General features: G+C 72.9%; 57 protein-coding genes (2 of these 57 running past the window's edge). 34 read left to right on the top strand and 23 right to left on the bottom strand.

Features of this window, described 5'->3' with window-relative positions; all coding sequences use genetic code 11:
• The 14 genes from LV78_RS26225 to LV78_RS26160 all read left to right on the top strand — a co-directional run.
• Window positions 1-365, top strand: the 3' portion of a protein-coding gene (locus LV78_RS26225; RefSeq protein WP_253848289.1) for a DddA-like double-stranded DNA deaminase toxin. The gene continues 400 nt to the left of window position 1, outside the view; the window shows 365 of its 765 coding nt (coding positions 401-765); its start codon lies beyond the left edge, outside the window; its stop codon occupies window positions 363-365.
• On the top strand, window positions 362-841 hold the full coding sequence (locus LV78_RS26220) for a hypothetical protein (protein ID WP_253848288.1): 480 nt from the start codon (window positions 362-364) through the stop codon (window positions 839-841). The genes LV78_RS26225 and LV78_RS26220 overlap by 4 nt, the downstream gene beginning before the upstream one ends.
• 77 nt (window positions 842-918) lie before the next feature.
• Window positions 919-1,419 (top strand): YlcI/YnfO family protein, encoded by a 501-nt coding sequence (locus tag LV78_RS26215; protein ID WP_253848287.1) that lies wholly within the window; start codon window positions 919-921, stop codon window positions 1,417-1,419.
• Window positions 1,420-1,530: 111 nt separating this feature from the next.
• The gene (locus LV78_RS26210; RefSeq protein WP_253848286.1) at window positions 1,531-2,376 is read left to right on the top strand and encodes a DUF4097 family beta strand repeat-containing protein; all 846 of its coding nucleotides are present in this window, start codon (window positions 1,531-1,533) and stop codon (window positions 2,374-2,376) included.
• 27 nt (window positions 2,377-2,403) lie between these two features.
• Window positions 2,404-3,363 (top strand): ABC transporter ATP-binding protein, encoded by a 960-nt coding sequence (locus LV78_RS26205; protein ID WP_253848285.1) that lies wholly within the window; start codon window positions 2,404-2,406, stop codon window positions 3,361-3,363.
• Window positions 3,360-4,163 carry an ABC transporter permease gene (locus tag LV78_RS26200; RefSeq protein ID WP_253848284.1) on the top strand — a complete coding sequence of 268 codons (804 nt, stop codon included), beginning with the start codon at window positions 3,360-3,362 and terminating at the stop codon, window positions 4,161-4,163. The genes LV78_RS26205 and LV78_RS26200 overlap by 4 nt, the downstream gene beginning before the upstream one ends.
• A 14-nt stretch (window positions 4,164-4,177) precedes the next feature.
• A complete protein-coding gene (locus LV78_RS26195) occupies window positions 4,178-5,404 on the top strand; it encodes a cytochrome P450 (protein WP_253848283.1) in 1,227 nt (408 codons plus the stop codon).
• Between the two features lie 169 nt (window positions 5,405-5,573).
• Complete coding sequence (thrS, locus tag LV78_RS26190; protein WP_253848282.1) at window positions 5,574-7,622, top strand: threonine--tRNA ligase; 2,049 nt, start codon at window positions 5,574-5,576, stop codon at window positions 7,620-7,622.
• The gene (locus LV78_RS26185; RefSeq protein ID WP_253848281.1) at window positions 7,619-8,167 is read left to right on the top strand and encodes an HIT family protein; all 549 of its coding nucleotides are present in this window, start codon (window positions 7,619-7,621) and stop codon (window positions 8,165-8,167) included. Before thrS ends, LV78_RS26185 begins: the two co-directional genes overlap by 4 nt.
• A gap of 687 nt (window positions 8,168-8,854) precedes the next feature.
• Entirely contained in the window at window positions 8,855-9,694 is an 840-nt protein-coding gene (locus LV78_RS26180; RefSeq protein WP_253848280.1) for a helix-turn-helix domain-containing protein, read from the top strand.
• Between the two features lie 61 nt (window positions 9,695-9,755).
• On the top strand, window positions 9,756-10,403 hold the full coding sequence (gene pgsA / locus LV78_RS26175) for a phosphatidylinositol phosphate synthase (RefSeq protein ID WP_253848279.1): 648 nt from the start codon (window positions 9,756-9,758) through the stop codon (window positions 10,401-10,403).
• Window positions 10,400-11,332 (top strand): phosphatidylinositol mannoside acyltransferase, encoded by a 933-nt coding sequence (locus tag LV78_RS26170; protein WP_308208757.1) that lies wholly within the window; start codon window positions 10,400-10,402, stop codon window positions 11,330-11,332. The genes pgsA and LV78_RS26170 overlap by 4 nt, the downstream gene beginning before the upstream one ends.
• Window positions 11,329-12,456, top strand: coding sequence for a glycosyltransferase family 4 protein (locus tag LV78_RS26165; RefSeq protein WP_253848278.1), 1,128 nt, complete (start codon window positions 11,329-11,331; stop codon window positions 12,454-12,456). The genes LV78_RS26170 and LV78_RS26165 overlap by 4 nt, the downstream gene beginning before the upstream one ends.
• A complete protein-coding gene (locus LV78_RS26160) occupies window positions 12,453-13,436 on the top strand; it encodes an NUDIX hydrolase (protein ID WP_253848277.1) in 984 nt (327 codons plus the stop codon). The genes LV78_RS26165 and LV78_RS26160 overlap by 4 nt, the downstream gene beginning before the upstream one ends.
• A gap of 101 nt (window positions 13,437-13,537) precedes the next feature.
• Here the strand turns inward: LV78_RS26160 and LV78_RS26155 are convergent, their stop codons facing one another.
• The 7 genes from LV78_RS26155 to LV78_RS26125 all read right to left on the bottom strand — a co-directional run bounded on the left by LV78_RS26155 (window position 13,538) and on the right by LV78_RS26125 (window position 21,966).
• Window positions 13,538-13,915 (bottom strand): PH domain-containing protein, encoded by a 378-nt coding sequence (locus tag LV78_RS26155; protein WP_096492634.1) that lies wholly within the window; start codon window positions 13,913-13,915, stop codon window positions 13,538-13,540.
• Between the two features lie 82 nt (window positions 13,916-13,997).
• On the bottom strand, window positions 13,998-14,486 hold the full coding sequence (locus LV78_RS26150; protein WP_253848276.1) for a DUF4240 domain-containing protein: 489 nt from the start codon (window positions 14,484-14,486) through the stop codon (window positions 13,998-14,000).
• A gap of 54 nt (window positions 14,487-14,540) precedes the next feature.
• Window positions 14,541-15,533 (bottom strand): TIGR03842 family LLM class F420-dependent oxidoreductase, encoded by a 993-nt coding sequence (locus LV78_RS26145; RefSeq protein ID WP_253848352.1) that lies wholly within the window; start codon window positions 15,531-15,533, stop codon window positions 14,541-14,543.
• A gap of 10 nt (window positions 15,534-15,543) precedes the next feature.
• On the bottom strand, window positions 15,544-16,935 hold the full coding sequence (hydA, locus tag LV78_RS26140; RefSeq protein ID WP_253848275.1) for a dihydropyrimidinase: 1,392 nt from the start codon (window positions 16,933-16,935) through the stop codon (window positions 15,544-15,546).
• The gene (locus LV78_RS26135) at window positions 16,932-17,774 is read right to left on the bottom strand and encodes a nitrilase-related carbon-nitrogen hydrolase (protein ID WP_253848274.1); all 843 of its coding nucleotides are present in this window, start codon (window positions 17,772-17,774) and stop codon (window positions 16,932-16,934) included. The genes hydA and LV78_RS26135 overlap by 4 nt, the downstream gene beginning before the upstream one ends.
• On the bottom strand, window positions 17,771-19,273 hold the full coding sequence (locus LV78_RS26130) for an NCS1 family nucleobase:cation symporter-1 (protein WP_253848273.1): 1,503 nt from the start codon (window positions 19,271-19,273) through the stop codon (window positions 17,771-17,773). Before LV78_RS26130 ends, LV78_RS26135 begins: the two co-directional genes overlap by 4 nt.
• A 1,082-nt stretch (window positions 19,274-20,355) precedes the next feature.
• Entirely contained in the window at window positions 20,356-21,966 is a 1,611-nt protein-coding gene (locus LV78_RS26125; RefSeq protein ID WP_253848272.1) for a PucR family transcriptional regulator, read from the bottom strand.
• 117 nt (window positions 21,967-22,083) lie between these two features.
• On the opposite strand from LV78_RS26125, the gene LV78_RS26120 reads away from it, so the two are divergent.
• The 3 genes from LV78_RS26120 (at window position 22,084) to LV78_RS26110 (ending at window position 25,970) form a co-directional block, all read left to right on the top strand.
• Window positions 22,084-23,376, top strand: a complete 1,293-nt coding sequence (locus LV78_RS26120; protein ID WP_253848271.1) for an aspartate aminotransferase family protein — start codon at window positions 22,084-22,086, stop codon at window positions 23,374-23,376.
• A gap of 545 nt (window positions 23,377-23,921) precedes the next feature.
• Window positions 23,922-25,469 carry a CoA-acylating methylmalonate-semialdehyde dehydrogenase gene (locus LV78_RS26115; RefSeq protein WP_253848270.1) on the top strand — a complete coding sequence of 516 codons (1,548 nt, stop codon included), beginning with the start codon at window positions 23,922-23,924 and terminating at the stop codon, window positions 25,467-25,469.
• A gap of 186 nt (window positions 25,470-25,655) precedes the next feature.
• A complete protein-coding gene (locus tag LV78_RS26110) occupies window positions 25,656-25,970 on the top strand; it encodes an STAS domain-containing protein (protein WP_253848269.1) in 315 nt (104 codons plus the stop codon).
• 382 nt (window positions 25,971-26,352) lie between these two features.
• Here the strand turns inward: LV78_RS26110 and LV78_RS26105 are convergent, their stop codons facing one another.
• On the bottom strand, window positions 26,353-28,617 hold the full coding sequence (locus LV78_RS26105) for an elongation factor G-like protein EF-G2 (protein ID WP_253848268.1): 2,265 nt from the start codon (window positions 28,615-28,617) through the stop codon (window positions 26,353-26,355).
• A gap of 337 nt (window positions 28,618-28,954) precedes the next feature.
• On the opposite strand from LV78_RS26105, the gene pdxS reads away from it, so the two are divergent.
• The 4 genes from pdxS to LV78_RS26085 all read left to right on the top strand — a co-directional run bounded on the left by pdxS (window position 28,955) and on the right by LV78_RS26085 (window position 32,500).
• Window positions 28,955-29,833 carry a pyridoxal 5'-phosphate synthase lyase subunit PdxS gene (gene pdxS, locus LV78_RS26100; protein WP_308208763.1) on the top strand — a complete coding sequence of 293 codons (879 nt, stop codon included), beginning with the start codon at window positions 28,955-28,957 and terminating at the stop codon, window positions 29,831-29,833.
• Between the two features lie 692 nt (window positions 29,834-30,525).
• Entirely contained in the window at window positions 30,526-31,140 is a 615-nt protein-coding gene (pdxT, locus tag LV78_RS26095; RefSeq protein WP_253848266.1) for a pyridoxal 5'-phosphate synthase glutaminase subunit PdxT, read from the top strand.
• Window positions 31,141-31,159: 19 nt separating this feature from the next.
• Entirely contained in the window at window positions 31,160-31,915 is a 756-nt protein-coding gene (locus LV78_RS26090) for a YebC/PmpR family DNA-binding transcriptional regulator (RefSeq protein ID WP_096492647.1), read from the top strand.
• 72 nt (window positions 31,916-31,987) lie between these two features.
• On the top strand, window positions 31,988-32,500 hold the full coding sequence (locus LV78_RS26085; protein ID WP_253848265.1) for a DUF4262 domain-containing protein: 513 nt from the start codon (window positions 31,988-31,990) through the stop codon (window positions 32,498-32,500).
• 144 nt (window positions 32,501-32,644) lie between these two features.
• Here the strand turns inward: LV78_RS26085 and LV78_RS26080 are convergent, their stop codons facing one another.
• The 6 genes from LV78_RS26080 to LV78_RS26060 form a co-directional block, all read right to left on the bottom strand.
• Complete coding sequence (locus LV78_RS26080) at window positions 32,645-33,046, bottom strand: TIGR03086 family metal-binding protein (protein ID WP_308208762.1); 402 nt, start codon at window positions 33,044-33,046, stop codon at window positions 32,645-32,647.
• A 12-nt stretch (window positions 33,047-33,058) separates the two neighbouring features.
• Window positions 33,059-33,208, bottom strand: coding sequence for a maleylpyruvate isomerase N-terminal domain-containing protein (locus tag LV78_RS41760; protein ID WP_308208756.1), 150 nt, complete (start codon window positions 33,206-33,208; stop codon window positions 33,059-33,061).
• Between the two features lie 63 nt (window positions 33,209-33,271).
• On the bottom strand, window positions 33,272-33,820 hold the full coding sequence (locus tag LV78_RS26075) for a TetR/AcrR family transcriptional regulator (protein ID WP_253848264.1): 549 nt from the start codon (window positions 33,818-33,820) through the stop codon (window positions 33,272-33,274).
• A gap of 21 nt (window positions 33,821-33,841) precedes the next feature.
• Complete coding sequence (locus LV78_RS26070) at window positions 33,842-35,347, bottom strand: MFS transporter (protein ID WP_253848263.1); 1,506 nt, start codon at window positions 35,345-35,347, stop codon at window positions 33,842-33,844.
• Between the two features lie 274 nt (window positions 35,348-35,621).
• Window positions 35,622-36,917 (bottom strand): cytochrome P450, encoded by a 1,296-nt coding sequence (locus LV78_RS26065; RefSeq protein ID WP_253848261.1) that lies wholly within the window; start codon window positions 36,915-36,917, stop codon window positions 35,622-35,624.
• A gap of 31 nt (window positions 36,918-36,948) precedes the next feature.
• A complete protein-coding gene (locus LV78_RS26060) occupies window positions 36,949-38,118 on the bottom strand; it encodes a cytochrome P450 family protein (protein ID WP_253848259.1) in 1,170 nt (389 codons plus the stop codon).
• A 210-nt stretch (window positions 38,119-38,328) separates the two neighbouring features.
• Between LV78_RS26060 and LV78_RS26055 the strand changes: the two genes are divergently transcribed.
• Together LV78_RS26055 and LV78_RS26050 are read left to right on the top strand one after the other, a co-directional pair.
• Window positions 38,329-39,483 (top strand): TetR/AcrR family transcriptional regulator, encoded by a 1,155-nt coding sequence (locus tag LV78_RS26055; RefSeq protein ID WP_308208755.1) that lies wholly within the window; start codon window positions 38,329-38,331, stop codon window positions 39,481-39,483.
• A gap of 211 nt (window positions 39,484-39,694) precedes the next feature.
• Window positions 39,695-39,850: a hypothetical protein gene (locus tag LV78_RS26050; RefSeq protein ID WP_253848257.1), complete on the top strand. Its 156-nt coding sequence runs from the start codon at window positions 39,695-39,697 to the stop codon at window positions 39,848-39,850.
• 238 nt (window positions 39,851-40,088) lie between these two features.
• Here LV78_RS26050 and LV78_RS26045 read toward each other — a convergent pair whose 3' ends face one another.
• From LV78_RS26045 to LV78_RS26035, 3 genes are all read right to left on the bottom strand, one after another.
• A complete protein-coding gene (locus tag LV78_RS26045) occupies window positions 40,089-40,550 on the bottom strand; it encodes an acyl-CoA thioesterase (RefSeq protein ID WP_253848255.1) in 462 nt (153 codons plus the stop codon).
• Window positions 40,551-40,560: 10 nt separating this feature from the next.
• Window positions 40,561-41,730, bottom strand: coding sequence for an MFS transporter (locus LV78_RS26040; RefSeq protein WP_253848253.1), 1,170 nt, complete (start codon window positions 41,728-41,730; stop codon window positions 40,561-40,563).
• 299 nt (window positions 41,731-42,029) lie between these two features.
• Window positions 42,030-42,626: a TetR/AcrR family transcriptional regulator gene (locus tag LV78_RS26035; RefSeq protein ID WP_253848252.1), complete on the bottom strand. Its 597-nt coding sequence runs from the start codon at window positions 42,624-42,626 to the stop codon at window positions 42,030-42,032.
• A 136-nt stretch (window positions 42,627-42,762) separates the two neighbouring features.
• Here LV78_RS26035 and LV78_RS26030 point away from each other — a divergent pair, with 136 nt between their 5' ends.
• The 6 genes from LV78_RS26030 to LV78_RS26005 all read left to right on the top strand — a co-directional run bounded on the left by LV78_RS26030 (window position 42,763) and on the right by LV78_RS26005 (window position 50,422).
• Complete coding sequence (locus tag LV78_RS26030) at window positions 42,763-43,896, top strand: Scr1 family TA system antitoxin-like transcriptional regulator (RefSeq protein WP_253848251.1); 1,134 nt, start codon at window positions 42,763-42,765, stop codon at window positions 43,894-43,896.
• Between the two features lie 82 nt (window positions 43,897-43,978).
• A complete protein-coding gene (locus tag LV78_RS26025; RefSeq protein WP_253848250.1) occupies window positions 43,979-45,208 on the top strand; it encodes a glutamate-cysteine ligase family protein in 1,230 nt (409 codons plus the stop codon).
• A gap of 395 nt (window positions 45,209-45,603) precedes the next feature.
• The gene (gene egtB / locus LV78_RS26020) at window positions 45,604-46,932 is read left to right on the top strand and encodes an ergothioneine biosynthesis protein EgtB (RefSeq protein ID WP_253848249.1); all 1,329 of its coding nucleotides are present in this window, start codon (window positions 45,604-45,606) and stop codon (window positions 46,930-46,932) included.
• Window positions 46,933-47,679, top strand: coding sequence for an ergothioneine biosynthesis protein EgtC (gene egtC / locus LV78_RS26015; RefSeq protein ID WP_253848248.1), 747 nt, complete (start codon window positions 46,933-46,935; stop codon window positions 47,677-47,679).
• Window positions 47,676-48,638: an L-histidine N(alpha)-methyltransferase gene (gene egtD, locus LV78_RS26010; protein ID WP_253848247.1), complete on the top strand. Its 963-nt coding sequence runs from the start codon at window positions 47,676-47,678 to the stop codon at window positions 48,636-48,638. The genes egtC and egtD overlap by 4 nt, the downstream gene beginning before the upstream one ends.
• Before the next feature lie 194 nt (window positions 48,639-48,832).
• On the top strand, window positions 48,833-50,422 hold the full coding sequence (locus LV78_RS26005; RefSeq protein ID WP_253848246.1) for an alpha/beta hydrolase: 1,590 nt from the start codon (window positions 48,833-48,835) through the stop codon (window positions 50,420-50,422).
• An 18-nt stretch (window positions 50,423-50,440) separates the two neighbouring features.
• On the opposite strand, the gene LV78_RS26000 is transcribed toward LV78_RS26005, so the two are convergent.
• Window positions 50,441-50,668, bottom strand: a complete 228-nt coding sequence (locus tag LV78_RS26000) for a hypothetical protein (protein WP_253848244.1) — start codon at window positions 50,666-50,668, stop codon at window positions 50,441-50,443.
• Between the two features lie 220 nt (window positions 50,669-50,888).
• Here LV78_RS26000 and LV78_RS25995 point away from each other — a divergent pair, with 220 nt between their 5' ends.
• Both LV78_RS25995 and LV78_RS41755 read left to right on the top strand, forming a co-directional pair.
• Window positions 50,889-51,635 (top strand): DddA-like double-stranded DNA deaminase toxin, encoded by a 747-nt coding sequence (locus LV78_RS25995; protein WP_253848243.1) that lies wholly within the window; start codon window positions 50,889-50,891, stop codon window positions 51,633-51,635.
• Window positions 51,632-52,018, top strand: a complete 387-nt coding sequence (locus LV78_RS41755) for an Imm1 family immunity protein (protein WP_253848242.1) — start codon at window positions 51,632-51,634, stop codon at window positions 52,016-52,018. Before LV78_RS25995 ends, LV78_RS41755 begins: the two co-directional genes overlap by 4 nt.
• Window position 52,019: 1 nt before the next feature.
• On the opposite strand, the gene LV78_RS25985 is transcribed toward LV78_RS41755, so the two are convergent.
• Window positions 52,020-52,229, bottom strand: coding sequence for a hypothetical protein (locus LV78_RS25985; RefSeq protein ID WP_253848241.1), 210 nt, complete (start codon window positions 52,227-52,229; stop codon window positions 52,020-52,022).
• A gap of 143 nt (window positions 52,230-52,372) precedes the next feature.
• Between LV78_RS25985 and LV78_RS25980 the strand changes: the two genes are divergently transcribed.
• Together LV78_RS25980 and LV78_RS25975 are read left to right on the top strand one after the other, a co-directional pair.
• Window positions 52,373-53,239 carry a helix-turn-helix domain-containing protein gene (locus LV78_RS25980; RefSeq protein WP_253848240.1) on the top strand — a complete coding sequence of 289 codons (867 nt, stop codon included), beginning with the start codon at window positions 52,373-52,375 and terminating at the stop codon, window positions 53,237-53,239.
• Between the two features lie 12 nt (window positions 53,240-53,251).
• The gene (locus LV78_RS25975; protein WP_253848239.1) at window positions 53,252-53,446 is read left to right on the top strand and encodes a DUF397 domain-containing protein; all 195 of its coding nucleotides are present in this window, start codon (window positions 53,252-53,254) and stop codon (window positions 53,444-53,446) included.
• Window positions 53,447-53,448: 2 nt separating this feature from the next.
• Here LV78_RS25975 and LV78_RS25970 read toward each other — a convergent pair whose 3' ends face one another.
• From LV78_RS25970 to LV78_RS25960, 3 genes are read right to left on the bottom strand one after another with little or no spacing between them, the layout of a single operon-like run.
• Entirely contained in the window at window positions 53,449-54,099 is a 651-nt protein-coding gene (locus LV78_RS25970; RefSeq protein ID WP_253848238.1) for a response regulator transcription factor, read from the bottom strand.
• On the bottom strand, window positions 54,096-55,235 hold the full coding sequence (locus LV78_RS25965; RefSeq protein ID WP_253848237.1) for a sensor histidine kinase: 1,140 nt from the start codon (window positions 55,233-55,235) through the stop codon (window positions 54,096-54,098). Before LV78_RS25965 ends, LV78_RS25970 begins: the two co-directional genes overlap by 4 nt.
• Window positions 55,235-55,447 carry a hypothetical protein gene (locus tag LV78_RS25960; RefSeq protein ID WP_253848236.1) on the bottom strand — a complete coding sequence of 71 codons (213 nt, stop codon included), beginning with the start codon at window positions 55,445-55,447 and terminating at the stop codon, window positions 55,235-55,237. The genes LV78_RS25965 and LV78_RS25960 overlap by 1 nt, the downstream gene beginning before the upstream one ends.
• A gap of 294 nt (window positions 55,448-55,741) precedes the next feature.
• Between LV78_RS25960 and LV78_RS25955 the strand changes: the two genes are divergently transcribed.
• Window positions 55,742-56,116, top strand: coding sequence for a peptidoglycan-binding domain-containing protein (locus LV78_RS25955; RefSeq protein WP_253848235.1), 375 nt, complete (start codon window positions 55,742-55,744; stop codon window positions 56,114-56,116).
• Between the two features lie 66 nt (window positions 56,117-56,182).
• On the opposite strand, the gene LV78_RS25950 is transcribed toward LV78_RS25955, so the two are convergent.
• Window positions 56,183-56,515, bottom strand: the 3' portion of a protein-coding gene (locus LV78_RS25950; RefSeq protein WP_308208754.1) for an aconitate hydratase. Its footprint extends 2,481 nt past the window's final position; 333 of the gene's 2,814 nt are visible here — the last part of the coding sequence; its start codon lies off the right edge, out of view; the stop codon is at window positions 56,183-56,185.

The raw sequence follows: 56,515 nt of genomic DNA, 5'->3' as shown, positions 1-56,515 counted from the left end.
GCGGTCTGCCGGTCGAGGGGCACGTGCGGGCGCTGGACCCGGAGTCGCAGATCAGCCACGCCTTCCGGCCCAGCGGCGGCCGGTGGAGGGACGAGGCGGAGGAGCGGCTGCGCGCGTTGAACGCGCCCGACTGGGCCTTGAACGTGGTGAGCCACGTCGAGGTGCAGGTCGCCGCCTGGATGATCGCCTGCCGGATCAGGCGGGCCGAACTCGTGCTCAACCGGGAACCCTGCGGGATCCGGGTCAGGCGGGGGTGCCACGGCGCGCTGTCCGCCCTGCTGCCCCCTGGCTACCGTCTGACCGTGGCGGGCACCTGCGGCGGAGGCGGGCACTACCGCATCGACTACGACGGGAGAACGCCGTGACCACGTTCATCACCCCCCACGACAGCGTCATCGACCTCGGCGAGCACACCCCCGGCGACCTGGCGGGGCTGGTGCCCGAGCTCGTCGCGTGGAACGCCGAGCACGGTCAGGCGCTGCCGTGCCTGTGGCAGATCGTGGTCGAGCACGCGGACACGCCTGGTTGGGGGAGTGGGCCGTCCGCCTGGTTGGACGCGGGGACCGCCGGGAGCAGTGGCGCGCTGCGCTGGGTCTCCCCGACCGGCGCCTTCGCCCCGGTGTCGCGGGAGGACGGCCGGTCGCGGGACGGGTGGGTCCGGTACGCCTCCGATCACTCCGGTTACCCGTGCCGCGTGCACCACGGCCTGGTCGTGCCGCTGCCGGTGGTCTGGTCGGCGGTCGCCGACCTGGTGCGCACGCGCGCCCGCCCTGAGCTCCCCGCCCCCTGGGAGTGGCAGCCGGTTGTGGACTGGACCGGGCTCGTCCGCGAGCCGGCCTGAGCCATTGGTGCCAACCTGGCACCAATCTGAGCCAAACCCCCTTGCCGCGGCACCGCACTTGTGCCACTCTGGCTCACATGGACCTGACCACGTACGTAGGCCACCTCGGGCGTGAGTTCGCCGCCCTCGCCGACGCGGGCGGCGAAGAGGCGCGTGCGCTCGCCGAGCGGCTCACCGGACCGCTGGAGTCCGCTATTCGGATGGCCATGCTGGAAGCGCTTTCCGCCGCCGCCGACGAGATCACCCGCGAGCTCGCGCCCGGCTCGGTCGAGGTCCGGTTGCGCGGGCGGGACCCCGACTTCGTCGTCACGCCGCCGCCCGCCGACAGCGCGGGGGAGGAGCCCGCCGCCGTCGACGCGCCCGCCTTCAGCGAGGACGGGCCCACCGCGCGCATCAACGTCCGCCTGCCCGAGCAGCTCAAGGCCGCCGTCGAGGAGGCCGCCGCCAGGGAGGGGCGCTCGGTCAACGCCTGGCTCGTCCGCGCCGCCACCGACGCCCTCCGGCCCGCCGACCGGCAGCGCGCCGCCGAACCGCGCGGCAAGCGCGGCGGCAGCCGGTTCAGCGGGTGGGTCCGCTAGCCCCGGCGCCACCGAACAGCACGACCACGACCTCCTCGCCCGTGCCGGGAGGAGTTCGACGACCCGGAAAACAGCCGAAAACAGCCGAGAACGACCAGGGGGAACCAAGCCATGCCCGAGTTCGACACGCCCGCCCCGATCACCGCCGTCGTGGACCTCGCCGTCGCCACCGTCCGCGTCACCGCCTCCGACCGCCCCACCACCGCCGTCCACGTCCGCCCCACCAACCCCGCCGACGAGTCCGACGTCAAGATCGCCGCCCAGGTCACCGCCGAGCTCGTCGACGGCGAGCTCCGGATCACCGGCCCCCGCGCCTGGATCTACGTCGACCTCACCCGCAAGTCCCGCTCCGTCGACCTCACCGTCGACCTCCCCACCGGCTCCGCCGTCACCGCCACCGTCCAGGCGGGCGACCTGAGCGCCACCGGCCTGCTCGGCGAGTGCTCCTTCAAGACCGGCGTCGGCGACATCACCCTCGACCGCACCGGCCCGCTGCGCCTGCACACCGCCATCGGCCACGCCGCCGTCACCGCCGTCGACGGCGACGCCGACCTGCACACCAGCTCCGGCCGCCTGGACATCGGCGAGATCCGGGGTTCCGCGCACGTCAAGAACTCCAACGGCCCCACCCGCATCGCCGAGGTCACCGGCGACGTCCGCGTCCGCTCCGCCAACGGCGACGTCGAGATCGGCCGCGCCGGGGCCGTCGTCGACGCGAAGTCCGCCAACGGCGCGGTCAGGGCCGTCCTCACCGAGGGCGCCTCCGTGCTGGAGAGCGGCATGGGCGACATCGAGGTCGGCGTCGTCGCGGGCACCTCGCTGTGGCTCGACGCGCACACCGGTTACGGCCGCGTCGAGTCGCTGCTGGAGGACGTCCCCGCGCCCGACGCCGCCGACCGCACCGCCAAGCTCCGCGCCCGCACCGCCTGCGGCGACATCACCGTCCGCCGCGCCTGACACCGCAGGAAAACCCAGGGGGACACCATGAACGACCCGGCCATCAGAACCACCGGGCTGCGCAAGCGGTTCGGCGACCACACCGTGCTCGACGGGCTCGACCTCACCACCCAACGTGGAACCGTCCACGCCCTGCTCGGGCAGAACGGCGCGGGCAAGACCACCACCGTCAAGATCCTCTCCACCCTCCTGCGCCCCGACTCCGGCCACGTCACCGTCGCCGGTCGCGACCTCGCGGAGGATCCTGCCGGGGTGCGCGCCGCGATCGGCGTCACCGGCCAGTTCTCCGCCGTGGACAACCTCCTCACCGCCGAGGAGAACCTGCGCCTCATGGCCGACCTGCGCCACCTCACCCGCCCCGAGGGCCGCCGCCTCGCCTCGGAGCTGCTGGAGCGCCTCGACCTCACCGCGTCGGCCCGCAAGCCCGCGTCCACCCTCTCCGGCGGCCAGCGCCGCAGGCTGGACCTGGCCATGACCCTGGTCGGCGCCCCCGAGGTGATCTTCCTGGACGAGCCGACGACGGGTCTCGACCCGAGCGGCAGGCGCGAGGTGTGGCGGATCGTGCGCGAGCTGGTCGCCGAGGGCACGACGGTCCTGCTCACCACCCAGTACCTGGAGGAGGCCGACCAGCTCGCGCACCGCGTCGCCCTGCTGCACAACGGTTCCCTCGCCGCCGAGGGCACCCCCGAGGAGCTCAAGCGCCGCGTCCCCGGAGCGCACGTCCGCCTGCGCCTGCCCGACCGCGCCGCGCTGGCCGCCGCAGCCCGCGCGCTCGGACCGACCGCCCTCCTCGAAGAGGAAGCCCAAGCCGCGCAAGGGGAAACCGTGCTGCGCGTCGCGGGCGACGGCACCCCGACGTCGCTGCGCGCCCTGCTCGACCGGCTCGACGAGCACGCCGTGGCCGTCACCGAGCTGTCCGTGCGCACCCCCGACCTGGACGACGTGTTCCTCGCGCTGACGGGGAACGGGAAGGCGAGCACCCGATGAGCACCACCACGAGCGGCGCCAGGCCGCTGGGCGACTCCCTGGTCATGGTGCGCCGCAACCTCAAGCGGGTGCTGCGCTACCCGTCCATGACCCTGCAGCTGATCGGCACCCCGGTCCTGCTCCTGCTGCTGTTCGTGCACGCCTTCGGCGGCGTCCTCGGCACGGGCCTCGGCGCCGGGGCGGGCGGCTTCGCGGGCGGGCGTGACGCGTACCTGGTGTACGTGCTCCCGGCGATCCTGGTCATGACGGTCACCACGATCGTGCAAGGCACCGCGATCTCGGTCGCCATGGACCTCACCGAGGGCGTCATCACCCGCTTCCGCACCATGGACATCGCCCGCACCTCGGTGCTCACCGGCCACGTCGTCGGCAGCGTCATCCAGTCCGCGCTCGGCGGCCTCGTCCTGTTCGCCACCGCCCTGCTGCTCGGCTTCCGCCCCGGCGCGGGCCCGCTGGGACTGCTGGCGGCGCTGGGCTTCTACGTCCTGCTCTCGCTCGCCCTGGTCTGGCTCACGATCGCGCTCGGCCAGCTCAGCGAGAGCGTGGAGACGGCCAGCACCCTGCCCATGCCGCTGATGTTCCTGCCGTTCCTGGGAAGCGGCTTCGTCCCCGCCGAGTCGATGCCCGCCGGGCTGCGCTGGTTCGCCGAGAACCAGCCGTTCTCCCCGATCATCGAGACCCTGCGCGCCCTGCTCGCGGGAACCGCCCCCGAGCAGCTGTGGCCCGCGCTCGGCTGGTGCGCGCTCATCGGCGTCGGCGGCTACCTCTGGTCCAAGCGCCTCTACGACCGCGAACGCTGAGGGGGAGGAAAACCATGCAGGACAACGACTTCGTGCTCGAAGGCTTACCGCTGACCCGCCCCGAGGGCAGACCGCTCGACCCGCCCGACGAGCTCACCGCCGTCCGCGACCGCCACCCGCTGGTCCGGATGCGCTACCCCGACGGCCACCTCGGCTGGCTCGCCACCGGCCACGCCCAGGTCCGCGCCGTCCTGGCCGACCACCGGTTCAGCTCCCGCCCGGAACTGGCCCACTACCCGGTCCCCGGTCTCGACGGGACCATGCCGCCCGCCCCGGTCGGCGACCTCACCGGCATCGACCCGCCCGAGCACACCCGCCACCGCAGGCTCCTCACCGGCTGGTTCACCGTCCGCCGCACCCAGGCGCTCACCGGAGCCGTCGAGCGCGCCGCCGCCGAGCACCTGGACGCCATGGCCGAGCGCGGAAGGGAAGCCGACCTGGTGCGCGACTACGCCAAGCCGGTGCCCGCCGCGATCATCTGCGACGTGCTCGGCGTGCCCCACGCCGACCGGGCCGCGTTCCAGGGGCAGGTCGACCTGATGGCCTCGCCCGACGAGCAGCCCGAGGCCCGGTTCGTCGCCTACGCCCGCGTCCAGGACCACCTCGCCGACCTCGCCCGGTCCAAGCGGGCCACCCCGGACGACGACCTGATCAGCGCGCTGGCGGGCGGCGGCCTGCGCGTCGACGAGGTCGCGGGCCTGGCCACCTTCCTGCTCGGCGCGGGCGTGGACACCACCGCGAGCATGATCGGCCTGAGCGCCCTCGCCCTGCTGCGCGACCGCGAGCGCGTCGAACCGGGTGGCCGAGCCCAGTTCCACGCCCTGCTCAAGGGCGAGGACTCGGCCAAGGCCGCCGTGGAGGAGCTGCTGCGCCACCTGAGCATCGCGCACACCGGCGTGCGCGCCGCGACCGAGGACGTCGAGCTGGACGGTCACCTCATCCGGGCGGGGGAGTCCGTCACGCTCTCCCTCCAGGCCGCCAACCGCGACCCGGCCAGGTTCCCCGCGCCCGAGTCCCTCGACCTGCACCGGGGCGAGCTGACCGCCTACCACCTGGCGTTCGGCCACGGCCGCCACCAGTGCCTCGGCCAGCAGCTCGCCCGCGTGGAGCTGCGGGTCGCGCTGCCCGCCCTGCTCCGGCGCTTCCCGCGCCTGCGCGTGACCGCCCCGGACGAGGAGCTGGGCCTGCGCCCCGGCCACCACAACCTGCACGGGCTCGACAGGCTCCCGGTCGCCTGGTGACCCACCCCCGGTCGGGTCGCGCGGGAACCGCCCCCGCGTGCCCCGACCGGGCTACCCGACCCACCCCGCCGCGCATCCTGGGCATTACCGGATAGCTCCCCACCGATAACATCTCCAGGTAGAACCGACGAGCCGGGCGGCAGCCCGCACCCACTACCTAGGAGTCACCGTGTCCCAGCCAAGTCCCGCTTCCGCACTCGCCCCGCCTCGCGTGGTGGTGACGGCGGGGACCACCGCTGGGACCGCCGTGCGCGAGGCAGGCCTGCCCGGCAAGGGCCCCGACGCGATCGTGGTCGTCCGCGACGCCGAGGGCCACCTGCGCGACCTGTCCTGGACCCCGCAGGTCGACGTCGAGGTCGAGGCGGTCGCCGCCGACACCGAGGACGGCCGCTCGGTCATCCGGCACTCCACCGCGCACGTGCTCGCCCAGGCCGTGCAGCAGCAGTTCCCCGAGGCCAAGCTGGGCATCGGCCCGCCGGTCAAGGACGGCTTCTACTACGACTTCCAGGTCGACAAGCCGTTCACCCTGGACGACCTCGCCGCGCTGGAGAAGCGCATGAAGGCGATCGTCAAGGGCGCGCAGCGGTTCACCCGGCGCGTGGTCGAGTCCACCGACGCCGCGAAGGCCGAGCTGGCCTCCGAGCCGTTCAAGCTGGAGCTGGTCGACGTCAAGGGCGGCGTGGACACCGCCGAGGTCATGGAGGTGGGCGGCGGCGAGCTGACCATCTACGACAACCTCGACCCGCGCTCCGGCGACCGGGTGTGGGGCGACCTGTGCCGGGGCCCGCACCTGCCCACCACCAAGCACATCCCGGCGTTCAAGCTCACCCGCGTCGCCGCCGCCTACTGGCGCGGCAACGAGAAGAACCCGCAGCTCCAGCGCATCTACGGCACCGCGTGGGAGTCGCAGGAGGCGCTGGACAAGCACATCGAGCTGATCGCCGAGGCCGAGCGCCGCGACCACCGCAAGCTCGGCGTGGAGCTGGACCTGTTCAGCTTCCCCGACGAGATCGGCTCCGGCCTCGCGGTGTTCCACCCGCGCGGCGGCGTCATCCGCAAGGCGATGGAGGACTACTCGCGCGCCCGCCACGAGCAGGAGGGCTACGAGTTCGTCTACTCGCCGCACATCACCAAGGGCAACCTGTTCGAGACCTCCGGGCACCTCGACTGGTACCGCGACGGCATGTACCCGGCGATGCACCTGGACGCCGAGCTGAACGAGGACGGCACGGTCCGCCGCCCCGGCCAGGACTACTACCTCAAGCCGATGAACTGCCCGTTCCACGACCTGATCTTCCGGTCGCGCGGGCGCTCCTACCGCGAGCTGCCGCTGCGCATGTTCGAGTTCGGCTCGGTGTACCGCTACGAGAAGTCCGGCGTGATCCACGGCCTGACCCGCGTGCGCGGCATGACGCAGGACGACGCGCACATCTTCTGCACCCTGGACCAGGTGCAGGAGGAGCTGAAGTCCCTGCTGGGCTTCGTGCTCGGGCTGCTGCGCGACTACGGCCTGGACGACTTCTACCTGGAGCTGTCCACCCGCAACGACGAGAAGTACGTCGGCTCCGACGAGCTGTGGGAGACGGCCACCGAGACGCTGCGCGTTGCCGCCGAGGACTCCGGCCTGGAACTCGTGCCCGACCCCGGCGGCGCGGCGTTCTACGGCCCGAAGATCTCCGTGCAGGCCAAGGACGCGCTCGGCCGCACCTGGCAGATGTCCACCATCCAGCTGGACTTCAACCTGCCCGAGCGCTTCGAGCTGGAGTACACCGGCCCCGACGGCTCCCGCCAGCGCCCGGTGATGATCCACCGCGCCCTGTTCGGCTCGATCGAGCGGTTCTTCGGCGTGCTGACCGAGCACTACGCGGGCGCGTTCCCGGCGTGGCTGGCCCCGGTGCAGGTGGTGGGCATCCCGATCGCCGACGAGCACGCCGACCACCTGTTCGCGGTGGCCAAGGAGCTCAAGAAGCACGGCGTGCGGGTCGAGATCGACGCCTCCGACGACCGGATGCAGAAGAAGATCCGCAACCACACCACGCAGAAGGTGCCGTTCATGCTGCTCGCGGGCGGCAAGGACGTCGAGTCCGGCGCGGTGTCGTTCCGGTTCCGCGACGGCACCCAGATCAACGGCGTCCCGGTCGAGCAGGCCGTCGCCACCGTGGTCGGCTGGATCTCCCGCCGCGAGAACGCCTCCCCCACGGCGGAACTCGTCAAGTGACGCCGGAGCGCGAGGAGCAGGACGGGGTCGGGGTCCACGACGCGCTGCAGCGCCTGTGGACCCCGCACCGCCTGTCGTACGTGCGCGGGGAGGGCAAGGCCGTGGGCGACGCGCCCGAGGGCTGCCCGTTCTGCCGGGTGCCGGGCCTGGCCGACGAGGAGGGCCTGGTGGTGGCGCGCGGCACGTCGGTGTTCGCGCTGCTCAACCTGTTCCCGTACAACCCCGGCCACCTGATGCTGCTGCCGTACCGGCACGTGCCGGACTACACCGACCTCACCCCGGCGGAGACGGTGGAGCTGGCGGAGTTCACCCAGAAGGCGATGCGGGTGGTGCGCAGGGCGTCGAACCCGCACGGGTTCAACATCGGCATGAACCAGGGCGCGGTGGCGGGCGCGGGCATCGCCGCGCACCTGCACCAGCACGTGGTGCCCCGCTGGGGCGGGGACGCGAACTTCATGCCGGTGATCGGGCAGACCAAGGTGCTGCCGGAGCTGCTGGGGGAGACCCGGCGGCTGCTGGCCGACGCCTGGGCCGCCGAGGGCTGAGCGACCGCGCGGCGGGCGGGGGCCTGACCGGTCCCCGCCCGGTTCCGCGCCCGTCCCCACGCCCCTGGCGCACCTGTCACGCCCCTCGCACACCCGTCAGGCCCCTCGCGCGCCGAAACGCTCACCCGCGCCCCGAGCGCCGCTCTCCCGCGCGCGATTCACGCGATCCGGTGCGCGTTCGCGCTCACCGGGAGGCCGGGTCATCACACCTCTCGGTCACCGGACGGGCCCGCACCGCCCGCCCTGCAGGTGAGACCCCGATCACTTCCGCTGTCGGCGAACCCGCCGCGCCCGCACGTGACATGCCCGTTTTGCCCCCGGATGAGACCGCGGTCACCCGCGTGCCGCAGCACCGTCGTTGATCACCGTCCGTGGCCGCCGGGTGCGACGCGCACGCACATCCGCACACCGACCCGCTCACCCGTGCGCGGCTCACCCGAGCGTGCCACCAGGGCCACCCCTACCAGCTCCCCAGGCCACGGGCCGCGCGCCAGTGTCCTCCGTCCTGCCCCAGGTCAACGCCGGAACCCGCGCACTTCACCCGTGCCACCCGCCGGACCGGGCGTCGTGATTACTGTGCGCGCACATGCCTACCTCCTAGATCACTAATGGGTGATTCTCGGGCGGGCCGCAATGCACTGTGATGGCCGATCGTCACAAGTCCCGAGCATCGATACCGTGCGTTTCATGACCGCACCTGAGCGTTCGCGGCTGGCCCGAGAACGGCTCTCGCGCGAGTTACGCAGGCTGCGCACGGAGGCCAAGATGACCGGAACGGCCACCGCGCGCGCGACCGGGATGAGCCAGTCGAAGCTCTCGAAGATCGAGAACGGGATGCTCCTCCCCTCCGTGACCGACGTGGAGAGACTGGTCGCCGAGCTGTCGGCGACCAGGGAGACCAAGGTCGAGCTGGTCGAGCTGGCCCGCCAGCTGCACGCCGAGGCGGAGACCCGCCGAGTGGTGCTGCACCGGGGCGCCCACCGCCACCAGCAGACCGTCGCCCGGATCGAGGCCCGAGCCACCACCAGCAGGTTCTTCCAGATCTCCGGGGTGCCGACCCTGCTGCAGACGGAGGACTACCTGCGCGTCGTCCTGTCCGCGACACCCACCCACGAGCAGGACACCGCCATCGGCGCCCTGCGCGCCCGCCGGGGGCGCATGGAGGACCTGAACCGCCGGTTCGTCTTCCTGCTCAGCGAGAGCGCCCTGCGCTGGCGCATGGGCTCGGCCGACCTCATGTGCGAGCAGATCGAGCACCTGCGCAGGCTCGGCCGCAGGCCGAACGTGCAGCTCGCCGTCGTGCCGTGGTCCGCCGAGGTCAGCGCGGTCGTGCTGCACGGGTTCCAGGTCTACGACGAGCGCTACGTGACGCTCAGCGTGCTCACCGGCAACGCCACCATCACCGACCCGCACGACGTCCGCGAGTACCTCCACCTGTTCGGCAGGCTGGAGCGCGTGGCGCTGCGCGGGGAGCTGCTGGAGGACCTGCTGGAGGGGATCTCCAGGGACCACCGCAAGCTCGGGTGAGCAGGCTCGTTAGGCTGCTGGGGACCACGTCCTCCCCGCCGGTAGGTGCAGCCGCCAGCCCATGCTGAACTTCTTCGCCCGTGCTTCCGTGTCCCGCCTCTCCGACCCCGTGGGGGCGTGGCTGCTCAAGCGCGGCCTCACCCCGAACGCCGTCACCGTCCTGGGCACCGTCGGCTCCACCGCGTCGGCGCTCTGGCTCATCCCCGCAGGGCACCTGTTCGCGGGGGCGGTCGTCATGGCCCTGTTCGTGCTGTTCGACCTGATCGACGGCTCGATGGCCCGAGCCCAGGGCGGCGGCACGCCCTTCGGGGCGGTGCTCGACGCCACCTGCGACCGGGTCACCGACGGCGCGCTGTTCGCCGCCATCACCTGGTGGGCGTTCACCGCCGGTGAGCGGGCCATCGCCGTCGCCGCGCTCATCTGCCTGGTCGGCGCCCAGGTCATCTCCTACGTGAAGGCCCGCGCCGAGGCCAGCGGGCTCAGCGCCGACGGCGGGCTCGCCGAGCGCGCCGAGCGGTGCATCATCGCCCTGACCGGCGTCGGCCTGCACGGGCTCGGCGTGCCGTACGTCCTGCCCGTCGCCATGTACGCGCTGGTCGCGCTGGTGGTGGCCACCGTCGTGCAGCGGGTGCTGTCCGCCGCCCGCTCGGCCCGCGAGCTGGACCCGGCGCGGCGCGCGCCGGGGACGTCCGAAGAGGGGACCCGGTGAAGGACAAGCTGGCCGACCTCGGCTACGCCGCGGGCTGGGGACTGGTCCGGCTGATGCCGGAGGGCCTGGCCAAGGTCCTGTTCGACCGGGCCTCCGACTGGGTCACCGGCCGGGGCGGCGAGGGCGTCGCGCAGCTGCGCGCCAACCTGCGCCGGGTCGTGCCGCGCGCGGGCGAGGCCGAGCTGGACGAGCTGGTCAGGCTCGCCATGCGCTCGTACGCCCGGTACTGGCGCGAGTCGTTCCGGCTCCCGTCGACCGACCTGGACGCCGCCTACCGGAACGTGGCCCGCAACGTCACCGGCGCCGAGAACCTGGACGCCGCGCTCGCCGAGGGGCGGGGCGCCGTGCTGGCCGTCCCGCACAGCGGCAACTACGACATGGGCGGGGTGTGGCTGGTCGGGCACGCCGGGTCGCTGACCACGGTCGTCGAGCGGCTCAAGCCCGAGTCGGTCTACCGGCGGTTCGTCGAGTTCCGGGAGAGCCTGGGCTTCGAGGTGCTGCCGCTGACCGGCGGCGAGCGCAACCCGGCCGTCGTGCTCGCCGAGCGGCTGCGCGAGAACAAGGTGGTCGTGCTGCTGGCCGACCGCGACCTGACCGCCGGTGGCGTGCCGGTCACGTTCTTCGGCCGCAGGACCATGATGCCCGCCGGGCCCGCCACCCTGGCCGCCAGCACCGGGGCCGCGCTGCTGCCCACCGGCTCCTGGTTCACCGAGGACGGCTGGGTGGTCCGCGTGCACCCGCCGGTGCGGGTGTCCGGCCCGGCCGGGGTGCCGTCCGCGACGCAGGCGCTGGCCGACGTGTTCGCCGCCGACATCGCCGCCCACCCCACCGACTGGCACATGCTGCAGAAGCTGTGGATCGAGGACCTGCCGGAGAGCAGGCAGCGGGCGCTGCGCCGGGTCCTGGAGCGGCGCGGGGAGAGCGCGTGAGGGTCGGCATCGTCTGCCCGTACTCGTTCGACGTGCCCGGCGGCGTGCAGGCGCACGTGGTCGACCTGGCCAGGGCGCTGCGCGGGCTCGGCCACGAGGTCGACGTGCTCGCGCCCGCCGACGACGACACGCCACTGCCGGAGTTCGTCACCCCGGCGGGGCGGGCGGTCGGCATCCCGTACAACGGGTCGGTGGCGCGGCTGTCGTTCGGGCCGGTGTCGTACGCGCGGGTGCGGCGGTGGATCGCCGAGCACGACTTCGACGTGCTGCACCTGCACGAGCCCACCGCGCCGTCGCTGGCCATGCTGGCGCTGATGGTCGCGGACGGGCCCATCGTGGCCACCTTCCACACCTCAACGCCCCGCTCGAAGATGCTGTCCGCGTTCCAGGGGGTGCTCCAGCCGTTCCTGGAGAAGATCACCGCCCGGATCGCGGTGTCCGCGCTGGCCAGGCGGGTGCAGGTCGAGCACCTCGGCGGGGACGCGGTGGAGATCCCCAACGGCGTCGACGTGGACTTCTTCGCCGACGCCGCCCCGCTCGACGGCTACCCGCGACCCGGCGGCACGATCGGGTTCGTCGGCCGCTACAGCGAGCCCCGCAAGGGGATGCCGGTGCTGCTGGAGGCGGTGCGCGGGCTGGACCTGCCGGACGTGCGGCTGCTCGTCGTGGGCCGGGGCGACGAGGCCGCGCTGCGCGCCCAGGCCGGGCCGGAGCTGGCGGGCCGGATCGACTTCCTCGGCATGGTCGACGACGAGACGAAGGCGCGGGCGCTGCGCAGCGTCGACGTGTACTGCGCGCCCAACACCGGCGGCGAGAGCTTCGGGATCATCCTGACCGAGGCGATGTCGGCGGGCGCGGTGGTCGCGGCGAGCGACCTGGACGCGTTCCGCCGGGTGCTGGACGACGGCGCGGCGGGCGTGCTCACCCCGGTGGGCGACGCGGTGGCGCTGCGCGGGGCGCTGCGCGACCTGCTCGCCGACCCGGAGCGGCGCGCCGAGTACGCGGCGGCCGGGCGGGCGCGGGTGCAGACGTTCGACTGGTCGGTCGTGGCCGCGCAGGTGCTGCGGGTGTACGAGAGCGCCGTGGCCGCCAACCCGAGACGGGTCGCGGAGGCCGGGCGGTGACGCTGTCCTCGCTGGTCACGGTGCTGGCCGTGCTGCTCGGGGCGGTGGCCGTGCTCGGACCGTGGGCGCTGGCCACCGCGAACCGGCTGGACCGGCTGCACGTGCGCACCGACGCCGCCTGGGCGGCCCTGGACGCCGCGCTCGCGCGCCGGGCCGTGGTGGCGCGGGTGGTGGCGGCGGTGAGCGGGTCGAAGGAGCTGCGGGCGGCTGCCGACCGCGCCGAGGTGGCCGCCAAGGGCGACCGCGAGGCCGTGGAGAACGAGCTGGCCCCGCTGCTGGCCGGGCTGGACCGGGACGGCCTGCCGTCCGCGCTGGCGGCCGAGCTGGTGGACGCCGAGCAGCGGGTCGTGCTGGCGCGGCGGGTGCACAACGACGCCGTCCGGGACACGCTCGCGCTGCGCAGGCGGCGGTCGGTGCGCTGGCTGCACCTGGCGGGCACCGCGCCGACGCCCGGCTACTTCGAGATCGCCGAACCGGAGCCGGAGGCCGAGCCCGGCGCCCCGCGCAAGCGGGTGGCCGCGCGGGTGCTGCTGCTCGACGAGCGCGGGCGGCTGCTGCTGTTCGAGGGCTTCGACCCGAGCGAGCCGGGGGAGCTGTTCTGGTTCACCGTCGGCGGCGCGGTCGAGCGCGGCGAGGACCTGCGGGCGGCGGCGGTGCGGGAGGCGCGCGAGGAGACCGGGTTCGAGCTGGACCCGGAGGCGCTGGTCGGGCCGGTGTGGGTGCGGCGGAAGGTGCTGGACTTCGGCGGGACGCGCACGGCGGCGGAGGAGTGGTTCTTCGTCGCGCGGGTCGACGGCGGGCGCGCGGTCGACGTGTCGGGCTTCCAGGAGTACGAGCGCGACACGATCACCCGGCACCGGTGGTGGACGGTCGAGGAGCTGACCGGTACCGACGAGCTGGTGTACCCCCGGCAGCTGGGCGAGCTGCTGCCGGGAGCGGCGGCGGGGGAGTGGGACGGGACGACGCGGCCGATCCAGTAGACCGGTCGTCGCTCATCGCCTGGCCGGCCATCGGGCACGACCGGTCACTGGGCGCGACCGGTCACCAGGCACGACCGGTCGCCGGACGGGGCGGGGCCCGCTCAGCCCAGCACGTACGTGCCGATGACCTGCGCGAGCAACCGCACGTCGGCGTGCCCCTTGAACTCCAGCCGGACCTTGCCCAGCCCGCTGAACCACAGGTCCAGCTCGGCGTCCAGGTCGAACGTCCCCGCGGTCTCGATGGAGAACGCCTGGACCCGGCTGTAGGGCAGCGAGGTGAAGTCCTTCTTCCGCCCGGTCATGCCCTGGACGTTCACCGCGATGACGCGCTTGTCGGTGAACACGACGAAGTCCCGCACGGTCTTGAAGCACGAGACGATCTGCTCGCCGCGCACCATGATCGGGGACACCTGTGGAGCGATGTCCTCCGGAGCGCACGGCGCGAGCTTGAACACGGACGCCTTCTCGAAGTCGATCACCCTTCCGACGGTAGCACCGCCGGGTGAGTCGCGCGGGTGATCCGAGCGGTCCGTGATCAGCGCAAACGATCACCGCCGCCGACTAGGCCCACCCCGCCGCGTTCGACCCCGTCTCCCGCGAGATCCCCGTCCGAGGCGGCCACCCGCCGAACGCCTCGTCGTGCAGGTGCGCGAAGAAGTAGCACATCCGCTCGCACTCGGCGTCCTCCACGCCCACCTCCGGATCGGCCAGCACCGCCTCCCAGTACCGCCGCCCCAGCGCCACCACGAACCCCCGCGCGTACAGGAACCCGTCGTCCGACCCGTCGAGGACCGCGTGCACGTCCTCCCGGTCCAGCTCCCACAGCGCCCGCTCCACGACCGCGTCGTGCGCCGCCAGCTCCGCGCTCGACGCCCCCTCGCACGCCTCCCGCAGCCGCGCCAGGAACCCCGGCAGGTGCGCCTCCAGCACCGCCGCCGCCTCCACCCGGTCGCCACCGCCGGTCAGCAGCGCCTCCCGCGCGGCCAGCGCCTCCGGCGCGGCCCCCGCCCAGACCCGCTCCAGCAGCTCCCAGGTCCCGTTCTCGTCCATGCCGGGAAAGCTAGCGGCGGGGTCCGACAATTCCCCGCCGCCAACCTCCACAGGTCACACGTTCGGGATCACCTCGGCCCCGTAGGCCGCCATCGTCTCGTCCTTCTCGTCGTGCATCAGGTACAGCGCGAACTGGTCCACCCCGAGCTCCGCCAGCTCCCGCAACCGCTCCACGTGCGCCGACGCCGGTCCCACCAGGCAGAACCGGTCCACGATCGAGTCGGGCACGAAGTCCGCCGACCGGTTCCCGGCCCGCCCGTGGTGCGCGTAGTCGTACCCCTCCCGCCCGGCGATGTAGTCGGTCAGCGCGCGCGGCACCGCCCCGGAGTCCCCGTACCGCGCCACCAGGTCCGCCACGTGGTTCCCGACCATCCCGCCGAACCACCGCAGCTGGTCCCGCTGGTGCGGCAGGTCCGTCCCGACGTACGCGGGCGCCGCCACGCACACCGCCACCGACGCCGGGTCCCGCCCCGCCGCCGAGGCGGCCTCGCGCACCGCCCCGATGGTCCACCGCGCGATGTCCGGGTCGGCGGTCTGCAGGATGAACCCGTCCGCCTGCTCGCCGACCAGCTTCAGCGCCTTCGGCCCGTAGGCCGCCATCCACACCTCCAGCTTCCCGTCCCGCACCCACGGGATGCGCACCGGGACCCCGTGCGGCGAGGCCTCGCGCCCCTCCGCCAGGTCCTTGATCACCCGCATCGCCGACCCCAGCTCCGCGAGCGTCGCCGGTTTGCGCCCGAGCACCCGCAGCGCCGAGTCCCCGCGCCCGATCCCGCACACCGTCCGGTTGCCGAACATGTCGTTCAGCGTCGCGAACAGCGAGGCCGTCACCGACCAGTCGCGCGTGGTCGGGTTGGTCACCATCGGCCCCACCACGAGGTCCTTCGTCGCCGCGAGGACCTGCGAGTAGACGACGAACGGCTCCTGCCACAGCACGACCGAGTCGAACGTCCAGCCGTAGCCGAACCCCGAGCCCTCCGCCGCCCTCATCGACTCCACGACGGCCCGCGCGGGCGGGTCGGTCTGGAGCACCACGCCGAAGTCCACGCTCATCCCCTCACACCAGGTACTGGTTCAGCTCGCGGGCCAGGAACCGCCCGTGCCCGGCCGACCCCCGGAACCCGCTCCGGTCCACCACGACCCGCCCGCGCGAGAGCACCACCTCGACCCGCCCGGTCAGCTCGAACCCCTCGAACGCCGAGTAGTCCACGTTCATGTGGTGCGTGGCCGCCGAGATGGTCTGCCTCGCGGCCGGGTCGTACACGACGAGGTCCGCGTCGGCGCCCGGCGCGACGACGCCCTTGCGCGGGTGCAGCCCGAACATCCGGGCCGGGGTGGTCGAGCAGATCTCCACCCACCGCTCCAGCCCGATCTCGCCGCGCACGACCCCCTGGTGCAGCAGGTCGATCCGGTGCTCCACGCCCGGAATCCCGTTGGGGATCTTGGAGAAGTCCCCCTGCCCCAGCACCTTCTGGTCGGCGAAGCAGAACGGGCAGTGGTCGGTCGACACGACCGAGAGGTCGTTGGTGCGCAACCCCCGCCACAACCGCGCCTGGTGCTCGACCGGGCGCAGCGGCGGCGAGGCCACGTACTTCGCGCCCTCGAAACCGGGCCGCGCCAGGTCCTCCAGCGACAGGTACAGGTACTGCGGGCAGGTCTCGGCGAACACGTTCTGCCCGGTGTCCCGCGCCTCGGTGACCGCGTCGAGCGCGTGCGCCGCCGACAGGTGCACGACGTACAGCGGCGCCCCGGTGACCCGCGCCAGCGCGATGGCCCGCGAGGTCGCCTCGCCCTCCAGCTCCGGCGGCCTGGTGAGCCCGTGCTGCACCGGATCGGTGCGCCCCTCCGCCAAGGCCTGCGCGACCAGCTCGTCGATCGCGATCCCGTTCTCGGCGTGCATCATGACCGTGCCGCCGATCTCGCGCGCCCGCTGCATCGCGCGCAGGATCTCCCCGTCGGTGGCGTAGAAGACGCCGGGGTAGGCCATGAACATCTTGAACGAGTTCACGCCCGCGTCCAGGCAGGCGCCCATCTCCTTGAGCGAGGAGTCGTCCACATCGGACACGATCATGTGGAACCCGTAGTCCACCGCGCACTTGCCGTCCGCCTTGGCGTGCCACTTGTCCAGGGTGGCCAGCAGCGAGGTCCCCTTGGCCTGCACGGCGAAGTCGATGATCGTGGTCGTCCCGCCCCACGCCGCCGCGATCGTGCCGCTGGTGAAGTCGTCGCTGGACCGCGTCCCGCCGAACGGCATCTCCATGTGGGTGTGCGCGTCGATCCCGCCGGGGATCACGTACTTCCCGCTCGCGTCGACCCGCTCGTCCACGTCCAGCGCCAGTTCCAGCCCCGGAGCGAGCAGCGCCGCGACCTTCTCGCCCTCCACCAGCACGTCCGCCCGCACCGACCCGGCCGCGTTGACCACCAGACCGCCGCTGATCACCGTCCTCACGGCGTCACCAGGCCCTCGTAGGTGTCCGGCCTGCGGTCCCGGTAGAACGCCCACAGGTCCCGCACCTCGGCCAGCAGCCCCATGTCCAGGTCCCGCACCACGATCTCGTCCTCGGTGTCCGAGGCCGCCTCGCCGATCAGCTGCCCGCGCGGGTCCGCGAAGTACGACTGACCGTAGAAGTCGTTGTCCCCCAGCGGTTCCACCCCCACCCGGTTGATCGCGCCGACGAAGTACTCGTTCGCCACCGCCGCTGCGGGCTGCTCCAACCGCCACAGGTGCTGCGACAGCCCCCGGCTGGTCGCGGACGGGTTGAACACGATCCGCGCGCCCGCCAGCCCCAGCGCCCGCCAGCCCTCGGGGAAGTGCCGCTCGTAGCAGATGTACACGCCGATCCGGCCCACCGCCGTGTCGAACACCGGGTAGCCCAGGTTGCCGGGCCGGAAGTAGAACTTCTCCCAGAACCCCTTCACCTGCGGGATGTGGTTCTTGCGGTGCTTGCCCAGGTACGTGCCGTCCGCGTCGATCACGGCGGCGGTGTTGTAGTAGACGCCGGGCTGCTCCTGCTCGTACACCGGCACGACCAGCACGACCCCGTGCCGCGCCGCCACCTCGCGCATCAGCTCCGTGGTCTCCCCGTCCGGGACGCCCTCGGTGTACGAGTAGAACTCCGGGTCCTGCACCTGGCAGAAGTACGGCCCGTAGAACAGCTCCTGCAGGCACACCACCTGCGCCCCCTGCGAGGCCGCCGACGCGATCGCCTCCACGGCGCTCGCCACCATGCTCTCCTTGGAACCGGTCCACTTCCGCTGGACCAGTGCCGCGCGGACGACGTCGTTCACGCCTGCTCCTTCCGTGGCGCCAGCACCAGGTAGCCGGCCATGCCGACCACCAGGCCGACGACCCAGTTGTAGTCGTAGAGCGGTTTGAGCACCGGGATCAGCCCGTCGGCCGGGAACGGCCCGCCGTGGGCGCCGCCGACGGCCAGCAGCGACCCGAGCGCGGTCGCCGCCACCGCCCGCCAGTTCCAGCCGCCGGTGAACCAGTAGGCCCCGCGCCCGGACAGGTACAGGTCGGGCAGCTCGAGGCGGGTCCGCGCCAGCACCCAGTACCCGGCGACGAACACCCCGGCCACCGACGCCAGCAGCCCGCCGTAGAACCCGAGCCACGCGAAGATGTAGATGCTCGGGTCGGAGATCAGCCGCCACGGCTGGATCAGCACGCCGAGCACGCCGGTGATCAGCCCGCCCACGGCGAAGCTGATCCGGCGCGGGAACGCGTTGGAGAAGTCGTACGACGGGCTGACCACGTTCGCCGCCAGGTTCGCCGAGACCGTCGCCAGCACCAGCGACACCAGCGCCACCAGCACCACCGCCGTGCTGTCGAACCGGCTCGCCAGCTCCGCCGGGTCCCAGATCGCCTCGCCGTACAGGGCGACCGCGCCCGAGGTGGTCAGGATCGCCACCACCGCGATGAACGTCATCGTGGTCGGCAGCCCCAGCACCTGCCCGAGCGCCTGCTTGCGCTGGCTGCCGCCGAACCGGGTGAAGTCCGGCATGTTCAGCGACAGCGTCGACCAGAACGCGATCATCCCCATCAGCGCGGGGAAGAACACCTTCCAGAAGTCCGGTCCCCAGCCCAGCTTCGACGGCTCGGACAGGATCGGCCCGAACCCGCCCGCCTTCACCGCCACGTACGCCAGCAGCACCAGGAACCCGACCGACACCAGCGGCGCCGTCCAGTTCTCGAACCGCCGGATCGCCTCCATGCCCCGCCAGATGACCAGCATCTGCACCGCCCAGAACACCAGGAAGCACAGCCACAGCGTCCACACCTGGCCCAGCACCACCGGCGCGCCGGACCACGCCTCACCGGCCAGCCGCCCGACGATCACGTGCAGCGCCTTGCCGCCCACCCAGGTCTGGATGCCGAACCACGCGCACGCCACGAACGCCCGCAGCAGCGCCACCAGGTTCGCCCCGCGCACCCCGTAGAACGCGCGGGCGAACACCGGGAACGGGATGCCGTACTTGGTGCCCGCGTGGCTGTTGAGCAGCATCGGCACGAGCACGATCAGGTTCCCGAGCGTGATGGTGAGCAGCGCCTGCACCCAGTCCATGCCCAGCGCCACCAGCGACGCGGCGAGCGTGTAGCTGGGGATGTTGTGCGCCATGCCCATCCACAGCGCGAAGAAGTTGTAGGTGGTCCAGGTGCGCCCCTCCAGCGGCACCGGGGCCAGCTCCGGGTTGTAGTACGGGCTGTCGGCGATGGCGGCGCGGTCCACCAGGTCCACGCGCCCTTCCTGGTCGGACGCGGTCTGCTCCGAGGGGTCGAGGGCCAACGGTCACTCCCCTGTTACGCTCGTGAAACGCCGCCGGGAGCGGCGCTTCGGCGCGAATTCCACCCCGGCATCCTCAGCGCCCGGCGCGCGGCGGCGGCAGTGCCGAAGTGTCCGCGTTTCCGGTGATCACCGCACACTCTGCCCATTGCCGAACGCCCGCGCGCCACCCGCGCGCCGACCCCGGCGACAGGATCACCCGGTTCAGCGAGTCCGGTCGGCGCGCGCGGATGCCGATGGTGCAGTAGGTCAGACCCCTACTTCCGTGAACGAGGACCAGTGCCCCCGCCCCGCACAGCGCCACCCCGCGCAACGCCGCCCCATCCAGCGCCACCGCCCCGAGCCACGTCGAGGCTGACCCGCGCAGCAGCCCTGCTGGCCGTCGGCGCCGCACCCCTGATCGCCGGGATCACCTCGGCCACCGACGGCGCGCGCACCCTGGCCCCCGAGGTCCACGACGGCACGCGCCCAACGGCCACCCACCACACCGCGCTCGCCCCCGCCCCGACCACACGGGGAGGCCACTTCTAGCCGAAGACCACCGATCCCGCGCCACCCGGACGCACTCGACCACGCTTCCGGTTTCGCCCCACCGGCCCCGCAAGACGGCCCCAGACCGACCGGCTCCGCGCGACGGGCTCATGCCCACCGGCTCCACACCAGAGGGCCAAGCCCACCGGCTCCGTGCGACGGGCTCATGCCCACTGGTTCTGAGCCACAGGGCCAGGCCTACCGGTCCTGCGCCACTCGCTCGTGTCACCGGCCACGCGTCGCCCGCTCCGCACAACAAGTCCTGCGCCGCTCACCTCGCGGTACCGGCTTCACGGCACCAGCCCTCATACCGCTGGTCTTGTGCCGTCAGCCTCGCGCCACCGGCCCCGCCCAGTCGCTCCTGTTGCGTCCGCCCGGTGTCCTGGCCCCGCGTCCCGCCCCGTTCTCCCGGCCCAGCGCCACCAGCCCCGCCTCCGTGCCCCCGTCCCCATGTCGCCGCCTATCACCGATTCCGCGCCCCCGTCCCACACCCCTGTCCCGCCTCACCGCCGCCCGTCACCGGTCCAACGCCCCCATCCCGCACCCCCACCCCCTCACCGGTCCAACTCGCGCACCAGCAGCGCGACGTGCAGCGACAGCAACGACTCCGGGTCCTCCAACGACACCCCGAGCACCTGCTGCACCCGCGCCAACTGCTGGTAGTACGCCGTCCGCGACAGGTGCGCCGCCGCCGCAGCCGCCGACTTGTTCCCGCCCTGCTCGCACAAGCACCGCAGCAGCTCCACCAACCGGCTCCCGTGCGCCTCGTCCCGCGCCAGCAGCGCCCCCAGCTCCCGGTCCGCGAACGCCCGCACCCGCTCGTCCTCCCGCAGCAGGTGCAGCAGCCCGCGCAACCGCACGTCGTCCAGCCGGTGGTACAGCCGCGCCCCCGGCGACCGCAGCGCCGCCCCCGCCACGTGCGCCGCCTCCCCGAGGCTGCGCCGCACCTCCGGCACCCCGCACACCACCGTCCCGACCGCCACCACCACCGGCAGCCCGTGCTGCGTCGCGGCGGCGGCCCGGTGCACCTCGCGGGCGAACTGCCGCACCACCCCCTCCACCGGGGCCTGCGGCGGCAGCGCCAGCAGCGCCCGCACGCTCGTGTCGTCCACCACCCCCACCAGCGCGGGCACCGGCACCCGCCGGGCCGCCAGCGCCGTCGCCTCGGCCAGGTCCCGCAGCACCTCCTGCGTGGCCAGCGACTGCCCCGGCGTGGTCGCCGCGCCAGGCCGGATCGCCACCCCGAGCAGCTGCCGCCGCTCCAGCGGCACCCCCAGCGCGGCGGTGCGCGCGGGCAGGTCCGATGGCGCCCGGTCCAGCAGCTGGGTGAGCAGCGTCCGGTGCGTCTGCCGCTCCAGCGACTCCCGGTCCCGCGCCACCAGCCGGTGCACGGCCAGCGCCGACGCCGCCCGCTCCGCGACCACCACGTGCCGGTGCGGCGGCTCGGCCGCGCTGACCAGCACCAACCTGCCCCAGTCCGACCCGCGCGCCCCCACCGCCGTCACCAACCACCCCGGCCCGGCGTGGTACGCGGTCCGCCCGCCCCCGGACACCTCGCGCGACCGCGCGCCCCAGTCGGCCAGCAGCGCCACCGGGTCCTGCCCGGCCGCGTCGTACGCCAGCACCTCGTGCCCCAGCGTCTCCAGCACCACCGGCAGCCCCGACGTGCGCGCCACCTCCCGCAGCACCTCGGCCGGTTCCGCGCCCGCCACGGTCAGCGCCGTGAACGCCTCGTGCACCTGCTCGGCGGCCCGCAGCTCGGCGAGCTGCGCGTCCACGATCAGCGACACCACCGCCTCGGTGACCGCGACGAACCGCACCTCCACCGACAGCGTGACCAGCGGCAGCCCGTGCTCCTGCGCCGCCGCGACCAGCGCCCCCGGCACCCCGCCCCGCCACCGCCGCACCAGCTCCACGACCAGCCCGGTCGCCCCCACCCCGGCCAGCCCGGCCACGTACTCGCGCAGCGCCTCCGGCTCCTCCGGCAGCGCGATCCCGCTGGTGAGCACCAGCTCCCCGCCGCGCAGCAGCGGCGCGATGTCGGCGACCTCGGCCACGTGCACCCAGCGCACCGACCGCCCCAGCCCCTCCGCGCCCGCGACCACCCTGGGCTGCCCCTGTCGCACCACGGACAGGGATAACGCCTCCGCCACGGTCGGGTACATGCACACAACGTAATCGCCACTCCCGGAAAGCGGTACAGGTTGTGCATGGCGGTGGGCCGTCGAGCCCGGTGAGACTGCGGGGGAGATGCGGGAGAGCGCGAACAGCGGGAGGCGCGGATGGCGCACGACGAGCTGCTGGCCAGGCACCGGGCGGTCCTGCCGGACTGGATGACCCTGTACTACGACCACCCGATCGAGATCACCAGCGGCAGCGGCAGGCACGTCACGGACGGCGAGGGCCGCACCTACCTGGACTTCTTCGCGGGCATCCTCACCAACGGCGTCGGCTACGACATCGCCGAGATCAGCGACGCCGTCCGGGCCCAGGTCGACACCGGCGTGCTGCACAGCTCCACGCTGTACCTGATCCGCTCCCAGGTGGAGCTGGCCGAGAAGATCGCCGAGCTGTCCGGCATCCCGAACGCCAAGGTGTTCTTCACCAACTCCGGCACCGAGGCCAACGAGACCGCGCTCCTGCTGGCCTGCGCGCACCGCCGCAGCGACCAGGTCCTCGCCCTGCGCAACTCCTACCACGGCCGGGGCTTCGCCACGGTCGGCGTCACCGGCCACCGCACCTGGTCCCCGACCTCGCTCAGCCCGGTCAAGGTCGCCTGGGTGCACGGCGGCTACCGCTACCGCAGCCCGTTCCGCGACCTGTCCGACGCGGACTACACCGCCGCGTGCGTGGCCGACCTGCGCGACGTGCTGCACACCGCCACCTCGGGCGACGTCGCGTGCATGATCGTCGAACCGATCCAGGGCGTAGGCGGCTTCACCTCGCCGCCGGACGGCCTGTTCGCCGCGTTCAAGGAGGTCCTGGACGAGCACGGCATCCTGCTCGTCTCGGACGAGGTCCAGACCGGCTGGGGCCGCACCGGCGAGCACTTCTGGGGCATCGGCGCGCACGGCGTCACCCCCGACGCGATGACCTTCGCCAAGGGCCTGGGCAACGGCCTGGCCATCGGCGGCGTGGTGGCGCGCGGCGACGTCGTGGACAGCCTCACCGCCAACTCGATCTCCACCTTCGGCGGCAACCCGGTGTCCACGACGGGCGCCCTCGCGACGCTGAACTACCTGCTGGACCACGACCTCCAGTCCAACGCAGCCAAGCTCGGCACCCGCCTGATCTCCGGCCTGCGCGACGTCGCCGCAGACCACCCGCTGCTCGGCGACGTGCGCGGCAAGGGCCTCATGGTCGGCCTGGAACTGGTCGGAGAGGACCGCGCCCCGGACCCGAAGGCGGCGGTGGCGGTCCTGGAGGCGACCCGCGAACGCGGCCTGCTGGTCGGCAAGGGCGGCCTGCACGGCAACGTCATCCGCCTGGCCCCACCCCTGTCGGTCACCGCAGACGAGGTGGAGGAGGCGCTCGTGGTGCTGCGCGACGCGATCGCGGAGGTGTCAACCCGATGAGCCCAACCGACGACCACAACACCGCCCAGGATGGCGTCGGCCCGGCCAGCACCGTCCTGCCCAACACCGACCCGGCCAACACCGGCCCGGCTGGCGTGGCCCCGACCGATGCCAGCTCAACCAACCTGGCCCAGGTGGGCACGGCCCCGGCAGCCACTGGCCCGACCGGTGTGGCCCCGCCCGGCGCGGTCCCGAACCACGCGGACTCGACCGGCGCAGGCCCAACCGGTGCGGGCCCGACTGCCACAACCCCAGCCAGCGCCAGCCCGGTTGATGTTGCCCTGACCGGTGTCGTCCCGACCGGCGCGGGCGTGGCTGCCGCTGTCCCGGCTGGTGCTGACCCGACCGGCGTGCGCCCAGCCAGCGTGCCCCCGACCGATGCGGTCCCGACTGGCCCGGTCCTGACCGGTGCGGGCCCGGCCAGCGCAGCACCGGTCAGCGTGGGCCCGACTGGCGTGCACCTAACCGGTGATGGCCCGACCGGCGCTGTTCCACCTGCTCCTGCCTCGACCGGTGCTGCCTCGACCAGTGTGCGCCCGACCAGCGTGGGCCTCACTGGCTCTGACGCCGCCCCTACCGGTTCCGGTGATCGGGTCACCGCGAAGCGGATCACGCACTGGATCGGCGGCAAGTCGTGGACCGGTGGCGCCGACCGCGTGGGCGACGTGCACGACCCGGCCACCGGGCAGGTCGCGTCCACAGTGGACCTTGCCTCCGCCGAGGTGGTCGACCGGGCGGTCGAGGTCGCAGGGGAGGCGTTCACCCGGTGGCGGGACTCGTCGCTCGCCCAGCGGTCCTCGGTGATGTTCGCGTTCCGCGAGCTGCTGCACGCCCGCAAGGGCGAGCTGGCCGCCATCATCACCGCCGAGCACGGCAAGGTCCTCGCCGACGCGGCGGGCGAGGTGCAGCGGGCGCTGGAGAACGTCGAGTTCGCCTGCGGCATCCCGCACCTGCTCAAGGGCGGGTTCAGCGAGAACGCGTCCAGCCGCGTCGACGTCTACTCGATCCAGCAGCCGCTCGGCGTGGTCGCGGTCGTGTCGCCGTTCAACTTCCCCGCCATGGTGCCGCTGTGGTTCGTGCCCACCGCGATCGCCTGCGGCAACGCGGTCGTGCTCAAGCCGAGCGAGAAGGACCCGTCCGCGTCGGTGTTCCTGGCCGAGCTGTTCGCCGAAGCAGGCCTCCCCGACGGGGTGCTGAACGTCGTGCACGGCGACAAGGAAGCGGTGGACCGGCTCCTGGTCCACCCGGACGTGAAAGCGGTGTCCTTCGTCGGCTCGACCCCGGTGGCGCGCTACGTGTACGAGACCGCGACCGCGCGCGGCAAGCGCGTCCAGGCGCTCGGCGGCGCGAAGAACCACATGGTGGTGCTGCCCGACGCGGACCTGGACCTCGCGGCGGACGCCGCGGTCTCGGCAGGATTCGGCTCGGCGGGGGAGCGCTGCATGGCGATCTCCGCCGTGGTCGCGGTGGACCCGGTCGGCGACGTCCTGGTTGCCAAGATCGCCGAGCGGATCGCGGCGCTCAAGGTCGGCGACGGCCGCCGCGCGGGCTGCGACATGGGTCCCCTGATCACCGGCGCGCACCGCGACCGCGTCACGTCCTACCTGGACAGCGGCGTCGCCGACGGAGCCGACCTCGTCGTGGACGGCCGCGACCACGCGATCGACGGAGCCCCCGACGGCTTCTGGTTGGGCCCGACCCTGTTCGACCGGGTGGGCGTGGACATGGCGGTGTACCGGGACGAGGTGTTCGGCCCGGTCCTGTCGGTGCTGCGGGCGACCGGCTACGACGAGGCGCTGGACCTGGTCAACGCCAACCCGTACGGCAACGGCGCGGCGATCTTCACCAACGACGGCGGCGCGGCCAGGCGCTTCCAGCACGAGGTGGAGGTCGGCATGGTCGGTGTGAACGTCCCCATCCCGGTCCCCGTCGCGCACTACTCCTTCGGCGGGTGGAAGGACTCCCTGTTCGGCGACTCGCACGCGTACGGCCCGGAAGGCGTGCACTTCCACACCAGGACGAAGGTCGTCACCGGCCGCTGGCTCGACCCATCCCACGGTGGGGTGAACCTGGGGTTCCCGCAGAACACCTGACGTGTTCGTCCGAGGGCCCGGAACCGCCTAAATCGGGTCCGGGCCCCGGATCTATTCCACTTCGTGCCGGATTTGGTGATTTCTTTGGAATAGGTGTTGTGAATGGCGTAGGGTCGACCGCGTTGTCGCGCACCAGACCGGCGAACGCCGGTCCGCTTGCCGTTCGCGGTGGGACGAGGAGCCCAGGTGGTCATCACTCGTGAGATCGACCCTCCCCGAATCCTGCTGGCGGGCGAGGTCGAGGACCACCACCTGGACGAGCTGACCGGTCTGCTGAGAACCGCCGAACCCGCAGGCGGAGACGTCCGAGTGTCACTGCGCGGCGTGGCGTTCCTCCAGGCAGAGGTGGTGCGCGCCCTGGTCCGAGCCGCGAGCGAACTGGCCGACCGCGAACTCACCCTCGTCCTGGACCTGGCCCCCCACCACCGCTGGGCGATCACCGCCCTCGGCTGGGACGACGCCCCCGGTCTGGTCATGGTGAACGGCGACAACCGCACCTGACCGTTCCCGAACACTTCTCACACCACCTAGCAGACTTTTCGGCCATTCCCCTGTCACCCTGCCGCCCTGTTCACGGTGACGGTGAACCCCGATGAATTTTCCTGATGGCCCATTCGCTCCAACCGTGGCGTTCTAGTGGTAGCAGTTCCCGCGAGTCCCTGACACCTAATCCCGCCGCACGAGTGTCCATTCACAACTCATGACACCGAGTTGTGACCTGACATCACGCCGAAGAAAGCCCTTCCTCTGAAATTCCCCTTCCCCTGTGCGGCGAAAAAACGACAAACGCCCCTGCTGGCCCTCCCACCGCTCCTGCAGCTCCCGCCGCTCCCGCACCTCCTGTCCCTGGTATCCCTGCCGCTCCTCAAGCTCTTCCTGCCCCTCAAGCTCCTCTCGCTGCTCCTCCGCCGCCTCCGGCCGCTGCGGCCAGTGCTGCCGGTAGTGGTTCGTAGTGGGCGAAGTGCCGGGTGTGCGCGCCCGTTCCCGAGGTGAGCGAGCGCAACTCCACCGCGTACCGCAGCAACGAGGTGCACGGCACCTCCGCCCGGATCGTCGAGATCCCCGGACTGGCAGCAGCCTCGGTGCCCAGCACCCGCCCTCGCCGTGCCGACAGATCACCCAGGACCGCGCCCAGGTGCTCGTCCGGCAACCGCACCACCACTTCGTCCACCGGCTCCAGCAACACCGTCACCCCGCCCGCGGCGGCTTCCTTCAGCGCCAGCGACCCCGCCGTCTGGAACGCCGCGTCCGACGAGTCCACCGAGTGCGCCTTGCCGTCCACCAGCGTCACCCGGACGTCCACCACCGGATGACCCGCGCCCAGCCCGCGTTCGAGCTGCGCCCGCACGCCCTTCTCCACGCTGGGCACGAACTGGTTCGGGATCGACCCGCCCACCGTGCGATCCACGAACTCGAACCCCGCCCCGCGCGGCAGCGGCTCCACGACGATGTCGCACACCGCGTACTGCCCGTGCCCACCGGACTGCTTCACGTGCCTGCCGCGCCCCTTCGCCACCGAGGCGAACGTCTCGCGCAGCGCCACCCGCACCGGCTCGGTGTCCACCTCGGCCCCGCCCGCGCGCAACCTGGCCAGCACCACGTCCGCGTGCGCCTCACCCATGCACCACAGCACCAGTTGGTGCGTCTCGGTGTTGCGCTCCAACCGCAGCGTCGGATCACCCGCGACGAGCTTGCCGAGGTTGCGCGCCAACGAGTCCTCGTCACTGCGACTGCGCGCCGCCACCGCCACCGGCAGCAACGGCTCGGGCATCGCCCACGGCCGCACCAGCAGCGGCTCGTCCGGCGCCGACACCGTGTCCCCGGTCTCGGCGCTGCCCAGCTTGGTCACCGCGCACAGGTCACCCGCCACGCAGAAGGGCACCTCGCGCAGGCTCGCGCCGAGCGGCGAGTACACGTGCGCCACCCGCTCGTCCACGTCGTGGTCCTCGTGCCCTCGAGCACCCATCCCGTGCCCGGAGACGTGCACCGCCCGCTCGGGCCGGAGCGTCCCCGAGAACACCCGGACCAACGACACCCGCCCGACGAACGAGTCCACCGCCGTCCGCACCACCTCGGCCACCAGCGGCCCGTCCGGATCGACGGCGAGCCGAGGCCTCGGCACCCCGTCCACCCCGGTCACCTCGGGCAGCGGGTGCTCCAGCGGTGAGGGGAACGCCCTGCTGATCCCGTCGAGCAGCTCGGGCAACCCGACCCCGGTCGTGGCGCACACCGGGATGACCGGGTGGAAGGCCCCGCGCGCGACGGCCTTCTCCAGATCAGCGATCAGCGTGGCCTGCTCGACCACCTCGCCCCCGAGGTACCGCTCCATGAGCGTCTCGTCCTCGCTCTCGGCGATGATCCCCTCGATCAACGCCTCCCGCAGAGCCCGGTGCTCCTCCTCGGCGAACTCCGCCCCGGACAACAGGTTCACCAACCCGGTCTCGGTGACCCCACCGGCGAACAGCCCACCTCCGCTCCCGCTCGCACCCCGATCACTCCCGTTCCCACTCGTATCCTGACCGCTCTCCTCTCCGCTCGTGCTCCCGGCGCTCCCCGTCCCGCTCCTGTTCCGATCGCTCTCCTCCCCCTTGCTGCTCCGACCGCTCCCGCCGCCCGGCAGGTAGAGCGGCACCACTCCCGCGCCGAACGCCTCCTGGCAGGCGGCGGTGGTCGCCGCGACGTCGGCCCGCTGGTGGTCGGTCCGCGAGATGACGACCGCGCGCGGCATCCCCACCGCCGCGCACTCGGCCCACAACGCCGTCGTCGCCGCGTCGACCCCCTCGGCCGCGCACACGACGAACAGCGCCGCGTCCGCCGCCCGCAGTCCGGCCCGCAGCTCACCGACGAAGTCCGCGTACCCCGGCGTGTCGATGAGGTTGATCTTGATGTCACCGTGCCGCACCGGCGCCACGGCCAACCCGACCGACCGCTGCTGCCGGACGGCGACCGGATCGTGGTCGCACACCGTGTTCCCCTCGGCGACCGATCCGGCTCGGCTCAGCACACCGGTGCCCGCTAGCAGGGCCTCGGTGAGCGTCGTCTTGCCGGACCCGGACGGACCGACGAGGACGACGTTGCGAACCTTGCCGGGATCGTCCACAGCGACCGGGCCTGCCGGGTGCGAGTTGTCGGAGTTCTTGCTGGACATGAGAGACCGCCCTCCGCAAGTGTTAGTGCTTGATCTCACACCCGCGAGGACCGCGTCGACAAGGGGACGACGCTGGTCAGTGGGAATGAGCGGGCTCTGCGGGTGACGGTTCGAGCAAGTGCGCCAAGGCCTCCTAAGGGGTTTTCGGGAGTGGTGAGTGGACTGCTGAGAACGGTGTGGATTGGCTCCTTTCAGCGGGCCACGTCGGCCGTACGCTCCTGTTCGTCCTCGTCCGCAGCCGTGAAAGGGCTGGTCTGCCGTGGTTGCTTCCTCTTCTCCTTCCGTTGATGGTGCTGTCGCCGCCGGTGCTGGTTCCGGCGCTGCCGACCCCGCTCGGATCACCGGGACCGCGCGGGTCAAGCGCGGCATGGCGGAGATGCTCAAGGGCGGCGTGATCATGGATGTGGTCGACGCCGAGCAGGCCAAGATCGCCGAGGACGCGGGCGCCGTCGCGGTCATGGCGCTGGAGCGGGTGCCCGCCGACATCCGCGCCCAGGGCGGCGTGTCGCGGATGAGCGACCCGGACATGATCGAGGGGATCATCTCGGCCGTGTCGATCCCCGTCATGGCCAAGGCGCGGATCGGGCACTTCGTCGAAGCCCAGGTGCTCCAGTCCCTAGGTGTCGACTACGTCGACGAGTCCGAGGTGCTCACGCCCGCGGACTTCGCCAACCACATCGACAAGTGGCAGTTCACCGTTCCCTTCGTGTGCGGTGCGACGAACCTGGGCGAAGCGCTGCGGCGCATCACCGAGGGAGCCGCGATGATCCGGTCCAAGGGCGAAGCGGGCACCGGTGACGTCTCCAACGCCACCACCCACATGCGCAAGATCCGGGCGGAGATCTTGCGCTTGCAGAACCTCCCTTCCGATGAGCTGTACGTCGCGGCCAAGGAGTTGCAGGCGCCCTACGAGCTGGTTCGCGAGGTCGCCGAAGCGGGCAAGCTGCCCGTGGTGCTGTTCACGGCAGGAGGCATCGCCACGCCCGCCGACGCGGCGATGATGATGCAGCTCGGAGCCGAAGGCGTGTTCGTCGGTTCCGGCATCTTCAAGTCGGGCAACCCGGTGCAGCGCGCCGAGGCCATCGTCAAGGCGACCACCTTCTACGACGACCCCGACACCATCGCCAAGGTCTCCCGAGGGCTGGGGGAGGCCATGGTCGGCATCAACGTGGACGAACTCCCGCAGCCCCACCGGCTCGCCGAGCGCGGTTGGTAGCAGGGCCGGTCATCGCCGGGGCCGGTTGGCGCCAGGCGCGGCGCGCGTTGGGGGTTGTTGCTGTCGATCGCGGTCATTGCCGGTCGTGGTTGGCATCGGGAGTGGTTCGGGTCGGGAGCGGTCGCGTCGAGCCCGGTTCTCTGGGCCCGTTTCCCCGAACCGGGTTCTCCGGCCGCGCCTCGGCGCGCGGCGGCTCCTCGGCCGACGCGTCGTGGACCGAGGCCCCCGCGACGGCCTCGTCGAACGCCCCGATAAGACGGACACGCGCGATTCGAGCGGCACGGAGCACCGCGCCCCGGCGAACCGGAGCAATGAGTAATGCGTCGAACAGGTGTTCGATTTCGGCTGCATGGCTCAATGATCGGTCCGTGGGCCACTCGGGGCAATAGCTCGAACGGGTGTTCTAATCGGCGTCCTCGCGCCCCGGACCCCCGCACCTCTGTGGTGATCACAACATCAAGCCTTGCCCAAGCCCGGCGGCACGCGCGGCGCGGAAGCTCTAGCGTCGGAGACGCGGAAGTGAGCCTTCCTCCAATCCGTCGTCCGGTCGCCCACCACGCCGCCGGGCGCAGCGCGGGACCGCGTCACTCGCGTCCCGCAGGTAGTCCGATCGGGCCGGACGGGTGTCACGAGCCCCGTCCGGTCCGGTCACCTGAAGGCGGAACCCCCGCCCGGAGGAAGGAACCCCGCACATGTCCACCGTCGGTGTCCTCGCCCTGCAGGGCGACGTGCGCGAACACCTGGTAGCGCTGGCCGAGGCGGATGTCCTGGCCCGCCCGGTGCGGCGTCCCGAAGAGCTGGACGAGGTCGACGGCCTCGTCCTGCCCGGCGGCGAGTCGACCGCCATCGCCCGCCTCCTGCACACCTTCGACCTGCTCGAACCCCTCCGCGTCAAGATCAAGTCCGGGATGCCCGCCTACGGCTCCTGCGCGGGCCTGGTCCTGCTCGCCGACCAAGTCCTCGACGGCCGCCCCGACCAGCAGCAGGTCGGCGGCCTGGACGTCGTCGTCCGCCGCAACGCCTTCGGCCGCCAGGTCGACTCCTTCGAGGCCGAACTCCCCTTCCGCGGCCTCGAGGACGGCCCCGTGCGAGCCGTCTTCATCCGCGCTCCGTGGGTGGAATCGGCGGGAGACGGGGTGGAGGTGCTGGCCAGGGCCCCCGAATCCGATGACCTGGGACCCGCCGCCGGTAGGATCGTCGCGGTTCGGCAGGGAAACGTGCTCGCCACCTCGTTCCACCCGGAACTGACCGGTGACGGGCGGGTGCACCGCCTTTTCACGGACATGGTCCGCGCTGCCGCGGGCTGAAGGACTCGACGGAGGAGACATGAGCGGCCACTCCAAGTGGGCGACCACCAAGCACAAGAAGGCCGCAATCGACGCCAAGCGCGGCAAGCTCTTCGCGCGGTTGATCAAGAACATCGAGGTGGCGGCCCGCACCGGCGGCGGCGACCCCGACGGCAACCCCACGCTGTACGACGCCATCCAGAAGGCCCGCAAGAACTCGGTCCCGCTGGACAACATCGAGCGCGCCCGCAAGCGCGGCGGTGGTGAGGAAGCCGGTGGCGCCGACTGGCAGACCATCATGTACGAGGGCTACGGCCCGAACGGCGTCGCGGTCCTGGTCGAGTGCCTGACCGACAACCGCAACCGCGCCGCCAGCGAGGTCCGCACCGCCATGACCCGCAACGGCGGCCAGATGGCCGACCCCGGCTCGGTCTCCTACATGTTCGCCCGCAAGGGCGTCGTGATCGTGCCCAAGAACGACGGGCTCACCGAGGACGACCTGCTCATGGCGGTGCTGGACGCGGGCGCCGAGGAGGTCAACGACCTCGGTGACAACTTCGAGGTCGTCTCCGAGGCGGGCGACCTGATCCCGGTCCGCAAGGCGCTGCAGGACGCCGGTCACGACTACGAGTCGGCCGACGCGAACTTCCTGCCGTCCGTGTCGGTCCCGCTGGACGCCGAGGGCGCGCGCAAGATCTTCAAGCTGATCGACGCGCTGGAGGACTGCGACGACGTGCAGAACGTCTTCGCGAACTTCGACGTGTCCGACGAGGTCATGGCCGAGGTCGACGCCTAGTCCGACCCCGGCGCACGGGGTCCGGCCGAGTCCGGGCCCCGTGCGCGCCCGTCCCGCGTGCACAATGGCGGCGTGTCGACACCCGCGCTGAACCCAGGGGAAGAGAACCTCCGCCGCTGGCTGCTGGAGCAAGCGGAGGTGCACGGCCACGCCATCATCAACGTCCCGCAGGACGACGAGGGCGCCATGTACTCGTTCTCGGTCGGGGCGTGGCGCAGGTTCGGCATCGCCGAGGCGGTGGTGGTCGGCCTCGACCACGAGTACGCCGAGGTCCTGATCAGGACCTACGTGGACCGCGCCAGCAGGGGCGAGCGGTTCCTGCCCGGCAAGCTGTACTTCGACTTCCTCGAGAACGCCCCGGTGACCTTCGAGCGGGTGTTCCGAGGCTTCTACCCGGAGTTCCTGGGCAGCGCCTTCCTGCTGTACGGCTCGGGCAACTTCGCCGCCGTGCAGATCGTGGTGCCCTCGGGCGACGGCAGGTGGCCGTGGCAGCGCGACGCGCCACCCGGTTTCGCGGACTGGCAGCTGCTGCTCACCGAGAGCGGCAGGCCGGAGAGCTGGGCGCCGGGGGTCAGCGGGCCCTGACGTTGTCCGGGCGTCGTCATCCCGGCGCGCCCCGACCGCGCACAACGGCCGTGCGCTACCAAGGACGTGGGCGTGGGAGCCCCACCCGCGCCGCAGCGGACCGAGGGGGAGCGCGCGGACCTCAGCTCCCCCTCGGCGCGCCGGTCACGGTCTGCGACCGAGCAGCGCGACGAGCCTGGTCTGCGCGTCGGCGTCCGTCCCGACCGGTACCGGGTCGGCGAACAGCCCGCTCCCGCTCCACGCGCCCGCCTCGCGCTCGGCGAACGCCAGCACCGCCTCGGCGAGCCCCGCGTCCACCTCCCGGTCGACGTCGACCGCCGTGGCCAGGTCCCAGGCGTGCACGGTCAGGTCGAGCGTCATCTGCCACCCGTACTCGTCCGCGCCCGCCTCGCCCGCGCTCAGTCGCACCCGTTTGACCAGCGCGTTCGGCTCGATCCAGGCCTCCCGCGCTGCGGACGCGGCCAGCACCCACGCGTGCCGGGGGTCCGCGCCGAGCCGGTCGCCGTCGAACCGGTCGCCGACCTGCTCGACCGTGCACCCGGCCAGCAGCTCGGGCGCTCACAGCTGCTCCTGCACGAGGTGGTTGACCAGCTCGCGCACCGTCCAGCCCGCGCAGGGCGTGCCCAGTTCCCACTGGTCGGCGCGCACCCGTCGGACCCTGTCGTCGAACTCGTTCATCGCCCGTCCGTGGGCTTCGATCAGTTCCACCACACGAGTGGACCAGCTCTCCGGCGACCCCGCAGCGCGACGCTTGATCGCCCGATCAGCGGATCATCCCCGCTCGGCGTCCTCCACCAGCCGGGTGATCCGCTCGGTGAGCCGCCCGCGCAGCCCCGGCGACAGCTCGCCGTACCCGAGCGCCTGGTACATCCACAGCCCGTCGGCGGCCAGCCGCGCGACCAGCCTGACGAGCGCCGCGTCGTCCCGCTCGGCGTTCTCGGCGGGCTCGCTCCACCGCGACAGCACGTCCGCCCACGGCCAGGTCTGCTCGTCGTGCGGCACCGACTCCAGCATCAGCTGCAGGTCCGCCCGCGTCGCGCTCTCCAGCGACACCCGCGCGTACGCCGCCAGCCGCTCGGTCGCCGTGGCGTCGACGGCCCGCTTGCCAGCCTCCGCCTCCAGCTGCCCCTCCCACTGCTCGGCCAGCCACTCGTGCAGCGCCACGAGCAGCGCCTCGCGCGTGGGGAAGTGGTACATCAGGCCGCCCTTGGTCAGCCCGGCCTCCACCGCGACCGACTCCAGCGTCAACCGGGTCAGCCCCTCCCGCTGGACGAGCGCGAAGGCCGCCTCCAGGATCTTCGTGCGGTTGCTCTGTCGCATTCGGGTGCTCCTCGCGGTGGTTCAGTGCCCGCTGATCGTCCCAGCCCGGCCCCGGTCGCCCCGGAGCAGGACCGCCGTGGCCACCGCGCCCACCACCAGCAGTCCGGCCGCCACGACCAGCACCCAGGTGAACCCGGTGTCGAACGCCGCGAACGCGGGCTCCAGCACCGCCCGGTCGCCGTTCGCGCTGGTCACCGCCCCGGCCAGGCTCTCCCGCGCGGCCTGCGGCGCGTCACCGGGCAGGTCGACGACGGCGCTGTACACGCCGGTCAGCAGGCTGCCCAGCAGCGCCACGGCGGTGAGGCTGCCGAACTCGTAGGACACCTCCTCGACCGAGGACGCCATCCCGGCCCGGTGCGCGGGCGCGCTGCCGATGATCGCGGACGACGCCACGCCCATCACCCCGCCCATGCCCAGGCCCGCGACCACCAGGCCCGCGATCACCCAGCCGAGCCCGGCGGGCAGCGCGACCGCCGTCCACACCACGCCTGCCGCCGTCACGGCCAACCCGCCCGCGATCAGCACGCGCAGGCCCACGACGTGCAGGAACGCCCCGCCCGCGAGCCCGGTGACCAGTGAACCGAGTGCGGCGGCGGCGACCACCAGCCCGGCTTCGAGCGGGCTGAACCCGGCGACGAGCTGGAACCGCTGCGTGGTCACCAGCTGCACGCCCGCCATCGCGAACATCGCCACGCCCGCGCTCAGCACGCCCGCCAGGAACACCGGGTTCCGGAACAGCGCGAAGTCCAGCAGCGGGTGCGCGAGCGAGCGCTGGCGGCGGGTGAACGCCCAGAACCCGGCGGCCGACGCGGGCAGCGCCACGGCCAGCACGGGCAGCGAGACGGTGGCCGCCGCCAGCTCCTTGATCACCAGCACCAGGCCGACCAGACCCACCATGACCTGCAACGACGAGATCGCGTCCCAGTGCTTCGAGCGGTCCGCGACGCCCTTCGGGGCCACCAGCGCGGTCGCGACGAGCGCCACGAGCACCACCGGCACGTTCACCAGGAACACCGAGCCCCACCAGAAGTGCCGCAGCAGCAGGCCGCCCAGCACCGGGCCGAGGGCCGCGCCGACCACCGCGACGCTGCCCCACACGGCGATCGCGAGGTTGCGCTCGCGCTCGTCGGTGAAGGACAGGCGGATCAGGGCGAGCGTCGCGGGCATCATCGTCGCGGCGCCCACGGCCAGCGCGGCGCGGGCCGCGATCAGCACCTCGGGGGAGGTGGCGAAGGCGGCCAGGAGCGAGGCCGCGCCGAACAGCACGAGGCCGATCAGGAACATCAGGCGGTGGCCGACGCGGTCGCCGAGGGTGCCCGCGCCGAGCAGCAGACCGGCCATGACCAGCGGGTACGCGTTGATGATCCACAGGCTCTGGGTGGCGCTGGCCCCGAGGTCCCCGGTGAGGGTCGGCAGGGCCGTGTAGAGCACCGAGTTGTCCAGGGTGATCATCAGCAGGCCCAGCGCGACCGTGACCAGCAGGGTCCACCGGTGGGACGTGCCCGCAGGCGCGTTCACCGTCGTCATGACCGTCCTCGTTCCGCTCTTGGGCTCTCCGCCCGGTCAAACTGCACCTTCCGGAAGGTACAGTTTGCGGGAGCGGGCAGGGCGCTCTGAAAGGGCGGAAAGTGACGAGAGTCAACCGAAGGGTGGGCTGGAGCGCGCTAAAACCTCGCCGCCCTCCCGGAGGAGGGCGGCGAGGGTGTTAGGGGCGCGGGGTGGCCCGCCACGGCGGCGGTGCGGCGGGACAGTCCCGCGCTGAGACCAAGCATGCACCACGACCCCGTCAAACCGCCCGTGATCAGCGCTTGTTCAGCTCGATCGTGTGACCCACGGAAGTGGAAACAGGCAGGGACACCGGCCCCCGGATCGTCCCCGACCGCCTCGGCCGCACCCGTCCGGCGAGCTCCAGGTCCGGGAACCGCCCGAACAACCCGCGCAGCGCGGCCACCGCCTCCATCCGCGCCAACCCGGCCCCCAGGCAGTAGTGGATGCCCGACGAGAACGCCAGGTGCTCGCGCCCGCGCTCGCGCCCCGGCAGGAACCGGTCCGGCTCGGCGAACACCTCCGGGTCCCGGTTCGCGCCCGCCAGCAGCAGCACCACCGGCGTCATCGGCCGCAACCGCGACCCCGCCAGCTCCACCGGCTCGAACGGCGCCCGGATCGTGTAGCGCACCGGCGGGTCCAGGCGCAGCACCTCCTCCACCACGGCCTCCGCCCACGCCTCCTCAGCGACCAGCCGCTCCCGGTCCAGCGGCCGGTCCAGGAGCAGCAGCACCGCGTTCCCGATCAGGTTCACCGTCGTCTCGAACCCGGCCACCAGCAGCAGCTCCGTGGTCGCGAGCAGGTCCGCCCGCGACAGCCCCGGCTCGGCGACCAGCGCGCTGACCACGTCCTCGCCGGGCTCGCGCCGCCGGAGTTCGACGAGGTCGTCGAGGAACGCCTCGAACTCCACCAGCGCCACCCGCAGCCGCCGGGCCTGCCGCGCCGACCGCACCCCGTCCAGCGAGGAGATGATCGCGCTGCCCCAGCGGCCGAACGCCGAGTGGTCGCCGCCGGGGACCCCCAGCAGGTCCGCGATGATCCGCACCGGGACCCGCGCCGCGAAGTCCTCCACCAGGTCGAACCGCTCCCGACCGGCCAGTGCGCCCAGGTGCTCGTCCATCACCCGCCGCACCGACTCCTGCCTGGCCCGCAGGCCGCGCGGGGTGAACCACGGGGCGGCCAGCCTGCGCAGCCTGCCGTGGTCCGGCGGGTTGAGGGTCAGGAACGAGTCCGTCACCGGGTTCACCAGCTGGCTGGACAGCCCCAGCGCCTCGGGCGGCGGCAGGGGCTGGAGCACGCCGAAAGCCGGGTCGCGCAGCACCTGGCCGCACACGGCGTGCGAGGCGGTGACGCGCATCCCGAGCTTGCTCCGCCCCAGGTCACCGCCCGCGCGCACGCGTTCCTGCTCGCGGTCGCGGTCCCAGCGGGGTGAGGTGTCCAGCAGGCGCGCGACGGGGTCGCCGAAGGCGGCTCGGGCGCGGAGCGAGGCGCGCAGCACGGACAACGAGGTGGCGGACTTCAGGGCGGCCAGGCGCGGGCTGCGGCTCGACATCACCCCACCGTGGCCGAGCGGGGGGGCCGGTTCAAGCGGTTCGGGACAAGCGCACCCGCAACGACGCGAGCCGCCAGGTGCCGCCGTCCGGGGCCCGCTCGGGGCGCTCGGCCGGCTCGACGACCGGGTAGCGGTCCAGCAGGGCGGTGATCGCGACCTCGGTCTCGACCTTCGCGAACGCCGCGCCGAGGCAGAAGTGCGGGCCGTGCCCGTACGCGAGGTGGCCGCCCTCGGCGCGGGTGAGGTCGAGGCGGTCCGGGTCGGTGTACGACCTCGGGTCGCGGTTCGCGCCGACCAGGGACGCGGTGATCGGCGCGCCCGCCGGGATGGTCTCGCCGCCGATCTCGACCTCCTCGGCGCCGAACCTCGGGGTGGCCATCAGCTGCGGGGTCGCCCAGCGGGTCAGCTCCTCCACCGCGCGCGGGGCCAGCTCGGGGCGCTCGCGCAGGAGGGCCAGCTGGTCGGGGTGGGCGAGCAGGGCCTCCAGGGCGTTGACGATCAGGTTCGCGGGGGTCTGGCCCGCGAGCACGAGGTGCCAGACGAGGGTGACCAGCTCGGTGTCGGTGAGGCCGTTTTCGACCTCCAGCAGCCACGACAGCAGGTCGTCGCCGGGGTTCGCGCGGCGGTGCGCCACGGCGGCCTTGGCGCCTTCCATCACGTCGGGGATGGCGGCGACGAGGCCTTGGAGGTCGCCGGAGACGACCGCTGAGCCGTGGGCGCGCCACCGCTCCCGGTCGGGCGCGGGGATGCCGACGAGCTCGCAGACGACGTCGCTGGGCAGCGGGGACGTGTAGTCGGCGAGCAGGTCGGCCTCGCCCTCGTCGGGCAGCGCGTCGAGGAGGGTGGTCACCAGCTCGGTGATCCGGGGGCGGAACTCGGCGGCGCGGCGGGCGGTGAACGCGGGTGCGGCGAGCCTGCGGACGCGCTGGTGCTCGGGGCCGTTGAGCTCGGACATCGTGCGCATGTACCGCAGGCAGTGGTCGGGGATGCCGGGCAGGCCGATGAAGCTGTTCGAGCTCACTGTGAGGCGGGGGTCGGACAGGACGGCCTTGGCGTCGTCGTGGCGGGTGGCGACGCGGAGGTCGCCCATGCCGGGGATGGGCATCACGGCGATGGGGGCCTGCTCGCGGGCGGTGCTGTGCGCGGTGAAGGGGTCGAGCAGGGTCTTGGGGTCGGCGGGGTCGAGGCGGGGGTTCGTCACGGGGGTGCTCCAGGTGGATAATTCAGATGTTCTCATCATTCGGATGTTCAAAGTATCTGGATGGGGGTTTGCTGTCGAGGGTTGGGGGGCGGTCTGGGCGGCGAGAACCACCCGATCGTGAGAGGTCCCAGGGTGTTGGAATGCGATCTTCCGGTGCCGGAGAATTGATCGCGGAGGAGATGGAGCGAGCGGAGGGGTTGCGGTGAGCGGGTGGTGGGCGTGGCGCGGCTGACCAGGGTGCAGACGCAGGAGCGGACGAGGGTCGCGGTGCTCGCTGCGGCGCGCGCCGAGTTCGCCGAGCGCGGGTACCGGGACGGGCGGGTCGACGCCATCGCCGAGCGCGCCGAGCTGACCAGGGGGGCGGTCTACTCGAACTTCCCCGGCAAGCGGGCGCTGTACCTGGCGGTGCTCGCGGACCTGGTCGAGCGGACCCAGGCCCCACCGGGAGCCCGGCCGGGGCGGAACCTGGAGGAGGCGCTGGGGGCGCTGGCGCGGACGTGGGTGACGCCGGCGCCGGGTGGGATCGGTCGCGCGCTGCCACCCGAGCTGGCGGGTGAGATGGCGGACGTGCTGGGCGCCTTGGCCGGGGTCAACGCCGTGCTGCTCGGACTGGCCGTCGAGGGCGTGGCCGGGGTGCGCTGGGACGGCCCGATCCACACCCGCCGGGTGCGGCTGGCCGAACTGGTGCTGGCGCTGCTGCACGGGGCGAGGCAGCTGGACTCCCTGCCGGGTGGGGCGGGGGCGCCTGCGGCGTACGACGTGGTGAGCGCGTGCGAGCGGCTGGCGGGGCTGGTGATGGACGACTGGTGGGCGCCTGCGGAGGCGGCGGTCGAGGCGAGCGAGGTCGATCGGGAGTGGGCGGTGCCCGAGGGCTTGGTCGACCTGGTGAGCGGGAAGACCGTGGCATCCGGCGGTGGGGCGGTTCCTGGGCCTGGTAGTGGGGCGCCGGGTGGTGGGGCGATGCCGTCGCCCGGCAGCGGGGCAGTTGCCCTGTCGGGTGACGGGGTGGTCGCGGTGCTGGGCGTGCGGCGGTTGGACGCGGTGGAACGGGTGGCGAGGTGCGGGGTGCCGGTGACGATCGCGCTGGTGACCGACACACCCGTCGAAGTGCTACCGCTGGTGCGGGTGGTGGTGGGTGAACTGTGCGCGGCGGTGCGGGTGGCGTTCCCGGAGGCGGCGTGGCCCGAGGTGCGCTTGGTGTGCGATCCGGGCGGGCGGCTCGCGACTGCGGCCGGGTTCGCCGAGTCCGGGGACATGACCGAGGCGGCGGCACTGCTGTCCGACGGTCGAGTGGTGGCGACCGCTGAGGGAACCGGCGCGGTCACGGCCGTCCTCGGCACCCGATCGCTCAGCAGGGAGGGGTGATCATCTGGGCTGAGGGCTGAGGGCTGAGGGCTGAGGGCTGAGGGCTGAGGGCTGAGGGCTGAGGGCTGAGGGCTGAGGGGGCCGAACCCTGGCACTGGCACTGGCACTGGCACTGGCACTGGCACTGGCACTGGCACTGGCACTGGCACTGGTACCGGTACCGACCGCGACTGCGATCACCACCTCACGCCCGACCCTGGTCGTGGACCGCGTGGACCGCGTGGACCGCGTGGACCGCGTGGACCGCGTGGACCGCGTGGACCGCGTGGACCGCGTGGACCGCGTGGACCGCGTGGACCGCGTGGACCGCGTGCTGCGGGGCGCGGGTGGCTGGTCGTGGGTGATGGGCGGTGGGTGGCTGGTCTGAGGCTTGGGTAGTGCGGCGCGGGTAGGCGACGGGCTATGCGGCGCTGGTCTCCGGAAGCGGGGGCGAGGGTGTGTCTGCGTGCTTGCTGCTTTCTTGTGGCTCGCTGCCGGTTACGGGGTGGCCGTTCTCGTGAGCGGGTTCGGTGGGCAGGGCTCGCGGGCGTGCTTCGTGGATATGTCCTGCGGTGCCTGGGTGCCTGGGTGCCTGGGTGCCTGGGTATGTGGGCGGTGCGTGGTGGTTAGGGGCGTTTGGTGACCTGGCCGTTGCGGGTGGCTGTGGTGGTGGTTCGGGTTCGGTGTTCTAGGGCTCTGCGTAGTTCGTCTGGGATCGGGGTGTGTCTGGGTTCCGGGGTGCCGCAGGCGGTGTAGCGGGTCCAGCCGACTGCTACCGGGGTGCCGTCCACCTCTGCCTCGAAGCCGAGGGTCATCGTTGTGGTGCCCAGGGTGCGCACTCGTACGTTGATGCGCATCATGTCGTCGAAGCCTGCTTCGCCCAGGTAGCGCACCGATGTCTCGGCCACCGCGAACTCCACGCCGTGCTTCTCCAGCTCCCGGTACGAGCCGAGCAGCGACCTGACCGCCTCGACCATCGCAGCCTCGAAGAACACCGGGTAGCGGGACGCGTGCACCACGCCCCGCCGGTCGCAGTCGACCGGGCGGACCCGGACGCGGTGCACGTGGGCGGGGCGGGGATCTGCCATGCGCGGGATACTAGGGCGTTACCCGAAGGGGTTTCCGGTTCGTAGTGGCGGCTGCTCCGACCGTCGCAGCGAGCACCTGTCCTGCGGCGGCCAGCCAGATCACCCCTGACGGGGGGAACGATGACAGCAGGGTGCCGCCTGCTGCTGCGCCCAGTGCGTATGCGCCGATCTTGAGGCTTGCGCCCGTGGTGGAGAGCTGGCCCAGCAGGGTGGGTGGGGTGTAGCGCTGTCTGGCGTTGATGGTCGCGGGGAGGATCGGCGCGTCCACCAAGCCGGTGAGCGCTACCAGTGCCATCAGTGCCCACGTTGTGGTCGCCAGTGGCCACGTGGCCAGGGCTGCGCCGTACAGGAGCAGGGCGGTGAGCATCACGTGTTCTGGACGCCTGCGGTTCAACCAGCCGCGCAGCACCAGCAGGCCCACCACGCATCCGAGCTCCAGCACGGCCAGCAGTAGGCCCAGGCGGGCCGGGGTGCCGTCCAACTCCGTCAGGCGGGCTGGGAGTGCTGTCGCCAGGAGGCCCACTGCGCCGTAGCCCAGCACCGAGGCGATTGTTGTGCCCCGTAGCGGTGGGGTCACCGCGAGATGGCGCACGCCCTGGCGCAGCGCGACCAGCAGTGGTGGGTGTGCGGCTGGTGGGTGTGGTGGGACGCGCAGGCAGAGGGTGCACAGGCCACCTGCCAGTGCCAGTGCCGTGATCACCAGCACCGCGGTCACCGGTCCGCTCGTTGCTGCCAGCACGCCGGCCAGTGCCGGGCCGGCGATCGCTGCGGCGTTGAACAGCAGCGCGTCGTTCGAGGTTGATCGGGACAGGTCGGTGGTCAGTCTGGGGATCAGGCTCGTGAAGCCACCGCTCGTCAGGGGGAGGGCCAAGCCTGCCAGGAACGCCAAGGCTGTCAGGGCTGGTGTGCCTGGTAGCAGGGCCATGCCCAGGGTCGAGGCGGCCAGTGCGAACTGGTTTCCCGCCAGCGCGGCCACGGGGTGTGTCGTGCGGTCCAACCAGGCGCCCAGCAGCGGGCCTGACACCACCGATGGGATCGTGTAGGCGGCTACCACCAGTCCGGACAGCGTTGAACTGCCGGTGCGCTCCAGTGCGAGCAGCACCAGGGTCACGGCGACCATCTCGTCGGCGAGCCTGGCCGAGCCCGCGCACAGCAGGTACAGCCGCATCACGTGGAACACCCCTCAACCTCGGCCGAGTGCTGCGGACAGGGTCCTCCGGCATGGCGGCGTCTGGGGCGATATCCGGCTACACCTGGGGCGATATCTGCGACGACAACTGCGACGACGACTGCGACGACGACTGCGACGACAACTAGGTGACGTGAACACGGGAGTGGGCGCGGGCGCGGGTGTTGGGTCGGGCGTGGGGGAAGCGTGCCGCCCTGCGGTTGGGGGTGCGGCAGGTCGACCGGTCGTGGGGAGTGGGCAGCCTGTCGGGCGGAGGGGCGGAGGGGCGCGGGGGCTGCGGGGCGGTGGGGTCAGCCTGTGCGGCGGTGGCGGCGGACGGATTCCTCGACCAGGTCCAGGACCGGTTCCAGGTCGTCTGCTGGCAGGCCCATCGCCAGGTGGGAGACCAGGCCTTCCAGGACCAGTTCCAGGAACGACGTCAGCACGGTCACGTCCACGTCGTCGCGCAGCTTGCCCGCCTCGCGCTGGCGCAGCAGGCGCTGTCTGGTGGCGTCGGTGAGCTGGCTGGAGCGCTCCGCCCAGCGGCCTCGGAACTCCGGGTCCGTGCGCAGGCGCCTGGACACCTCAAGGCGGGTGCCCAGCCAGTCCGCCGGGTGCTGCTCGCCGTCGTCGTGGCGCGGGGTGGCGAGGAGCTCTCGCATCACCTGGACCAGGCCCTGCTCGGCCACCACCTCGGCCATGCGGACCGCGTCGTCCTCGGCCAGGGCCAGGAACAGCGACTCCTTGTCCCGGAAGTGGTGGAAGATCGCTCCCCTGGACAGGCCGGTACCCTCTTCGAGGCGGCGCACGGTGGCACCCTCGTAGCCGAAGCGCGCGAAGCAGGCACGCGAGCCGTCAAGGATCTGGCGGCGGCGGGCGTCTAGGTGGTCCTGACTCACCCTGGGCACCGGGTGATCGTCCCAGCACCCGCCCCCGAAATCCAATCAGTACGTACGGATTGTTCCGTCAATCATGTGATCCTTTGGGGTGCACTTTCCGGGCGCTCGGCGAAACGCCAGGTCAGAACACGTATGGTGCGGTTCCGTGAGATCAGGGGACGGGGTGTCGCCGTGGCCGCTCTGGACGCCGTCGAAGCGGATCGCGGTCGACGTCGTCGACCTCGTGCGCCTGGTGGGCGGCAGCCAGCGGGGTGATGAGCGGCGAGCCCGGTCGCTCGTCTGCTATGAGGTGCTGGTCGTGCCCGAGTGGTTGCGCACTGCGGAGTACGCGTTGGCCTACAGCAGCGGTAACGGCGACGGGGACAACAGGGGTAACGGCGGCAACGGGGATAACGGCGGCGACCGCGATGGTGGGGGCAGCAGCGACGGCGGCGGCGGCGGGAGCGGCAGCGACGGCGGCGGCAACGGCGGCGGCGGGGACAACAGTGGCGGCGGCAACGGCGGCACCGGGGGCAACAGCGGCGGCACCGGGGGCAACGGCGGCAGCGGGGATAACGGCGGCGTCGGCGGCGGGGGCAACAGCAGCGGCGGGGATAACGGCAGCGAGGGCGGCAACGGCGGCGGTAGTGGTGGCAGCGGCTGCAACGGCGGTGGCAGCGGTGGCGGAGGCGGTGCGGGGAGCGGTGACTGCCTGTGTGCCTGCGGTGGGGCCGAGTCCGAACCCAGGTTCGAGACCGAGCCCGAACCCGAGAGCGACCACAAGCCCGGACCCCAACCCAGGTCCGAGCCCGGACCCAGGGCTGAGCCCGAACTCAGGTCCGAGTCCGGGCCCAGGTTCGAGCCCGAGCCCGGACCTGAGCCCGGACCTGGACCCGGACCCGAGTTCAGGCCCCCGACCCCGCCCGCCGAATCCGCCTTCTACCTGCACGAAGCCGTCCTGCACGCGGTCGTCGGTGGGCCCGGCGCGCACGCCGCGCAGGTGCGCGCCCTCGCCGCCTCGCCGTGGCCGGTGCGGGTGGTGCCGTTCGGGGTGGGGGCGCACCCGGCGCTGGCCAGGCCGTTCGTGTACCTGGAGTTCGCCGACTCGCCGCCCGTGGCCTACTCCGGTGGTCGGGTGGAGAGCGCCGGGCCGCACCGGGACGCCCTCGCCGTGCTGCAGGAGCTCGCGCTGCCCGTCGGGGCCTCCCGGACCCTGCTGGCCACGTGGAAAACCGCCGTTCACGCGCCGCTCGCGGGCCGTGGCGCTGCGTGCACATCGGACATCCCCTATTCCCATTGATCCGTAAGGGTTTTGTTCGCTGCGGCGATCGGTATTCCCGGTGTAGCGTCGAGCCCGACCGAGGCCGACACGGGGAGTGCGCATGGTTGTCGCAGTTCACCCAAGTCCGGCGCACGGGCCGGCTCCCGCGTCCTTCCGGGACCGCGCGGAAGCCGAGGCCTACGTGGCGTCGGTGTGCTTCAAGCACGGACCGCCGAGGCTCATCGGCGTCGAGATCGAGTGGACCGTCCACCACCTGGGCGACCCCTCCCTACCCGTGGACGCGGCGCTGTTCTCCGCCGCCCTGGGCGACCACGCGCCCCCGACCCTGGTGCCGGACAGCCCGCAGCGCCCGCTGCCCAGCGGGACACCGCTGACGGTCGAACCAGGCGGCCAGGTCGAGATCTCCACCCCGCCGCGCGACTCGCTCACCGAGCTGCTCAAGACCGTCGCGTCGGACGTCGACCACCTCGCTGGCCTGCTGGAACCGGCCGGTTTCACCCTCGGTGACCGGGGTGCGGACCCGTTCCGCCCGCCGAGCCGTCTCCTGGACGTCCCCCGCTACCGGGCGATGCAGCACGCCTTCGACCCGCTCGGCCCGGACGGCCTGACCATGATGTGCAGCACCGCCGGGCTCCAGGTGTGCCTCGACGCGGGCGAGGGCTCGGACGTGGCCACCCGCTGGGCCGCCGCGCACGCGCTCGGACCGGTGCTGATGGCCCTGTTCGCCAACTCGCCGGGCGTCGGCGGCCTCCGCACCGACTGGGCCAGCGCCCGGATGCGCACCCTCTACGGCACCGACCCGGTCCGCTGCCGCCCCGGCGCGGTGTGCGACGACCCGGCCTCGGCCTGGGCCCGCCGGGTGCTGGACGCGCCGGTCATCGTGGTGCGCAGGCCCGGCCCGGACTGGATCCCGCCGCACCGCCTCACCTTCGCCGAGTGGATCGACGGGGCGCTCGACCGCAGGCCCACCGCCGAGGACCTGGACTACCACCTGACGCTCCAGTTCCCGCCGGTCCGCCCGCGCGGCTACCTGGAGATCCGCTACCTGGACACGCCCGGTCCCGGCGGCTGGATTCCCCCGGTGGTGCTGCTGGCCGCGCTCTTCTCCCACCCGTCCGTGGTGGACTCGGTGCTGGACGCGACCGGTCCCGCCGTCCGGCGCTGGCTCACCGCCGCCCGGTACGGGCTGGACGACCCGGTGCTGGCGCGCGTCGCCGCCCAGGTCGTGGAGCTGGGCTGCGCCGCGCTGCACCGCACCGACCTGTCGCCTGCGCAGGCCGACGTGGTGGCCGAGGAGCTGCACCGCGCGCTCGCCGCAGGGCGCGGCTGACGGTCCCGGCGCGCCGCCGACGTCGCGCCGCTTCCCCGCAGCGCCCGGTCCCCGCAGCGCCCAGTCCCCGGAAAGCCCGGTGCCCGCGCGACCGCCATCGAACCGGCCGAAGGTCCGCGCGAGGCCCCTCACCGCAGGTCCCCGAGGTCGGTGCGGGTCCCACCGCCCCGACCCCGACGACCCCGGCAGCCCCCCGCGCCGCGACCCCGATCCCGGTCGCGGAACGGGCTCGCGCTGCCACGCGACCAGCTGTCCCACAACGAGAAGCGCGGTCGTGCCGCACCACGGAGGACCGCGCCGCCGAACGAGCGACGCCGAACCGGGCGCCGCTCACCGAACACCGCTGAGAAGAACCCGCTGACCAGAACTGCACAACAGTCCGGAGGGGGACTTTCATGACCAGCGCCGAAGACCTGCGCGCGACAGTCGCGGAACAGCTCACCAGGGCCAGGGCCCGCAGCGCCGCGCTCACCGACGCCGTGGACGACGACGACCTGGTGCGCCAGCACTCCAAGCTCATGTCACCGCTGGTGTGGGACCTCGCCCACATCGGCAACCAGGAGGAGCTCTGGCTCGTGCGCGACGTCGGTGGCCGCGAGCCGGTGCGCGCCGACATCGACGAGCTGTACGACGCGTTCAAGCACTCCCGCGCGGCCCGCCCCGAGCTGCCGCTGCTGGGGCCCGGCGAGGCGCGCGGCTACGTGCGGGAGGTGCGCGACAAGGTCTTCGACGTCCTGGAGCGCACCCCGCTGGAAGGCGCGCGGCTGCTCGACGGGGCGTTCGCGTTCGGCATGATCGTGCAGCACGAGCAGCAGCACGACGAGACCATGCTGGCCACCCACCAGCTGCGCACTGGCGCCCCGGTGCTGCACGCCCCGCCACCGCCGCCCGGTGGTCCGGTCGGGCCGCCGGAGGTGCTGGTGCCGGGCGGTCCGTTCACCATGGGCACCTCCACCGAGGCGTGGGCGCTGGACAACGAGCGGCCCGCGCACCAGGTCGTGACCGAGCCGTTCTTCATCGACACCACCCCGGTCACCAACGGCGCGTACGCCGAGTTCGTCGCGGACGGCGGCTACCGCGACCCGCGCTGGTGGAGCGCCGCCGGGTGGGACCACGTCCAGCGCGCCGAGCTGGAGGCGCCGCGCTTCTGGTCGCGCTCCGGCGACGCCTGGCACCGGCGCGCCTTCGGCGCCACCGCGCCGCTCGACCCCGCGCAACCGGTGGTGCACGTGTGCTTCCACGAGGCCGAGGCCTACGCGCGGTGGGCGGGCAAGCGGCTGCCCACCGAGGTCGAGTGGGAGAAGGCCGCCCGGTTCGACCCGGCGACCGGGCGCTCGCTGCGCTACCCGTGGGGCGACGACGACCCGACGCCCGAGCACGCCAACCTCGGTCAGCGGCACCTGTCCCCGGCGCCCGTCGGCGCCTACCCCAGGGGGGTGTCGCCGCTGGGCGTGCACCAGCTCATCGGCGACGTGTGGGAGTGGACCAGTTCGGACTTCCTCGGCTACACCGGGTTCGAGGTGTTCCCGTACGCCGAGTACTCCCAGGTGTTCTTCGGCGCGGACTACAAGGTGCTGCGCGGCGGCTCGTTCGGCACCGACCCGGTGGCGGTGCGGGCCACCTTCCGCAACTGGGACTACCCGATCCGGCGGCAGGTCTTCGCCGGGTTCCGGTGCGCGCGCGACGCGTCGCCGGAGGTAGCGCGCGAGGCGGTGGAGGGCTAGGTGTGCAGGCACCTGGGGTACCTCGGGCGGCCGGTGCCGCTGTCGGCGCTGCTGTTCGACCCGCCGCACTCGCTGGAGCACCAGTCGCACGCGCCGGTGGACATGCGGCGCGGCGGCACGGTCAACGCCGACGGGTACGGGGTCGGGTGGGCCGCCGAGGACGGGCAGGTCGCCCGGTACCGGCGGTCCGGGGCGATCTGGGCGGACGAGAACCTGGCTTCACTGGGCCGCGTCGTGCGGTCGGGCGCGGTGCTGGCGGCGGTGCGCTCGGCCACGGTCGGGATGCCGGTGGTGGAGACCGCCTGCGCCCCGTTCGCCGGCGACGGCTGGCTGTTCAGCCACAACGGCAAGGTGCCCGAGTGGACGAAGTCGTTGGCTCGCCTGGCTTCCGGGCTCCCGGTGGAGCGGTTGCTCGCGCTCGACGCGCCCACGGACTCGGCGCTGCTGTGGGCGCTCGTGCAGGACCGGCTGCGGTCCGGCGCGGGCGCGGAGGAGGCGGTGGTGTCGGTGCTGCGCGAGGTGGACGCCGCCGCGCCCGGCTCGCGGTTGAACCTGCTGCTGCTCGGCCACGGGGTCGTGGTCGGCACGACCTGGACGCACTCGTTGTGGGTCAGGCGGGACGAAGGCGGGGTGCTGGTGGCCTCCGAGCCGCTGGACACCGGTGACGGTTGGCGGGAGGCGCCCGACCGGTCGGTCGTGGTGGCTTCCGAGTCTGCTGTGGACGTTCGAGCGATAGGACGACGATGACCGAGCTTGACGTGCGACTGACCCCCGACGAGGCGGCGCGCGCGCTGCGCGAGGAAGCCGCGGCCGGGCTGGCCGACACGCCGAAGTGGTTGTCCCCCAAGTGGTTCTACGACGCGGTGGGCAGCTCGCTGTTCGAGGACATCACCCGGCTCCCCGAGTACTACCCGACGCGGGCCGAGCGGGAGATCCTGGCCGCGCGGGCCGGTGAGGTCGCGGAGCTGACCGGCGCGGCGGAGCTGGTGGAGCTGGGGTCGGGGTTCTCGGTGAAGACCCGGCTGCTGCTCGACGCCCTGCGGCCGACGCTGCGCCGGTTCACGCCGCTGGACGTGTCCGAGTCGGCGCTGCTGGCGGGGGCGTCCGGGCTCGCGGACGACTACCCCGGCGTGCGGGTCCGCTGCGTGGTCGGGGACTTCACCCAGCACCTCGGCGCGCTCCCGGTGTCGGACGGGCGGTTGGTGGCGTTCCTCGGCGGCACGATCGGGAACCTGCTGCCGGAGGAGCGCGGGAAGTTCTTCGCGGCAGTGCGGGAGTCGTTGCGGGCCGGGCAGTGGCTGCTGCTCGGCGCGGACCTGGTGAAGGACCCCGGAGTCCTGGTGCGGGCGTACGACGACGCGGCCGGGGTGACCGCAGCGTTCAACCGGAACGTGCTGCGGGTGCTGAACCGGGAGCTGGGCGCGGGGTTCGACCCGGAGGCGTTCGCGCACGTCGCGCGGTGGGACGCCGAGCGGGAGTGGGTCGAGATGCGGTTGCGGGCCGGGCGGGCGATGCGGGTTCCCGTTCCGGGGCTGGGGATCGAGGTGGAGTTCGCGGAGGGGGAGGAGCTGCGGACGGAGGTGTCGGCGAAGTTCCGGCGGGACGGGCTGGAGCGCGAGCTGGGCGAGTCCGGGTTCGCGGTGCGGCGGTGGTGGACCGACTCCGAGGACCGGTTCGCGCTGGTGCTGGCGCAGGCGGCCGGGTGAGCTGATCCTGCGGTCACCGGGCGGCGCGGGTCCTCCGGGGCTCGCGCCGCTCGTCGTCGCGGGGGGACGGGGGGTGCTTCGGGGGGTGCGCCTCCGGGCGTTCCCCGATGTGGGAGGCGGTGGCGGCGGGCAGCGTGGGCGTTCAAGGGCGCCGCCGGTGGGCGGCGCCGGGGACGTGCTGAGGGGAGTCGCCGGTGCGGACGTCGTTGGTGCGCGGGGCCGGGGTCGCTGGTGCGGCGCTGGTGCTCGTGCTCCCGCTGACCTCGGGGGTCGCGGGTGCGGAAGGTGGTGCTGGGCGGGGTTTCCCGGCGCCGGAGGTGGTCTGGTCGGCCTGCGCGGCCGAGCTGCTGGAGGAGTTCCCGGAACAGCTGCGCGGGCGGTTGTCGTGCACCGGGCACGAGGTGCCGCTGGACCACGACCGGCCGCGCGGTGAGCGGATCACGCTCTCCGCGCTGAAGCTGGCCGCCGCCGATCCGGGCGCCCGGATCGGGTCGTTGTTCACGAACCCCGGTGGTCCCGGCGGGTCCGGGGTGCTCTCCGTCGCGTCCGCGCCGGACCGGTTCGACGCGGAGGTGCTGCGGCGCTTCGACGTCATCGGGTTCGACCCGCGCGGGATCGGGCGCAGCACGCCGGTGGTGCGGTGCCTGACCACGCAGGAGCAGTCGGACGAGCTGCGGGCGCGGCTGGCGAAGCTGCCGCTGGGCGCCGAGCAGGAGCGGGCGCACCTGGCCGCCGCGACCGAGTACGGGCGGGAGTGCGCGCGCAACGGCGGGCCGCTGGTGCGGAACATCTCCACCGAGGACGTGGCGCGCGACCTGGACCTGCTGCGGCAGGGCGTGCGGGAGCAGCGGTTGACCTACGTCGGGTTCTCCTACGGGACGCTGCTCGGGGCCACCTACGCGAACCTGTTCCCGTCGCGGGTGCGGGCGATGGTGCTGGACGGCAACGTGGACCCCGCGCTGCGCACCGACGACGGGATCGAGAACGACCGGCGGCGCGCTGAGGGGTTCGAGCTGGCGCTGCGCGGGTTCCTCGACGAGTGCGCCGAGGTCGGGGAGCGGTGCGCGTTCGGCGGCGGCGATCCGCGGGCGAAGTTCGACCTGGTGCGCGAGCACCTGCGCGCGGGCGGGACGTTGGCGCTGCCCGGCGGGGAGGTCGTGGACTACACGGGGTTCGTGAACCGGGTGGCGGGGGCGCTGTACGCGCCGGAGGAGTTCCCGCTGATGGCGACGTTGCTGGAGCACGCGCACCGGGGCGTCTCCGGGGCGGTCGGGGCGGCGTCCGCGCAGGTGCCGGTCGCGTGGCCGGTCCCGGAGCGGAGGTGGGACCTGCTGGCGGACGCCGAGTACACCGGCAACGACACCGCGCTCGGGGTGAACTGCGCGGACAAGCCGTTCCCGCGCAGGCCGCAGGACTACCCGGCGGTGGCGGCGGACTGGGAGCGGCGGATGCCGACCTTCGGGCGGTGGCAGGCTTCCGCTGATCTCCTGACCTGCTCGGTGTGGCCTCGGGTGCGGGAGCGGTACGCGGGGCCGTGGGACCGGGAGACGGCGAACCCCGTCGTGGTGGTGGGGAACTACCACGACCCGGCCACCCGGTACGACTTCGCGCGCGGGATGGCCTCGGAGCTGGGGAACGCGCGGTTGGTGAGCGTGGACGCGTTCGGGCACTGCGTGCTGGGGGACAGCGCCGGGGTGGACGCGGTGGTGCGGGACTACCTGGTGGGGCTGGAGGTCCCGGCGGACGGGCAGGTGTTCCACCCGGACGTCCGGCCGTTCGGCTGATCCGCGACCCCGGCTGCTTCACAGCTCCTCGCGGCCCATGCCCTCCGCGCGCCGGTCGCGGCGCCACCACGCGTGGTCGACGGCGACCTCGGCGGTGGCGAAGCCGACCACCAGGGCGGTGGAGAGGCCGTCGGGCCAGCCGAAGAGGGCCCAGGTCGCGGTGAGGGCGAGCGCTGGGGCGAGGGGGAACCAGACCCTGGTGCGGCCCAGGGAGTCGTTGCGCAGCCACCACAGGAACAGGACCACGGGCCTCCTTCCACGCAGCGGCCGAAGATAGCCGAGGGGTGGGCGGTGGCCGGGACGGGGAAACCCCGTTGGGCCGACGGGTTCAGCGGGGCGCGGCTGTTGGGGTGAACCAGGCGGGCTGCTCCGCCCGGTCTGCTCGTGCGCCGCACTTTTCGGGAGTGCTCCGCGCCTGCGCCCGGCACGGTCGAGCTGTGGGGGCTCGACGTGACGGGGGAGCGCGGTGGGTGGTGGGGTGGTCGGCGAGCTGGCCGAGGTCGAGGTGCTGCTCGACGCGGCGTCGCGGGTCCTGCACGAGGGCGAGGACTTCGCGCGGGAGGCCTTGGAGGGCTTGGAATCGGTCTTCGCGGGCAGCGGGAGGGACGACGTCCGGGAGTGCCTGGCGGCCTACGCCCTCGTCCTCACCGAGATGGGTGAGATGCGCGAGTTGTTGTCGGGCGTGCGCGCGTCGGTGGTCCGGGTCCGGGCGACGACGGCCAGACTCGTCGGCGACGGGGGCGGACCTGCGGCGCGCGCCGAGCGGGAGCCGCCGCCGGTGGTCGCCCGCGACGGGACGCGCTACCCGGAGCAGGCGCGCTGGTGCGTCGGCGAGCTGCCGCCGAGGGTGCGCCCCGGAGCGGGGGACCGCACGGTCGGCCACGTCGTCGACGTGCCCGCGCCGTTCACCTCGGGGGACGACGGCACGTGGGGGCCCGCCGTGCGGGAGCGCATGGCGGCGCTGGGGATCCGCACCCGGATGCGGATCTACCAGCACGTCGAGATGAAGGTGGCGATGATGATGGTCGGGACCGGTCGGCGCAGCGTCGCGCTCGTGATCAACAACGCGCCCTGCGGATCGCAGCCGGGGCAGGTGGCGCTGGGGTGCCACCAGGCGCTGGAGCGCTTCCTGCCCGAGGGGAGCGAGTTGGTCGTGCACGGGTCGACGAGTGCCGGGGAACCCTGTTCCTGGGCCTACCGGGGGAAGGCGTGAGCGTGGGACTGCTCGGTGCTGAAGAGGTCGACGTGTCCGGGTGCGCGCCCGGTGAGCTCGGGGGGTTGTTGGCGCTCGCCAACTCGGGGAGGACCGGCGCGGCCGGGCTCGTGTGGTTCCTCGTGCGCGGGGGCGGGACCGGGTTGACGGTGGGGGTGCGCGGGGACGTCGGGGCGCTGGACTGGTTCGGGGTCGAGGGGACCGAGTTGCCGGTCGGTGGTCTCAACCCGGTGGGGCGGGACTACTTCACGGTGACCGGGACGCACAACGCCATGCCTGCGGGCAGCGAGCTGCCGTTCGACCTGGTGGTCGAGGTCGTCGAGGAGTTCGTCGCCACGGGGGAGCGGCCGACCCGCGTGCGGTGGCGCGCCGAGGTGGGGTAGGTCAGGCCTCCGGCTCGCCCTCCTCCAGCGCGCGCAGCGCCTCGTCCAGCGCGTCCCGGCAGGCCTGGAGCATCGTGGTCGGCATCTCCAGGGTCACCTCGACCGGGCCCAGGATCATCAGGCTCGCGCGGTCCGGGGAGTCCGGGCGGCAGACCACCGGCCTGCCCTCCTCCAGGTAGAGCCAGGTCGACGCGGTCTGGGTGGTGGGCACTCGGGGCTCCCGGAGGTCGGCGGGTGGTGCTGCACACGTTATCTACGTGCGTAGGAAATGACATTTACCCAGTTGGGTGACCTTGCTCGTGTGGGAAAGGCGCTAGATTGCGCCACCGTGCCAGCTGGGGGGACGTGAGGACGATGCGGCAGGTTCAGCCCGAGCACATCCAGATCGCGGCCACGCTGCGGCGGATGCGGGAGCAGGCCGGGGTGGGGCGGGACCAGGCCGCGCTGCTGCTCGGGTGCACCATCTCCAAGATCGGGGACCTGGAGACCGGGCGGTCCCGGCCCAAGCCGGTGGAGCTGGAGCGGTTGCTCGACCACTACGGGGTCATCGGGGACGAGCGGGGTGAGCTGCTGCTGTTCGCCCGGAACTCGCGCGGACGGCGGGCGCCCGGCCCCTACACGGCCGCGACCGTGCCCAACAACCACCGGCGGATCGTCGACCTCGAAGCCCAGGCGATCTCGTCGATCTGCTACTCCGGCGAGTTGATCCCCGGCATCCTCCAGATCCCCGCCTACGCCAGAGCCACGCTGGAGTGGGGTTCCCACGACCGGCCCGACGAGCAGGTCGAGCGCCTGGTCGAGCTGCGGCTGGAGCGTGGGAAGCTGTTGACCCGCACCGAACGCCCGCCGCTGCGCTACTGGTGCATCCTCGGTGAGGGCGCCCTGCGGGTGAGCATCGGTGGACCCGACGTCATGCGCGCCCAGATCGAGCACCTGATCCGCTTCAACACCACCACGGACCACGTGATCGTGCAGGTCATGCCCTACTCGGCGGGCATCCACGCGTTCCGGGGGATGCTCGCGACCCTGCACCGGTTCCCACCGCCCGCGCCGGACATCCTGCTGACCGACAGCTACGGTCGGGAAACCGTGCAGGACAAGGCATCCGTGGTCGAGCGCGCCACGCACCACCTCGAACTGATGCGCGGCATGGCGCTCAGCCGGGAAGCGAGCACCCGGCACATGCGCGAGTTCGTCGGCGTTGCGCCGGGACAACGGTGAAATACTGGGGACATGCCTCTGAAGCACGACGAGTGGTTCGTTCCGCGCCGCACGACCAACGGCACGACCTGCGTCGAGACCCGGTTCACCGACGACGCCGTGTTCGTGCGCAACAACCTGCGCCCCGACGCCGGCACGGCGGTGTTCACGCACGAGGAGTGGGCGGTCTTCGTCGCGGGCGTGCGGGACGGCGACTACGACCTCTGAGGTCAGGCCGGCTCGGCGTCCCGCGCCAGCAGGGCGATCTGCACCCGGTTCTCCACCCCGAGCTTGGTCAGCACCCGCGACACGTGCGCCTTCACCGTGGGCACGCTCAGGTGCAGCTCGTCGCCGATCCGCGCGTTCGACCAGCCCCGCGCCACGGCGAGCGCCACGTCCCGCTCCCGCCCGCTGAGCCCCTCCAGCGCCCGCCGCGCCCGCTCCCGGCGCGGGCCCGCGTCGGCGTCCACCACGCGCGCGATGAGCTGCCGGACCACCGACGGCGACAGCATCGGCTCGCCCGCCGCCACCGCCCGCACCGCCTCCACGATCCTCGGCGGCGGGGTGTCCTTGAGCAGGAAGCCCGCCGCGCCCACGCGCAGGGCGCGCAGCAGGTGCTCGTCGGTGTCGAACGTGGTCAGCACGATCACCTCCGGCGGGTGCTCGGTGCGGCGCAGGCGCTCGGTCGCGGTCAGGCCGTCCAGGTTCGGCATCCGGATGTCCATCAGCACCACGTCCGGCCGCTTCTCGCGCACCGCCCGCAGCGCCTCGGCGCCGTCCGAGGCCTCGCCGACGATCTCCACGCCGGGCGTGCCGCCGAGCATCCACGCCAGTCCGGCGCGCACGAGCGGGTCGTCGTCCACCAGCAGCAACCTGATCACCAGGGCAGCCTGGCCCACAGCCGGTGCCCGCGCGCGCCCACCCCGTGCTCCAGCTCGCCGCCGACCAGCGCGACCCGCTCCGCCAACCCGGTCAGCCCCGCGCCCGCGCCGGGTACGGAGAGCGCGGTCCCCAGCGGGTTGTGGACCTCCACGACCAGGTCGGCGCCCGGTCCGCCGGACAGCCGCACCAGCACGTCCTGCCCCGGCGCGTGCTTGCGCGCGTTCGTGAGCCCCTCCTGCACCACCCGGTACGCCGCCCGCCCGACCGCCTCGGGCGCCCCCGGCGCCACCGAGTCCTCGACCACCACCCGCGCGCCCGCCAGCCGGGACTGCTCGACCAGCTCGCCCACCGCGTCCAGCACGGGCGCCGGGCGGTCCGGCGACTCGACCGGCGCGCGCAGCACCCCGATCACCTCGCGCACGTCCTGCAGCGCCAGGTGGCTGGTCTCCCTGATCACCGCCGCCGCCCGCGCGACCTGCGCCCGGTCCGCGTCCGCCCGGTACTCCAGCGCGCCCGCGTACACGCTGAGCAGCGACAACCGGTGCGCGAGCACGTCGTGCACCTCGCGCGCGATCCGCTCCCGCTCGGCCCGCGCCGCCGCCTGCGCCCGCTCGTGCTCCCGCTCGGCCCGCTCCCGCGCCTGCCGCTCGGCCTGCTCGGCGCGCTCGCGCAACGAGTCCACGAGCTGCCGGTGCGCCCGCACCGACGCGCCCCAGCCGGTGACCCCGGCGTACAGGACCACGCTGAGCACCACCGATTCCACCGGGGCCAGCTCGGGGTCCACCCGCAGCAGCGGGTAGACCGGCGCGGTGAGCAGGGCGAGCGCCCCGACGGCGGCGACCACGCGCGGCGGCCGGTGCACGGCCAGGCTGAACAGCGCCAGCGTGGCCGCGCCCTGCACCGGCAGGGACACCGCGCCCAGCACGCCCAGGACCGCGGTGACCAGGACCGGGTGCCGCTTGCGGGCCCACAGGAGGGCGCAGCCGAGCGCGGCGGCGAGCTGGTCGGCGAGCAGCAGCCAGTGCGGCAGGTCGGTGAGCTGGGTGCGGTAGACGAGGGCGTACCCGGCGGCGAGGGCGAAGAACGCGCCGTCGACCAGCCAGTCGCGGTTGCCGCGGCGTGACGGGGCGGGCATCAGCGCACGTCGCCGTCCCGCAGCCTGCTGTGCGCGAACGCGGTCAGCGCGACCCCGACGACCAGCACGAGCGCGTTGGCGAGCAGCTCGTTGCCCGCGACGCCGGGGACGTGCGAGATCACCCCGCCGGGCCCGAACCCGAGCAGGTCGCGGCCCGCGCCCAGCAGGCCGTTCAGGGCGAGGAAGGCGCCCAGGAGCTCCAGTGCTTTCACGGTGGTGACGGTAGGGGAGCGGGGGCGGTGGTGAATCCGCGTTTGGTATCGGGCCCCGGTCCGTTGGTAGGGGGTGGGGCGCTACCTGAGCAGCCTGCGCCGCAGCGGAGGGACCGCAGCGGGGGCCGTTGCGGTGGACCGGCTGGGCCGGGCGGGGTTTTCGAGCCTGCTCGAAGAAGTTGTCCCGGCGACGACGGGCGGCCGAGCATGGGACGACCCGGAGAGGGGCTGCGGGTGGGGAACCGCAGTCCGGATCCGCACTTCCGGTGGGTCGAGAGCTAGGGGGAACAAGTCATGGGTCGACGAGCTCTGGTGCTGCTGGCCGCGCTGTTCGGCGTCGTGCTCGCGGGTGGGACGGCGGTGGCCGCGCCAGGCGAGGTCGGGGCGCTGCACAACTGCCCTTCCGCGGCGGCGCGGGACATCGGTCAGGGTGACAGCGGGGCCTACGTCAGGCGGGTGCAGTGCCTGCTGAACTGGGCCATCAACCCGAGCACGTACCACCACATCGCCGAGGACGGGGTCTTCGGGCCGGACACCAGGGGCAAGGTGGTCAAGTTCCAGCAGTGCGCCAACGCGCTCGGCGCGGGGCTCGCGGTGGACGGCCGGGTCGGGTCGAAGACCGCGCCGCACCTGGAGTGGTGGGCGCAGCACACGGCCTACATCTGCTGAGCCGGTGAACGCGGGAGGGGCCGCCCGCGCCGAAGCGCGGACGGCCCCTCCGTGCACCGCTCAGGACTAGCTGCGGACCATCTTGCGCAGCACGTACTGCATGATGCCGCCGTTGCGGTAGTAGTCCGCCTCACCGGGGGTGTCGATGCGCACGACCGCGTCGAACTCGACGGTCGACCCGTCGGCCTTCTTCGCGACGACCTTCACCGTTTCCGGCGTCACGCCGTTGTTCAGCTCGGTCACCCCGGAGATGTCGAACACCTCGGTGCCGTCCAGGCCCAGCGACGACGCCGACTCACCGGCCGGGAACTGGAGCGGCAGGACGCCCATGCCGATCAGGTTCGACCGGTGGATGCGCTCGAACGACTCGGTGATCACCGCGCGCACGCCCAGCAGCGA

It is taken from the genome of Actinosynnema pretiosum, assembly GCF_024171695.1.
GTDB lineage: Bacteria > Actinomycetota > Actinomycetes > Mycobacteriales > Pseudonocardiaceae > Actinosynnema > Actinosynnema pretiosum.
Note: the sequence above shows the minus strand (reverse complement) of the source record. Positions and strands in the feature narration are given on the sequence as shown.

What these genes read in the sequence shown, in the direction of transcription:
- LV78_RS26075 (WP_253848264.1), bottom strand. Translation starts at nt 33,820, where the DNA reads ATGCGACAGAGCAACCGCACGAAGATCCTGGAGGCGGCCTTCGCGCTC.
- LV78_RS26150 (WP_253848276.1), bottom strand. Translation starts at nt 14,486, where the DNA reads ATGGACGAGAACGGGACCTGGGAGCTGCTGGAGCGGGTCTGGGCGGGG.
- LV78_RS26125 (WP_253848272.1), bottom strand. Translation starts at nt 21,966, where the DNA reads ATGTACCCGACCGTGGCGGAGGCGTTATCCCTGTCCGTGGTGCGACAG.
- LV78_RS26215 (WP_253848287.1), top strand. Translation starts at nt 919, where the DNA reads ATGGACCTGACCACGTACGTAGGCCACCTCGGGCGTGAGTTCGCCGCC.
- pdxT (WP_253848266.1), top strand. Translation starts at nt 30,526, where the DNA reads ATGTCCACCGTCGGTGTCCTCGCCCTGCAGGGCGACGTGCGCGAACAC.
- LV78_RS26195 (WP_253848283.1), top strand. Translation starts at nt 4,178, where the DNA reads ATGCAGGACAACGACTTCGTGCTCGAAGGCTTACCGCTGACCCGCCCC.
- LV78_RS26025 (WP_253848250.1), top strand. Translation starts at nt 43,979, where the DNA reads ATGGTTGTCGCAGTTCACCCAAGTCCGGCGCACGGGCCGGCTCCCGCG.
- LV78_RS26210 (WP_253848286.1), top strand. Translation starts at nt 1,531, where the DNA reads ATGCCCGAGTTCGACACGCCCGCCCCGATCACCGCCGTCGTGGACCTC.
- LV78_RS26070 (WP_253848263.1), bottom strand. Translation starts at nt 35,347, where the DNA reads ATGACGACGGTGAACGCGCCTGCGGGCACGTCCCACCGGTGGACCCTG.
- LV78_RS26105 (WP_253848268.1), bottom strand. Translation starts at nt 28,617, where the DNA reads ATGTCCAGCAAGAACTCCGACAACTCGCACCCGGCAGGCCCGGTCGCT.
- pgsA (WP_253848279.1), top strand. Translation starts at nt 9,756, where the DNA reads ATGCTGAACTTCTTCGCCCGTGCTTCCGTGTCCCGCCTCTCCGACCCC.
- LV78_RS26200 (WP_253848284.1), top strand. Translation starts at nt 3,360, where the DNA reads ATGAGCACCACCACGAGCGGCGCCAGGCCGCTGGGCGACTCCCTGGTC.
- LV78_RS25965 (WP_253848237.1), bottom strand. Translation starts at nt 55,235, where the DNA reads ATGCCCGCCCCGTCACGCCGCGGCAACCGCGACTGGCTGGTCGACGGC.
- LV78_RS26065 (WP_253848261.1), bottom strand. Translation starts at nt 36,917, where the DNA reads ATGTCGAGCCGCAGCCCGCGCCTGGCCGCCCTGAAGTCCGCCACCTCG.
- LV78_RS26045 (WP_253848255.1), bottom strand. Translation starts at nt 40,550, where the DNA reads ATGGCAGATCCCCGCCCCGCCCACGTGCACCGCGTCCGGGTCCGCCCG.
- LV78_RS25975 (WP_253848239.1), top strand. Translation starts at nt 53,252, where the DNA reads ATGCCTCTGAAGCACGACGAGTGGTTCGTTCCGCGCCGCACGACCAAC.
- LV78_RS26205 (WP_253848285.1), top strand. Translation starts at nt 2,404, where the DNA reads ATGAACGACCCGGCCATCAGAACCACCGGGCTGCGCAAGCGGTTCGGC.
- egtD (WP_253848247.1), top strand. Translation starts at nt 47,676, where the DNA reads ATGACCGAGCTTGACGTGCGACTGACCCCCGACGAGGCGGCGCGCGCG.
- LV78_RS26120 (WP_253848271.1), top strand. Translation starts at nt 22,084, where the DNA reads ATGGCGCACGACGAGCTGCTGGCCAGGCACCGGGCGGTCCTGCCGGAC.
- egtB (WP_253848249.1), top strand. Translation starts at nt 45,604, where the DNA reads ATGACCAGCGCCGAAGACCTGCGCGCGACAGTCGCGGAACAGCTCACC.
- LV78_RS26090 (WP_096492647.1), top strand. Translation starts at nt 31,160, where the DNA reads ATGAGCGGCCACTCCAAGTGGGCGACCACCAAGCACAAGAAGGCCGCA.
- LV78_RS26180 (WP_253848280.1), top strand. Translation starts at nt 8,855, where the DNA reads ATGACCGCACCTGAGCGTTCGCGGCTGGCCCGAGAACGGCTCTCGCGC.
- LV78_RS25980 (WP_253848240.1), top strand. Translation starts at nt 52,373, where the DNA reads ATGCGGCAGGTTCAGCCCGAGCACATCCAGATCGCGGCCACGCTGCGG.
- LV78_RS25955 (WP_253848235.1), top strand. Translation starts at nt 55,742, where the DNA reads ATGGGTCGACGAGCTCTGGTGCTGCTGGCCGCGCTGTTCGGCGTCGTG.